The 56,540-nt window shown below is 66.2% G+C and carries 52 protein-coding genes; 26 read left to right on the plus strand and 26 right to left on the minus strand.

Annotated elements, in window-relative coordinates; translation table 11 throughout:
* Positions 1-324: 8-oxo-dGTP diphosphatase (locus JMF82_RS07960; protein WP_201313995.1), on the minus strand; the 324-nt coding region annotated here is incomplete at its 3' end.
* Between the two features lie 88 nt (positions 325-412).
* Between JMF82_RS07960 and JMF82_RS07965 the strand changes: the two genes are divergently transcribed.
* Entirely contained in the window at positions 413-1,231 is an 819-nt protein-coding gene (locus JMF82_RS07965; RefSeq protein WP_201313996.1) for a phosphodiester glycosidase family protein, read from the plus strand.
* A 68-nt stretch (positions 1,232-1,299) separates the two neighbouring features.
* Positions 1,300-3,720 carry a penicillin acylase family protein gene (locus JMF82_RS07970; RefSeq protein ID WP_201313997.1) on the plus strand — a complete coding sequence of 807 codons (2,421 nt, stop codon included), beginning with the start codon at positions 1,300-1,302 and terminating at the stop codon, positions 3,718-3,720.
* 60 nt (positions 3,721-3,780) lie between these two features.
* Here JMF82_RS07970 and JMF82_RS07975 read toward each other — a convergent pair whose 3' ends face one another.
* The 15 genes from JMF82_RS07975 to JMF82_RS08045 all read right to left on the minus strand — a co-directional run bounded on the left by JMF82_RS07975 (position 3,781) and on the right by JMF82_RS08045 (position 16,234).
* Positions 3,781-4,422: a hypothetical protein gene (locus tag JMF82_RS07975; protein WP_201313998.1), complete on the minus strand. Its 642-nt coding sequence runs from the start codon at positions 4,420-4,422 to the stop codon at positions 3,781-3,783.
* 2 nt (positions 4,423-4,424) lie between these two features.
* Positions 4,425-5,090 carry a TadE family protein gene (locus JMF82_RS07980; RefSeq protein WP_201313999.1) on the minus strand — a complete coding sequence of 222 codons (666 nt, stop codon included), beginning with the start codon at positions 5,088-5,090 and terminating at the stop codon, positions 4,425-4,427.
* Positions 5,087-5,593 (minus strand): tetratricopeptide repeat protein, encoded by a 507-nt coding sequence (locus JMF82_RS07985; protein ID WP_201314000.1) that lies wholly within the window; start codon positions 5,591-5,593, stop codon positions 5,087-5,089. Before JMF82_RS07985 ends, JMF82_RS07980 begins: the two co-directional genes overlap by 4 nt.
* A complete protein-coding gene (locus tag JMF82_RS07990) occupies positions 5,590-5,943 on the minus strand; it encodes a DUF192 domain-containing protein (RefSeq protein WP_201314001.1) in 354 nt (117 codons plus the stop codon). Before JMF82_RS07990 ends, JMF82_RS07985 begins: the two co-directional genes overlap by 4 nt.
* Positions 5,940-6,830, minus strand: coding sequence for a type II secretion system F family protein (locus JMF82_RS07995; protein WP_201314002.1), 891 nt, complete (start codon positions 6,828-6,830; stop codon positions 5,940-5,942). Before JMF82_RS07995 ends, JMF82_RS07990 begins: the two co-directional genes overlap by 4 nt.
* Positions 6,827-7,669, minus strand: a complete 843-nt coding sequence (locus JMF82_RS08000) for a type II secretion system F family protein (RefSeq protein ID WP_201314003.1) — start codon at positions 7,667-7,669, stop codon at positions 6,827-6,829. Before JMF82_RS08000 ends, JMF82_RS07995 begins: the two co-directional genes overlap by 4 nt.
* A gap of 1 nt (position 7,670) precedes the next feature.
* Positions 7,671-9,374 carry an ATPase, T2SS/T4P/T4SS family gene (locus tag JMF82_RS08005; protein ID WP_201314004.1) on the minus strand — a complete coding sequence of 568 codons (1,704 nt, stop codon included), beginning with the start codon at positions 9,372-9,374 and terminating at the stop codon, positions 7,671-7,673.
* Positions 9,375-9,383: 9 nt separating this feature from the next.
* Positions 9,384-10,733 (minus strand): pilus assembly protein N-terminal domain-containing protein, encoded by a 1,350-nt coding sequence (locus JMF82_RS08010; protein WP_201314005.1) that lies wholly within the window; start codon positions 10,731-10,733, stop codon positions 9,384-9,386.
* A 2-nt stretch (positions 10,734-10,735) separates the two neighbouring features.
* A complete protein-coding gene (cpaB, locus tag JMF82_RS08015) occupies positions 10,736-11,512 on the minus strand; it encodes a Flp pilus assembly protein CpaB (RefSeq protein WP_201314006.1) in 777 nt (258 codons plus the stop codon).
* Positions 11,513-11,527: 15 nt separating this feature from the next.
* Positions 11,528-11,716, minus strand: a complete 189-nt coding sequence (locus tag JMF82_RS08020) for a hypothetical protein (protein ID WP_236585356.1) — start codon at positions 11,714-11,716, stop codon at positions 11,528-11,530.
* Positions 11,717-11,727: 11 nt separating this feature from the next.
* A complete protein-coding gene (locus tag JMF82_RS08025; protein ID WP_201314008.1) occupies positions 11,728-12,399 on the minus strand; it encodes a hypothetical protein in 672 nt (223 codons plus the stop codon).
* Positions 12,383-13,249 (minus strand): TadE/TadG family type IV pilus assembly protein, encoded by an 867-nt coding sequence (locus JMF82_RS08030; RefSeq protein WP_201314009.1) that lies wholly within the window; start codon positions 13,247-13,249, stop codon positions 12,383-12,385. The genes JMF82_RS08025 and JMF82_RS08030 overlap by 17 nt, the downstream gene beginning before the upstream one ends.
* 54 nt (positions 13,250-13,303) lie before the next feature.
* Complete coding sequence (locus tag JMF82_RS08035) at positions 13,304-14,188, minus strand: hypothetical protein (protein WP_201314010.1); 885 nt, start codon at positions 14,186-14,188, stop codon at positions 13,304-13,306.
* Positions 14,189-14,223: 35 nt separating this feature from the next.
* Positions 14,224-15,777, minus strand: a complete 1,554-nt coding sequence (locus JMF82_RS08040; protein WP_201314011.1) for a pilus assembly protein TadG-related protein — start codon at positions 15,775-15,777, stop codon at positions 14,224-14,226.
* Between the two features lie 166 nt (positions 15,778-15,943).
* A complete protein-coding gene (locus JMF82_RS08045; RefSeq protein ID WP_201314012.1) occupies positions 15,944-16,234 on the minus strand; it encodes a pilus assembly protein in 291 nt (96 codons plus the stop codon).
* 371 nt (positions 16,235-16,605) lie between these two features.
* Here JMF82_RS08045 and JMF82_RS08050 point away from each other — a divergent pair, with 371 nt between their 5' ends.
* From JMF82_RS08050 to JMF82_RS08060, 3 genes are all read left to right on the plus strand, one after another.
* Positions 16,606-17,595 (plus strand): OmpA family protein, encoded by a 990-nt coding sequence (locus tag JMF82_RS08050; RefSeq protein ID WP_201314013.1) that lies wholly within the window; start codon positions 16,606-16,608, stop codon positions 17,593-17,595.
* A 55-nt stretch (positions 17,596-17,650) separates the two neighbouring features.
* Positions 17,651-18,124 (plus strand): hypothetical protein, encoded by a 474-nt coding sequence (locus JMF82_RS08055; RefSeq protein WP_201314014.1) that lies wholly within the window; start codon positions 17,651-17,653, stop codon positions 18,122-18,124.
* A 94-nt stretch (positions 18,125-18,218) separates the two neighbouring features.
* On the plus strand, positions 18,219-18,899 hold the full coding sequence (locus JMF82_RS08060) for a zinc ribbon domain-containing protein (RefSeq protein ID WP_201314015.1): 681 nt from the start codon (positions 18,219-18,221) through the stop codon (positions 18,897-18,899).
* A 114-nt stretch (positions 18,900-19,013) separates the two neighbouring features.
* Here JMF82_RS08060 and JMF82_RS08065 read toward each other — a convergent pair whose 3' ends face one another.
* From JMF82_RS08065 to map, 8 genes are all read right to left on the minus strand, one after another.
* A complete protein-coding gene (locus JMF82_RS08065; protein ID WP_201314016.1) occupies positions 19,014-20,663 on the minus strand; it encodes a M20/M25/M40 family metallo-hydrolase in 1,650 nt (549 codons plus the stop codon).
* 85 nt (positions 20,664-20,748) lie between these two features.
* The gene (gene dapE / locus JMF82_RS08070) at positions 20,749-21,882 is read right to left on the minus strand and encodes a succinyl-diaminopimelate desuccinylase (RefSeq protein WP_201314054.1); all 1,134 of its coding nucleotides are present in this window, start codon (positions 21,880-21,882) and stop codon (positions 20,749-20,751) included.
* Between the two features lie 60 nt (positions 21,883-21,942).
* Complete coding sequence (locus tag JMF82_RS08075; RefSeq protein ID WP_201314017.1) at positions 21,943-23,004, minus strand: VIT1/CCC1 transporter family protein; 1,062 nt, start codon at positions 23,002-23,004, stop codon at positions 21,943-21,945.
* 16 nt (positions 23,005-23,020) lie between these two features.
* Positions 23,021-23,518, minus strand: coding sequence for a DUF2165 domain-containing protein (locus JMF82_RS08080; RefSeq protein WP_201314018.1), 498 nt, complete (start codon positions 23,516-23,518; stop codon positions 23,021-23,023).
* Between the two features lie 13 nt (positions 23,519-23,531).
* Positions 23,532-23,888: a Spx/MgsR family RNA polymerase-binding regulatory protein gene (locus tag JMF82_RS08085; RefSeq protein ID WP_201314019.1), complete on the minus strand. Its 357-nt coding sequence runs from the start codon at positions 23,886-23,888 to the stop codon at positions 23,532-23,534.
* Entirely contained in the window at positions 23,885-24,712 is an 828-nt protein-coding gene (gene dapD, locus JMF82_RS08090; RefSeq protein ID WP_201314020.1) for a 2,3,4,5-tetrahydropyridine-2,6-dicarboxylate N-succinyltransferase, read from the minus strand. Before dapD ends, JMF82_RS08085 begins: the two co-directional genes overlap by 4 nt.
* Before the next feature lie 140 nt (positions 24,713-24,852).
* A complete protein-coding gene (gene glnD / locus JMF82_RS08095) occupies positions 24,853-27,501 on the minus strand; it encodes a [protein-PII] uridylyltransferase (RefSeq protein WP_201314055.1) in 2,649 nt (882 codons plus the stop codon).
* 405 nt (positions 27,502-27,906) lie between these two features.
* A complete protein-coding gene (gene map, locus JMF82_RS08100) occupies positions 27,907-28,674 on the minus strand; it encodes a type I methionyl aminopeptidase (protein WP_201314021.1) in 768 nt (255 codons plus the stop codon).
* Positions 28,675-29,005: 331 nt separating this feature from the next.
* Between map and rpsB the strand changes: the two genes are divergently transcribed.
* Both rpsB and tsf read left to right on the plus strand, forming a co-directional pair.
* Positions 29,006-29,887: a 30S ribosomal protein S2 gene (gene rpsB, locus JMF82_RS08105; RefSeq protein WP_201314022.1), complete on the plus strand. Its 882-nt coding sequence runs from the start codon at positions 29,006-29,008 to the stop codon at positions 29,885-29,887.
* 58 nt (positions 29,888-29,945) lie between these two features.
* The gene (tsf, locus tag JMF82_RS08110) at positions 29,946-30,824 is read left to right on the plus strand and encodes a translation elongation factor Ts (RefSeq protein ID WP_201314023.1); all 879 of its coding nucleotides are present in this window, start codon (positions 29,946-29,948) and stop codon (positions 30,822-30,824) included.
* A 61-nt stretch (positions 30,825-30,885) separates the two neighbouring features.
* Here the strand turns inward: tsf and JMF82_RS08115 are convergent, their stop codons facing one another.
* Positions 30,886-31,473 (minus strand): hypothetical protein, encoded by a 588-nt coding sequence (locus JMF82_RS08115; protein ID WP_201314024.1) that lies wholly within the window; start codon positions 31,471-31,473, stop codon positions 30,886-30,888.
* Between the two features lie 120 nt (positions 31,474-31,593).
* On the opposite strand from JMF82_RS08115, the gene pyrH reads away from it, so the two are divergent.
* From pyrH to JMF82_RS08180, 13 genes are all read left to right on the plus strand, one after another.
* Positions 31,594-32,316 carry a UMP kinase gene (gene pyrH, locus JMF82_RS08120; RefSeq protein ID WP_201314025.1) on the plus strand — a complete coding sequence of 241 codons (723 nt, stop codon included), beginning with the start codon at positions 31,594-31,596 and terminating at the stop codon, positions 32,314-32,316.
* Positions 32,317-32,531: 215 nt separating this feature from the next.
* Positions 32,532-33,089, plus strand: coding sequence for a ribosome recycling factor (gene frr / locus JMF82_RS08125; protein WP_201314026.1), 558 nt, complete (start codon positions 32,532-32,534; stop codon positions 33,087-33,089).
* A 19-nt stretch (positions 33,090-33,108) separates the two neighbouring features.
* Complete coding sequence (gene uppS, locus JMF82_RS08130) at positions 33,109-33,855, plus strand: polyprenyl diphosphate synthase (protein WP_201314027.1); 747 nt, start codon at positions 33,109-33,111, stop codon at positions 33,853-33,855.
* Positions 33,856-34,185: 330 nt separating this feature from the next.
* Entirely contained in the window at positions 34,186-35,004 is an 819-nt protein-coding gene (locus JMF82_RS08135; protein ID WP_201314028.1) for a phosphatidate cytidylyltransferase, read from the plus strand.
* Positions 35,001-36,188 (plus strand): 1-deoxy-D-xylulose-5-phosphate reductoisomerase, encoded by a 1,188-nt coding sequence (locus JMF82_RS08140; protein WP_201314029.1) that lies wholly within the window; start codon positions 35,001-35,003, stop codon positions 36,186-36,188. Before JMF82_RS08135 ends, JMF82_RS08140 begins: the two co-directional genes overlap by 4 nt.
* Before the next feature lie 22 nt (positions 36,189-36,210).
* Entirely contained in the window at positions 36,211-37,557 is a 1,347-nt protein-coding gene (gene rseP, locus JMF82_RS08145) for an RIP metalloprotease RseP (protein ID WP_201314030.1), read from the plus strand.
* Positions 37,558-37,759: 202 nt separating this feature from the next.
* The gene (gene bamA / locus JMF82_RS08150; protein ID WP_201314031.1) at positions 37,760-40,210 is read left to right on the plus strand and encodes an outer membrane protein assembly factor BamA; all 2,451 of its coding nucleotides are present in this window, start codon (positions 37,760-37,762) and stop codon (positions 40,208-40,210) included.
* Positions 40,211-40,328: 118 nt separating this feature from the next.
* On the plus strand, positions 40,329-41,357 hold the full coding sequence (gene lpxD / locus JMF82_RS08155; RefSeq protein ID WP_201314032.1) for a UDP-3-O-(3-hydroxymyristoyl)glucosamine N-acyltransferase: 1,029 nt from the start codon (positions 40,329-40,331) through the stop codon (positions 41,355-41,357).
* Entirely contained in the window at positions 41,350-41,823 is a 474-nt protein-coding gene (gene fabZ / locus JMF82_RS08160; RefSeq protein ID WP_130619964.1) for a 3-hydroxyacyl-ACP dehydratase FabZ, read from the plus strand. The genes lpxD and fabZ overlap by 8 nt, the downstream gene beginning before the upstream one ends.
* A complete protein-coding gene (gene lpxA, locus JMF82_RS08165; RefSeq protein WP_201314033.1) occupies positions 41,820-42,593 on the plus strand; it encodes an acyl-ACP--UDP-N-acetylglucosamine O-acyltransferase in 774 nt (257 codons plus the stop codon). The genes fabZ and lpxA overlap by 4 nt, the downstream gene beginning before the upstream one ends.
* 74 nt (positions 42,594-42,667) lie before the next feature.
* The gene (lpxB, locus tag JMF82_RS08170) at positions 42,668-43,879 is read left to right on the plus strand and encodes a lipid-A-disaccharide synthase (protein WP_201314034.1); all 1,212 of its coding nucleotides are present in this window, start codon (positions 42,668-42,670) and stop codon (positions 43,877-43,879) included.
* Positions 43,880-43,892: 13 nt separating this feature from the next.
* Positions 43,893-44,519 (plus strand): ribonuclease HII, encoded by a 627-nt coding sequence (gene rnhB, locus JMF82_RS08175; RefSeq protein WP_201314056.1) that lies wholly within the window; start codon positions 43,893-43,895, stop codon positions 44,517-44,519.
* Positions 44,520-44,938: 419 nt separating this feature from the next.
* Positions 44,939-45,154 carry a hypothetical protein gene (locus JMF82_RS08180; protein ID WP_201314035.1) on the plus strand — a complete coding sequence of 72 codons (216 nt, stop codon included), beginning with the start codon at positions 44,939-44,941 and terminating at the stop codon, positions 45,152-45,154.
* A 56-nt stretch (positions 45,155-45,210) separates the two neighbouring features.
* Here JMF82_RS08180 and JMF82_RS08185 read toward each other — a convergent pair whose 3' ends face one another.
* The gene (locus tag JMF82_RS08185; protein WP_201314036.1) at positions 45,211-46,650 is read right to left on the minus strand and encodes an amino acid permease; all 1,440 of its coding nucleotides are present in this window, start codon (positions 46,648-46,650) and stop codon (positions 45,211-45,213) included.
* Between the two features lie 208 nt (positions 46,651-46,858).
* Between JMF82_RS08185 and JMF82_RS08190 the strand changes: the two genes are divergently transcribed.
* The 6 genes from JMF82_RS08190 to tilS all read left to right on the plus strand — a co-directional run bounded on the left by JMF82_RS08190 (position 46,859) and on the right by tilS (position 56,508).
* Positions 46,859-48,343 (plus strand): GGDEF domain-containing protein, encoded by a 1,485-nt coding sequence (locus JMF82_RS08190; RefSeq protein WP_201314037.1) that lies wholly within the window; start codon positions 46,859-46,861, stop codon positions 48,341-48,343.
* A 68-nt stretch (positions 48,344-48,411) separates the two neighbouring features.
* Positions 48,412-48,951: a TlpA disulfide reductase family protein gene (locus JMF82_RS08195; protein ID WP_201314038.1), complete on the plus strand. Its 540-nt coding sequence runs from the start codon at positions 48,412-48,414 to the stop codon at positions 48,949-48,951.
* Between the two features lie 83 nt (positions 48,952-49,034).
* Positions 49,035-52,607 carry a DNA polymerase III subunit alpha gene (gene dnaE, locus JMF82_RS08200; protein ID WP_201314039.1) on the plus strand — a complete coding sequence of 1,191 codons (3,573 nt, stop codon included), beginning with the start codon at positions 49,035-49,037 and terminating at the stop codon, positions 52,605-52,607.
* Between the two features lie 410 nt (positions 52,608-53,017).
* Complete coding sequence (locus JMF82_RS08205; RefSeq protein ID WP_201314040.1) at positions 53,018-53,974, plus strand: acetyl-CoA carboxylase carboxyltransferase subunit alpha; 957 nt, start codon at positions 53,018-53,020, stop codon at positions 53,972-53,974.
* Positions 53,975-54,473: 499 nt separating this feature from the next.
* Positions 54,474-55,226 carry an NYN domain-containing protein gene (locus JMF82_RS08210; RefSeq protein ID WP_201314041.1) on the plus strand — a complete coding sequence of 251 codons (753 nt, stop codon included), beginning with the start codon at positions 54,474-54,476 and terminating at the stop codon, positions 55,224-55,226.
* Positions 55,219-56,508, plus strand: a complete 1,290-nt coding sequence (gene tilS, locus JMF82_RS08215; RefSeq protein ID WP_236585357.1) for a tRNA lysidine(34) synthetase TilS — start codon at positions 55,219-55,221, stop codon at positions 56,506-56,508. Before JMF82_RS08210 ends, tilS begins: the two co-directional genes overlap by 8 nt.
* Positions 56,509-56,540 lie beyond the last annotated feature (32 nt).

Genomic DNA, 56,540 nt, shown 5'->3' on the forward strand with positions numbered 1-56,540 from the left:
TTCGTGATTGCCTTCATGCGGCGTGCCGCTGTAGCGGTCGATCACGAAGATGAAGCCCAGCCAGTCCTCGCCGTGCTTGCCGAAACCCGGCCAGTTGAGCGTGCCGCGCAGCGACATCGACTCGCAGGTGATGCCCGCTTCTTCGAGGATCTCGCGGCGCATGCAGGCGGCGATGTCCTCGCCCGGCTCCATCTTGCCGCCGAGGCCGTTGTACTTGCCCAGGTGCATGTCGTCCGGACGCGAGTTGCGGTGGATCATCAGGACCTGCCGACGATCGGGCGACAGTACGTAACCGAGCGTGGCGACAATGGGCGTATAGGGCATGGGCGGGGACCCCGGGGAAAACCCCGAGTTTAAAACATGCCGCACCCGGGCTTGCGTCCATCGCACCTGCCCGGCGACCATCACGGTCATGCCCACGTCATCCACCCGACGTCCGCTGCTTCGCCGCCTGCCCTGGCCCTTGCTGGTGCCGCTCCTGCTGCTTGGCGGCCTGGCCGGCTGCGACCGGCAGGCGCGTGCCGTGGACAGCGCCGAGCAGGTATTCGAAGGCCAGAACTTCCGCGTGGTGAACGTGGACCTCCGGCGCGAGATGCTGAGCCTGCACTGGAAAGACCCCGAAAACGGCGAGCCCTATGGCACCATCAACGCCTTGCGCCAATGGGGCATGTCGCATGGCCGCCGCATGCTGTTCGCTGCCAATGCCGGCATCTACGACCGGCAGAACGCCCCGCTCGGCCTGTACGTGGAGAACGGCAAGACGGTCGTGCCGCTCAACCTCGCCCATGGCAATCCGGCGTCGGGCAATTTCTCGCTGCTGCCCAACGGCGTGTTTGCCGTCTACCCCGATGGCCATGCCGCCGTGCGCACCAGCGCCGCGTTCAAGGCGGACGGCAAGGCGGTGCAATGGGCCAGCCAGTCGGGGCCGATGCTGGTGATCGACGGCAAGCTCAACGACCAGTTCATCGACGACTCCAACAGCCTCAAGTGGCGCAGCGGCGTGTGCGCGAAGACACCACACCACGTGGTGTTCGCGGTGAGCGAGGCTCCGGTGAACTTCCACACCTTCGCGCGCCTGTTCAAGGAAGAACTGGGCTGCCGCGACGCGCTCTACCTGGACGGCACCATCTCGCAGTTCTACGTGGACGGCGAAGGCTATGCCGGCGCGCCCACGTTCATGGTAAAGCCCTACGCGGGCATCTTCGCCGTGTTCGCGCAACCCACGCCCTGATCCCGGCGCGCTCGCGCCGCCGGGATATTCATTCAACAGCACCACCAACGGATCGAGCATCGCGCGCCATGACCCCATCACGACGTTTCCGCTGGCTTCGTTACCTCGTCGGCACCGTGCTGATACTGATCGTCGGCCTGCTCGCCGCGGGCTGGTTCCTGCTGGCCGGCAGCCGCGCCAAGCTCGATGGTGAAGTGCGCGTCGCCGCGCTTGGCGACGCCGTCTCGATCACGCGCGACGCCTTGGGTACGGCCACGCTGCAGGGCAAGAGCCGTGACGACATCAGCTATGCGCTCGGTTATGTGCATGGCCAGGAGCGCTTCTTCGCGATGGACCTGATGCGCCGCCTGCCCGCCGGCGAGCTTTCCGAGCTGGTTGGCGCGAAGGCGCTGGACACCGACATCAACCATCGCCGCCATCGCCTGCGCGCGGTGGCCCAGGCGGCTTACGCTGCGCTGCCGCCGGAGCAGAAGCGCACGCTCGACCTGTATGCATCGGGCGTCAATGCCGGTCTCACCCACCTGCACGTGAAGCCGTGGGAATACCTCCTGCTGAACACCAGGCCGCAGCCGTGGCGCCCTGAAGATTCGTTCCTGGTGATCGCGGCGATGTACCTGGACCTCAACGGCGACGGGCGCAACGAACGCGAACTGCACATGGCCGAGTTGCGCGCCACGATGCCGCGCGCGGTGGCGGATTTCCTGCTGTCGCCCGATCCCGACTGGGAGGCGCCGCTCAAGGGCGACCTCTCGCGCCCACCGGTGATCCCGGGCGCCGACGTGTTCGACCTGCGCCATGCGCAACCGACCACCAGCGCCGACAACACCGCGCTCACCGCCGCACTGCTGCCCGCGCTGGACCAGCCGCGCCCCGGCAGCAACAGCTTCGCCGTATCGGGCAACCTCACCGAGAGCGGCGCGGCCATTCTCGCCAACGACATGCATTTGAGCCTGCGCGTACCGAACATCTGGTTCCGCGCCCGCCTGCGTTACCCCGATCCGGCTGCACCGGGCGGCCAGCGCGATGCCAACGGCGTGACCCTGCCCGGCACCCCGGCGCTGGTGGTCGGCTCCAACGGCCAGGTTGCCTGGGGCTTCACCAACAGCTACGGCGACTGGCTGGACTGGGTACGCGTGCAACGCGACCCGAACGATGCCGGCCATTACAAGGTGGCCGAGGGATGGGCCCCCATCGAGACGCATGACGAAGTCATCCGCATCAAGGACGCGCCCAGCCATACGTTGAAGGTCGAGGTGACGCGTTGGGGTCCGATCATGGGCAAGGACGTCGATGGCACGCCGCTCGCTCTGGCCTGGATCGGCGATCGTCCGCGCGGCTACAACATCAACGTGATGCAGCTGGAGCACGCCACCACCATGCATGCGGCGCTGGATCTCGCCCCCACCATGGGCATGCCGCCGCAAAACCTGTTGGCGGCCGACGCCGCCGGCCACATTGGCTGGACCATCACCGGCAACTGCATTCCCCTGCGCAAGGGCTTCGATCCGAAGGGTCCCGCGGACTGGGCCGCGCCGGACACGGGCTGGATGGGTTGCGCCGATGCGTCGCAATATCCACGCATCGAGGATCCTTCCGACGGCCGCCTGTGGACCGCCAACAACCGCACCGTCGACGGCGCGGAACTCGAACTGCTGGGCAACGGCGGCCACGACCTGGGCGCACGCGCGCAGCAGATCCGCGACGACCTGCGCGGCCGCAACAGTTTCACGCCAGGCAACCTGCTCGATATCCAGCTTGACCATCGCGCCGTGCTGCTCACGCGCTGGCAGCGACTGCTGCAGGACACGCTGGCTGGCACGCACGATCCCGGCCTGGAGCAACTGCGCCAGCTCACCGCCACCTGGACGGGCCGCGCCGCGCCGGAAAGCGTGGACTACCGCCTCGTGCGAGCGTTCCGCGACCAGGTGAAAGAAGCCGTGCTCGCGCCGTTCGTCGCCCAGGTAAAGGCCAGGTACGACGACTTCGCGTGGCCCGGCATGATCGACGCCGAAGCCGCGGTCTGGGCCATGCTGCGGGACCGCCCCGCCAACCTGCTCGATCCGAAGTACGACAACTGGAACGCGTTGCTCCATGCCGCCGCCCACCGGGTGGTGGACGAACTCGGCAGCCAGCCGGGTGGCCTCGCGGCGCGCACCTGGGGCGAATACAACCGCACGCAGATCCGCCATCCGCTGTCGCGCGCGCTACCCTCGTTCATCGGCCATGAGCTCGACATGCCCGACGAGCCGGTCGCGGGCGACCACAACATGCCCCGCGTGGTCTCACCGGGCTTCGGTGCCTCCGAACGCCTGGACGTGATGCCCGGCCATGAAGCGCAGAGCATCCTGCACATGCCCGGCGGCCAGAGCGGCCATCCGTTGTCGCCCTACCACGGGGCCGGCGAAGATGACTGGGTAAACGGTCGTCCCACGCCACTGCTGCCGGGCCCGGACCAGCATACGCTCACGCTGATGCCGGCCTCGCCGTAAAAAACAAGGACGCGCGTTCGCGTTGCCGGCGGGCGCGCGTCTTCCCGCGACATGCGCCCTTCAGCGATGCCGCTGTCCGCTCGGCACCGACACGCTCCCGGGTATCGCGAATACCGCGTCATCGACCCCTACCTGCTCGAAGCTCACGGTCTGCATGCGATAGCGGTGCTCGGCGAGATCGCGCGCGTCGAACGCGAGCACCACGCCGGTGGCCGCATCGATCCAGAATTCCCCCTGGTCCGTGCCATGCGGGCCGCCGCGTTCCGCGTGCCGGTATCGCCAGCCCGTGGCCGGTCGTCCGGCGATGGTCTTGCCCTCAAGCTCCTGGCAGGGGAAACCGAGATCCCAGCAGGGACGCTTGGGATCGAGTTTCGTGACGCGTCCGATCGCCACGCCACCGGCCGGAATGGCCTGGTGCGAGTTGGGCCGGATCAGCCAGGCGTGGTCCTTGTCGCGCAGGATGCGGCCACGCATATCGGGGCCCGCATCGAAATCCACACGCACCTTGTCGCCGCTGAGCCAGGTGGTCAGCACCATCGAGCCTTCGCGCGACACGCTGCCGGTGGATGAGTGGATGCCATCGCCGGTGATCACGGATGCGAGCTTGAATCCATTCGCGGCCTCGGCGGCAAGCGCGTGAGGAAACACGCAGGTCATGGCCAGCCACGCGAGGCCACGCAGCCATGTTCGTATGCCCCGCATCGTCACGGCAGCAGGCCGCTGTCACGTATCGGCGTCTGCATGCGCACCATCGCCTGCGTGGCGATGGGCAACCGGCCACTCTCCAGCATCGCCACTTCCTGCGCGCTCATGCCCTGGTAAAACGTCAACCGGTAGACGCCGAGGATGAGCTTGTCGATCACCGGCACGATCATCTTGTAGCCGTACACCACGCGGATCTTCAGCACGTTGGCGTCCTGTACGGTCAGGCCGCTACGGCCGCCGGTCGACGTCGAACGGTAAGGCAGGCTGTCATTGGGGATGGCATCCACGCCGTCGAACTGGCGCACCTTCCAGTCGGCGAACGCCGCCTTGGTGGGGCTGATCACCTGGATCTGCGATGCCAGCGGATTGATCGTATCGGCATAGGCCCTGGCATAGGCCGTTGCCACCGCCGTCTTGTCAGGATCGCGCGTGTAGAGCGGCAGCAGGCCACGGGCCAGGCCCACGCGCATCGCATTCATTTCCACGCCATGCGTCGCGCCATTGCGGGCCGCTTCCAGCGCGGCGTAGTCGACCAGGCCCTTGGCGCGATAGAACAGGATCATCTGGAAGATGCCGAGCAGAAACGTACCGAACACCGCGATCACCACACAGGTTTCGACCACGCTCTGGCCGCGCTGGCGGCGGCCGCCCACTCGCCGTTTCATGGCCCGTGGCCTGCATCCGAAGGTGCCTGTCCGGGCGGGCGAGCATCGCCCGGCGCCGAGGTCAGGCGAGCGATGCCATCGACCAGTTGCGTGCTCTGCTGCTGCAACGAGGGATCGGTGCCGTTCGCATCGACGGCGCTTTCCGAGAACGCCGCGGCGGCCTGGCGCAACCGCAATACGCCCAGGTTGTGCCACGCCTTGGCGTGCCTGGGCTCGATCTTCAGCGCCCGCTGATACGCCTCCACCGCCTGGTCCGGCTGCCCCATGCGGACGTAAGCGTTGCCGAGGCGAAACCAGGCATCCGCATTGGTCGGCAGCTGGTTGGCGAGTTTCTGGTAACCCGCCAGCGCCTCGTCGGGCCGCCCCGCCGCCGCATCATGTTCGGCCTGCTCCTGCAGCGCCTTGACGCTTGCCAGCGTGGGTTTGGGCTGGCTGGGCGACGCGCAGGCGGCGAGCCCCGCGCATGCCACCGCCGTCATCATCGTGCGCATCATCGTGTTCATGCCAATTCCCATGTCCATGCCTCTCCAAGCCTGGGTTGCAGGCGTCCAAGCGCGCCTGCCGCGAATTCAATGGTGTGGTGTGCGCCGCGCTTGCGGCGCATGCGCCAGGGTTCGACATGCTCGTGCCAATCGATCACGCCCCCCTTGCGATCCAGAAACACCAGGTCGAGCGGATAGCGCATGCCGATGGTGTGGACGCTGCCGCACGGCACCAGCCACAAGGCCTCGGTGCGATCCACGCGCAACGGTGCGCGTCCAAGCAACCCGCGCAACCGCGACCAGGGCCGGTCGGCGCGCCATGCATGCGGCACGATCAATCGGCCTTCGCTGCGGATGACGCCGCATTTCACAGGATGCCCTCCTCCTGCATGCGCAGGAAAATGAAGTAGCCCAGCATCAGGAAGATCAACGGAAAGAAGAACATCACCAGCGGCAACATCATCTTCACCGGCGCCTCCAGTGCGAGTTTTTCCGCACGCAGGAAACGCTCCTCGCGGCGCTGCGAGGCCTGCGCGCGCAAGGTGTCGCCGAGGCTGGCGCCTACGCGATCGGCCTGGATCAGCGTGCCGGTGAAGCTGGAGATCTGCGGCATGTCCATGCGCTCGGACATGCGCGACAAGGCTTCCGAACGCGGCAGGCCCGAGCGCACGTCGCGCAGCAGACGGGTAAATTCCTGCGCCAGAGGCCCCGGCGGGCCCTTCTGCGTGGCCTGCTCGATGCCGCCGGTCACGTTGAGCCCCGCCTCCACCGCCATGGTGATGAAGTCGAGATAGACCGGCAGATCCTTGATCACCTGCCGTCGCCGCTTGTTGCGGCGCTCGCCCAGCCAAAGATTCGGGTAAAACCAGCCCAGGATGGCACCAAAGCCGACCACGCCGATGTACAGCACGAAACCGTGCGACTTCAGCAGGCCCAGCAGCAACCACATGAACATCGCCACCAGGCCGGCGCCGACCACGCGCAAACCATAGAGCTGCTCCGGGCTCAGCACGAAGTCCTGCCCGGCGGTCTGCAGTTCGCGATGCGCGCGCTCCAGCCTGTCGGGGGTCAGGCGCGGCCCGATCACGAAGGTCGCCGCGTTCACCAGCGGCCAGATCATGCGAAGGCCGAACGGCAAGGGGTCCTGGAAATGGCGGTCGGCCTGCGGCACCTCCCGCATGAAGCCGTACACCGACCAGATCACCAGGCCGATGCAGCCACCCGCGCACATGGAAAGCACGATGAGCATGAAGGTCATATGTCGATGCTCATGATCTTGCGGCACATGCGATAGCCCAGGTATTCCATCACTGCGCAGATGGCGATGACGACCCAGCCGATGGGCGTGTGGTACATGGCGTGCATCGTGTCGGGGTAGGCAAACGTAAGGAAGGCCACCAGGCCCGCCGGCATCATCGCCATCACGATGCCCTGCAGCCGTCCTTGCGCGGTGAGCGATTTCACCTTGCCCTCCATGATCTGGCGACGCCTCAGCGTGTCGGACAACGAGGCCAGGATTTCGGCGAGGTTGCCGCCCACCTCGCGCGAGATGCTCACCGCCGACACGAACAACGCCACGTCCTGCACCGGCACGCGCTCGTGGAAATGCGCGAGCGCATCGTCGAGCTTCACGCCCATGCGCTGCTCGCGAAGCACCAGGGCGAATTCCTGCGCCAGCGGCGGCTCGATATCGCGCGCCAGGCTTTCCAGGGCCGGCGTGAAGCCAAGACCCGCGCGCATGCTGCCGGCGATCATCATGAGGCCATCGGGCAACTGCGCCTGGATGCGATCCATGCGCCGCTGGCGCATCCAGGCATAGGCTTTCTTGGGCAGCACGAAGATCAGCACCAGCACGCCGCCCGCCAGCAAGGGATTGCCGGTCGCCAGCCACAACAACGCCGGCAACAGCACCATGGCGACCACGTTGAAGCGGAACAGGTTGCGCGTGTCCATGAACATGAACATGTCGGCCAGGTTGAACCGCGCCTGTTCGGTGAATGCATCCTGGTAGCGCCCCCAGAACACCGTGGACGATCGCGCCATCAAAAAACCCGCCAGCGTCACGCAGGCGAATACCGCGATAGCGATGCCAAGCATCTCAGCGCTCCTCGCCGTTGGGACGGAAGATGCCAAGGTCCACCGATACGCCACGGGCCGCCAGCTCCTCGTAGAACTCCGGCACGGAGCCCGTCGCCGCGAACTGGCCGCGCACCTTGCCGCCCGGGCCGCCCTGGTCCCGCGGGCGGAACACGAACAGGTCCTGGGTCTGGATGGTGCCGCTCTCGATGCCGGTGATCTCGCAGACGTGCGTGATCTTGCGCGAACCGCAGGGAAACCGACGCTGGTGGATGATCAGGTCGATGGCCGAGGCGATCTGCTCGCGCACCACCACCATCGGAAGGTCCATGCCCGACATCATCACCATCACTTCCAGGCGCGACAGTGCGTCGCGCGGGGAGTTGGCGTGCGCGGTGGTCAGCGAACCTTCGTGGCCGGTGTTCATGGCCTGCAGCATGTCCAGCGCCTCGCCACCGCGGCACTCGCCGACCACGATGCGGTCCGGTCGCATGCGCAACGCGTTGCGCACCAGGTCGCGAATGGTGATCAGGCCCTTGCCCTCCACGTTGGCCGGGCGTGACTCCATCGCCACCAGGTTGGGCTGGTTGAGCTTGAGCTCGGCGGCATCCTCGATGGTGACGATGCGCTCGTGGTCGGGAATGAAGTTGGACAGGATGTTGAGCAACGTCGTCTTGCCCGAGCCGGTGCCGCCGGTGACCACGATGTTGCGCCGCTCGCGCACCGCCACCTGCACGAATTCCAGCATTTCCTCGTTGATCGATCCGTACGTCAGCAGGTCATCGCCGCTGAGCTTGCGCTTGCTGAACTTGCGGATGCTGATGCTTGGGCCGCGCAGCGCGACGGGCGGAATCACCGCGTTCACGCGCGAGCCATCGGCGAGGCGCGCGTCCACCATCGGCGAACTCTCGTCGATGCGGCGGCCGATCGGCGCAACGATGCGTTCGATGGCGGCCACCACGGCCTTGTCGTTGGTGAAGATCACCGGCGACTTCTCGATGCGGCCGGAGCGCTCGATGAAGATTTCGTCGTGGCAGTTGACCATCACTTCGGTCACCGTGTCATCGTCGAGCAGGTCTTCCAGCGGGCCCAGGCCGATGGCTTCGTCGAGCACTTCCTTGGCCAGTCGACGGCGATTGATCGTCTTGGGCAACTCCGCGACGAACTCGCGCTCGATGATCTCCTCGATCAGCGCCGCCGTCTTGCTGCGCAGCTCCTCGTCGCTCATGCCGCGCACGTCCACGCGGCGCAGATCCATCTGCCGCACCAGCGACTGGTGCACGCGCGTGCGCCACTCCAGCATGTCCGGCGGCATCACCACCGTGGAGGGAATGTTGCTTGCCACCATCTTTGGCGGTTCGGGTTCCGGCGCGCCCACGGATAGATCGTGGTTCGAAGCCGGCCGTGCCGGCACCGTCACCTGCTCGCTCGGCGCCTCCGCCAGCACGCGCAGGCGGTAGGCGCCGATCAGCACGATGTCGTCGCGCTGCAGCGGCCCGTGCTCGCTCTGCACGCGGGCGCCGTTGACGGTGATCGGTGCCCTGGCGCTCAGCACCTCGATGAACACGCCCATCTTGCGCGCGCTGAGGGTGGCGTGCTCCTTGGCGATGTTCCAGCCCTGCAGGATGACCAGGTTGTCCTCGCCGCGCCCGATGCCGCAACGGGAATTGAGGCATCGCACCTGGCGCGGGTCGCGATTGGCCGTTTCGATCAGTACCTCGAACATGCATGCACCTCAATCAACGATATCGCTGCCGGCCACCTTGCGCATGTCGTCGCGCAGGCGGTCGCTCTTCTCGATCAACTCATGGTTCCTGGGCGATGACGCATCGATCACCACCGGCGTCACGAAGATCACCAGGTCCGTGCGGTTGCGCTGGAAGTCGCGCGAACGAAACAGCGAACCGAGGATCGGCACGTCGCCCAGGCCGGGCACCTTGTCGAAGGTCTTGGAGGCCGTGGCGTCCACCAGGCCGGAAATCACGATGGAGTCGCCTTCGTGCACGTTGAGCTGTGCACTGGCGCGGCGCGTGATGAAGCCCGGGTAGCCCTGGACGTTGATGCTGGGATCGATGCGGCTGATCTCCGTCTCGATGTCGGTGGAGATGTCGCCGCCCGCGCTGACGATGGGCGCGATGTGCAGCTTGATGCCGTACTGCTTGTATTCCACGGTGGTCTCGCCCAGGCCCTGGGTGATCGGTATGGGCACCTCGCCACCGACCAGGAAGTCGGCGATGCCGCCGCTGCGCGCAGCCAGCTGCGGCGAGGCCAGCTCCCACGCGTTGCCGGTCTGCTCCATGATGTTGATCTGCGAACCGATCGACGTGGCGATGCCGAAGAACGACGCCGTGCCCGGCACGCGCAACGGCAGCTGCGCCGCCTGGCCCGAGGCATCGATGCCCTTGAACGCCGGGTCGGTGAGGCGGTAGTAGGGATTGGTCACCCAGTCGTGCACCAGGCCGCCACCGGGACCGGCGATCATGCTGTCCCACTTGATGCCGAGGTCGCTCATGGCCTTCTTGTCGAACTCCATGATGCGTACCTGCATCATCACCATGGGCTTCATGTCGACGGCATTCGCACTGGTGAAATCCAGCACCTGCGGATAGATCTTCCTGATCGCCGCGACCTTGGCCGCGTCACCCGGCGAGAGGTCGTTGCCGGTCATCACCACGTTGCCGCCGACCGCGTTGACGCGGATGGCGCTGCCGTCGCCGACCAGCTTGCCCACCAGGTCCGCCGTCTGGTCGGCGTTGCCGGCCACCACATGCACGCTCACGCTGCGTTGCGTGCCGTCGGTCATCCACAACTGCAGCGAGGTGTCGCCCGGTTCGTTGGCGATGAGCACCATCTCCCTGGTGCCGATCACCTTGACCTGCAGCAGCTTGCCGTCACCCACCGCGACGCGGCTGAGCGCCCCCGGTGCCTGCTGCACCAGGGCCTGCCCGGCATACATGTTCACTGCCTCCGGAACGATCTTGCCGCTCGCCTGCGTGGCGGCCGTGGATGGCTTGATCGTCATGGCCGCGCCCGCCACGAGCACGCCAAACACGCACAGCTTTCCGATTCGCTTGATCGCTTCCATGCTTACTGGTTCCCGCCGATGATGAATTGGATGCCCGAGCCACGCACGACGGGACGCCCCATCCGCAACAGATCCGCCTTGCTCAACGTCTCCAACCCGAAGGGATCCTTGTTGCCCGCGCTGCGCAGCATCACGCGCAGTTCGCCGACCTTCATGGCCATGCCGAGCCGCTGGGCGTCATTCGGGGTCAGGCCCAGCGTGAGGTTGGAATAGCTCTCGTCGTCGCCGGACGGCTTCACGCCCTGCGCGCGCTTGCCGGTGGCCAGCACCAGCACGTCGCCGAGCAGCGGCCGGATCTGGTCCTTGCCCGCCGCTTCGCCGGAAAGCAGCAACATGATGTCCACGTGGTCGCCCGGCACGATCAGGCCCGACACCGAACCCGACTCGTCGACGCTGATGGTGTAGGCCACCTTGCCCGGGTCGATCACGGTGGAGAAGTGGTCGCTGACCAGATCGATCGCACTGCCCGCGATGGGCGCCCCCTTGGTGAGCGGCGACCGCAGCAACTGGCCGAGATAGGTCTGGTAGTTGTCCGGCGTGAGCGCGTCGGCCGGCACGTACTCGACCGGCACATCACGCGTGGCGACGTCGTCGTCGCTCAGCAGCACGCCCTTTTCCAGGTCGCGGACCGGCACCACCACGGTACGCGTTTCCTGCGGCTTGACCTGCGTGCGCTCGGCCACCTTGTTGTTGATGTAATGCACCGCCATGAAGCTGGCGACGATGCCCAGAAGAATGGCAACCCCGAGAAAGAGCAGGTTGCGGTTGATCTTTGGCATACGAATTCCTTTCCGTTAAATCCAACTGATGGAGAGCGCGTAGACGAAGGCGGTGTAGGCCTTCTTCAGCTGATCGATGAGATCGGGAATGGCATCGTGATTGGCGAGCAGCACGAGCACGAGGAACAGCACCAGGAGGGTGTACTCGACCACGGCGCTCCCTTGCTGGCGCCGGCGCGGGCTCGATCGCGAAACGTGGCTCATGGCATGTCCCATTACGGTTGCAGCACGTTGATCAGCACCTGCGACTGGCTGGCGCCTTCTCGCATCACCAGCAGCGTGAGCTTGCTGTCGCCACGTTCGTAGCGCATGACGCAGTCGTTGCCGCCGCAGGCACCCGCATCGCTCGCCTTCCAGCCGTCGGCCACCAGCCTTTCGCGGAAATACGCCGTGTTCTGCGCGGGAGAAAGGCTGTTGCGCATGGCGACCGTCCGCGCCGGCACGCTGTCATCCGGATAGGCGATGTCGTTGAACACCTTGGATCCGGCGGGCGCGGGCAGGCCCTTGCCCGGCACGAAGTGCTTCGGCGCCGAAGCCACGTCCACGATGCCGATGTTGCCCTTGCTGCCGGCGCCACTGCCGCTCACCTGCACGGTGATGTAGTAGTCGCCATCGCGATGCCCGATGACCTGCGCCTGCCCCAGGCGATTGACGACGACTTCCTTGTCCCACGCTTTGCGATAGAACTCGACCAGTTCGTCCTGGCTTTGCGCCGACGTGAACGTCTGCGCGTGCATGTCCAGGCCATTGAAGACGATGTGCTGCGCGACCTCGTCGGTGCGTGTTCCCGCAGGCACCGGCGGGCTCGGCCACGAACCCGCGTGGGCCATCAGGGGCAGCACCGCACAGGCCGCCCATGCGAGCCGTTGCCTAGTGCTGGTCCGCATACTTCACCAGCTTGTCGGCGGGAACGACGTCCGGCGCCATCTTGCCCAGCTCGAACTGGTTGAAGCCCGGCGTGAACAGGTCATTGACGAATGGAATGCTGCCCAGCAGGTGCATCACGTCATTGGTCACATCGTCGAACTTGTCGCCGACGAGCGACGTGGGCACCAGTGGCCGGATCACGTTGCGCACCGTGCGGTTGCTCGCGCCGCCGATGCCCTGGCCGTTGCGATCCTCGCCACCGCCGGCGGCATCCCACGCATCGGCCAGCAGTACGGTCTTGGACGAGAAATCCAGCTTCATGCTGTCCAGCGGATCGAGATAGGCGAGCGGGCTGCCGTCCTGGCCGACGATGGCTTCCGGCCTGGCGTGCACTTCGGCAGTCACCAGGCCCTTGGTGTTCGGCGGCAGGTTGCCCAGCGACTTCGTGGCCTTGCCCACGATCGCCAGCCCCTTGTCGAGGTAACCGGGCGAACTCTCCTGCTTGTAGACCTGCAAGGTCACCGCACCGGGCTTGAGCAATTCCTTGCCGGCGAACGTGGTGAGCATGGCATCGCCGAACCTGGGCGGCACGGCGGCGCCGCTGCGCAGCTTGTCCTTGGTGTCGCCGTACTGGCGCACGCGAAGATCCTGCTCGACGCGGCTGCGACCGGGCAGCTGCTCGTTCAACAGCGTGCGATCCACCGTGGCGGCCCATGCGGCCTGACGCGCCGCAGCCTGCGTCTGCTGCTTAACGTGGATGTACTGGCCCAGCAACATCACGCCCGCGGCCAGTGGCACGAGCACGATGCAGGCCACGGCCATCTCGATCAGGCTCTGTCCCTGCTCACGACGCCGCGATCCAAGCCGCATGCGTCGCCCGATCCGATGCTTCGCGTCCATCGCTCCCTCCCGCTAAAACCAAGATCAATTCGAGGCGGATATCGCGATACCCGACGGCACCTCAAACGCCCTGCCGTCGGCTGCCTCGCCCACCGTCATCTTCTCCGTGGTCCACTGCTTGCCCGTGCCCTGCGGTGGATGGCGCCACAGCAGGATGCTGTCGATGCGGCCGTTGAGCCCTTCGCTGTCATCCACCACGTCGGAAGAAAAACCCCACTTCCTGCCGCCGCTCCACACGCAGGACTCACCGATGCCTGGTTGCTCGAGACGCTTGCATGGCTGCCCCGCGGCACTGTCGGTACCCGCGGAGTGCGCCATCAGGTCGCCCTGGCCCTGCTTGTTGAGCTGGGCCGCCACGGCAGCGCGCAGCGCGGCATCGTCATCGCCGTCCGCGGGCTTGGCGGCGTTGTTGGCGTTGTCTTGCGGACTTGCCTGGCGCACCACGCCGTCAGACGGCTGACGCGTGCCGGTCTTGCCGATCAGGTCGATCGTCACGGCTTCGCCAGGCTTGATGATGGCGAGCGTCGATTCGTGCACGGGCTTGAACTGGCAGGTGCCCGCGGTTTCGTAGTCCCAGCGGTCCGCACGCTCGGCAATGCGCGGCCCCGCGTACCACACGTCGTAGAACGTGCGCCCCAGCTTTCCCGCCACGTCATCGCTGAGCGCCTGCGTGGGAAACGGGCCTTTGCGGCAATCCGCCAGCGCCTGCCGATAGTTCTGCTCGCTGGCCGGCTGGCCGTCGCGGAGCACTACCATGGTCTGGCTGACGTGGATCGGCGGCGTGGCGTCGGCGGCGTTGTGCTTGTCATCGGCACTGCCACCGGCATCGTGGTTGCCGCTTGCCGAACAGGCCGCCAGCGGAATGGCGATCAGGGCGGAAACCAGCCAGCTCATGGAACGTTGCTGCATGAATATCCTCGAACAGATGGTGAAGATGGATGACGTCACCTGGCGCAGAGCGCCGCAGCGCCGTAGCTTGCCGCGACCTCCCAGCGAACGGAGCAAGGCGTATCGACGAGGCGCACCTGCCAGTACGGGCTGAACAGGCTGCCCAGCTCGCGTCGCGAGTCGATGACGTTCGCGAACAACTCGCGTGGGCGGCTGAAGTACACCTGCGCGGTGGACATCGCGGTCATGCTGTCGCCCACGGCCTGGTCCTGGGTCTGGAAATCGGGCGGCCCGCCGATGCCCTGCACGTTCTGGCTGGTGCGCACGGTGTTCATCGGCTGCTCGACCAGCACGGTGAATACCGGGCCGACATCGACCTTGTTCACGCCGTTCTGCGCCGCGCTGCGTCCGTTGTCGTAAGGCACCGTGGCCTTGTCGGCGGCTACATCGTTGTAATCCTGCAAACCCGGCGATGTGCCCGAATAACTCTTCAGCCACGCCTTGCCGGTGCCGCCCATGGCTGGCGAGGAGAGCACCCGGCCGCTCGCTGCGTTGTTGTCCAGGCCATCGGCGTAGCGGCTGTAGTGGCCGCGATCGATCGCGTACGCGGAATCCCAGCCCCGGCCGTTGTTGATGCCCGGCGAGGCGACGGAGCGAAACGAGGCCGGTGTCCTTGCTACCGCCGCGGCTCCGCCCCACGCGAGGGGCACATCGATTTTCACGGGTGGAATCAGCGAATGGAATTTCACGTTGAGCGTGTCCACGCCCACCCAGTCGCGGTAGTTCACCAGGTCGGTGCCGCCACGCTTGTGGATGGGGCCGATGCCGCCATCCCGCTTCTTCGAGAACCCGTCGCGCGCTTCCATCACCACGTTGGCCAGGCGGTCGGCATCCGCCGTGCGGCGCCCCGCGGTGGGAATGGTGTAGCGCCTGGCGTATTTCGCGGCGGCAATCGCATCGGTTTCGAGCAGGCCCATGCCGCGCACGCCGACGGTGGCCTTGTTGTCGGTATTGAGCTGGACGATCTTGCGCGCCAGCAGCAGCGACGATTGCGGCTCGCCGATGGCGATGAGTTGCGAAGCATCCGAATAGGCGGCGTCCAGCGCGCTGATGGCCGTGACGCCGGCGGAGAACGCCACCTGCATGCCGTCGCGGATCTCCTGCACTGCGGTCTTCACCTCGCTGAGCACGGAGACGATCTCCTGCAGCGCCGCGCCCACTTCGGCGCCGACGATGCTGATGTCGAACAGGATAGCGATGCCCTGCACCGCATCCTTGAAATTGTCGGTGCCGCGCAGCATGAAGTTGGTCCAGGAATACCAGCTCACCATCTGCGCGACGGCGACCTGGTTCGCCACGGTCGCGCGATTCATGTACGCGATGAGGTTGAAGGCGCGCGCCTGCTCCACGCCCACGCTGTAGGCCGCAGCGTCGGCGGTGTTCACCAGCTCGACCTTCTTCGACACGGTCTGCCCCGTGTTGAACAGGACTATCACGCCAAGGCACAGCACCAGCAGGGACACGATGGCCAGCACCAGCGCCTGTCCCCTTGCCTTCCTGGAGGGTTTGAAGCCTGCACCTACAGGCTCCGCCCGTCGTCGCATCTTCATCTCGGTTCTTCCTGCGTCCATCGCCAGTCCACATCCGTGCCCAAAGGGCTACGCCCGTGACCTCAATCCGCGGCTTCCCCACGGGCCACCGCGCATCGGCCACGCTCCGCCGTGGCGCGCCGCCACCTGGCGGCGCGCCACGGCCGGTAACGAAGTGATCGCGAAATTACTGGGCCGTCTCGTTGTTGTAGCTCTTGAGGGTCTTGTCCTTCGTACCCTCGGAGTGGGCCTTGTTGCCCTGGTTGCCAGCCCGGCTGATGTCCTGCGTCGCGCTCTGGCCGGAAAGCTCGCGGGCCATGCCGCCGATCTGCGCGCGGGCAGTGCCGCCGAAGTAGGTGACGGCAGCGATCGCGGCGATCGCGATGAGTGCGGTGATGATGATGTATTCCGTCATGCCCTGGCCACGCTGACGGATGCGGTACGAGGTGTTGCGGTTGCTCTGACGCTTCGGGTCCATCGGACTACCCCTATCGATAAAGGTTACGGCTCGTCCTTGACGAGTCCGATCCACTAAGGATCAAAGGCGAGCGTCCCCTGTATCAGTCTTTCGACCACGCAAGCACTGAAAGCTACGCATGAACTTTCAGCGGCGTGCAAACTAGCGAATCAAGATGTTCGCTTTGTGAAAACTGTAGAGCGAATGCCCAAAAGTGTGACCGATTAGCCGGAATCGGCGTAAGTATCATCTGACACAAAAGTAGGAATATTCGTTCGAACGCATGATTTTCACATCACTGAATGAATCTTCACGGCACATCGCAGCCTTCGTAAAAAAGCGCTCGGGTTCGTTATCGTTAGCCACCTGGCGGAAACGAGGAGAAAGGATTCATGCTGTTCAGCGCACGACGCACGATTTCCACACTCTTCGTCGCACTGACGACATGTTCAACGGGCGCGACCATGGCCGCCGACACGGCAGGCGCACACGATCATCCGCTGGTGACGCGATTTGCCGGCTCCAGCATCATCGGCTACCAGCAGGTGTCCTACGACAAGGCCGTGCTGCCGCTGGGGCCGATCAAACCAGGCAGCTCAGACCAGTTCACCGCGGCGGACGTGGTCGAGGGCCGCATCACGCGCATCGCCTACGAAGCGCCAGCGGGCAAATCCGTTGTCGAGGTCTACCGCAATTTTGCCCAGGCGCTCGCCAAGGCCGGCTTCAAGGCGCGCTTCGAATGCGCTGGACCATCGTGCGGCAACGGCGCGGATTTCTCCGATCGCGTGATCCAGCCACTGCTTGAACCCATGCATGCGCGCAACGCGATGACCGCTGCCCTCTACGCCGCCAGCGGCGACATGCGGCAGCTGACGGCGCGACTGGAGCGGCCCGAAGGTCGCGTCGACGTGTCACTGCTGGTGGCGCAGGCCGATGAAAAGCGCCCCGTGGGCATCCTGCTGCAGATCGTCGAAGCACAGGCCATGGCCACGGGCCAGGTGAACGTCGATGCGAAGGCGATGAGCCAGGGCCTCGGCCAACAAGGCCATATCGCGCTGTACGGCATCCGCTTCGCCACCGACAGCGCCGACCTCACGTCGGATTCGGACGCCACGCTAGGCCAGATGGCGCAGTTGCTCAAGAATGAACCGACGCTCAAGGTGTTCATCGTCGGTCATACGGACGATACCGGTGAACTCGATCATAACCTGGCGCTTTCGCAGCAACGCGCGGAGTCGGTCGTCAAGGCGCTGACCACGCGCTATGGCGTTGCCGCCCCGCGCGTCGCCGCGAAGGGCGTGGCGTCTTATGCCCCCGTGGCCAGCAATCGCGACGAAGCGGGACGTTCGCAGAATCGCCGCGTCGAGCTGGTGGCGCAGTAGCCGCGAAGGCTGCATTCCCTCCCCCTGCCAAACCTCAGTTCCGGAGATTGCCCCGATGAACCGCAAGCCGATGAAGTCCTCCTTGAAGCGCGTTGCGCTGGCCCTGATGCTGCTGCTTCCCGTCGGCCATGCATTCGGCCAGGGCATCTCATCCCATGCGCTCACACCTGCCGACAAGGCAGCGGTGCGCCAGTACGTGATTACCGAAGCGGTGTTCGGCAAGGTGCGTGCGGCAAGCCATGACGCGCAAGCCAAGGGCGTCGAGCTGAGCCCGTTCAAACCGGGCGCGCATTCGCTCGACGAGTCGGCGGCGGCCCTCGATGCGCAGCCCGCTGCGCACGACATCCTCAAGTCGCACGGACTCACCTCGCACGAATACGTGCTGGCGAGCGCGGCCACCTTGGGCGCGGTGATGACCGTGAAGTACGGCAAGGCCAAATCGAAGAACAACGGCGATGAACTGGTGAATCCGGCAAATATCACCTTCGTGCAGAAGCACATGGACGAACTCGGCGTCGACGACAACTGATCCGGCACTTTTTTATGGCCACTTCCCGCTCGGCGAAGTGACCCGGCAAAATGCGCGTTCCGGCATTTCCAGACCGGCACGCCACGAGGGAACGATGAGCGACGATCTGCATTTCTCCAGCAACTACCGCGACCTCAGCCAGCAGTACGGCACGGGATCGGGCTTCCAGTTCGAGTTCTATTGCCAGTCGTGCAGCGACACGTGGCGTTCACCGTTCGCCCCGTACCGAAGCGGCCAGGCTTCCGGCTGGGTGCGCGAGATCGGCAACTTCGCCAGCAACCTGCTTGGCGGTCTCGGCAACGGACTGGACAACGCCGTCGAAGGGTTGGCCAAGGCCGGCTGGGGCGGTTCGCGCGACGAGGCCTTCAAGGAGGCCATCGCTGCGGCCCAGGCGCATTTCCATCGCTGCGCGCGCTGCCACAACTACGTGTGCGACCGTTGCTGGAGCACTGACAGCGGCCTTTGCCAGACCTGCGCACCCGACCTGTCCACGCAGGTGCAGGCGGCACGCCACCAGGGCAAGCTCGAAGCAGCCATGGACAACGCGCGCGAATTCGGCAAGGGCCAAGCGGGCCAGGTCGACGTGGCGACCGCCAAGCAGCTCGTGTGCCCGCAGTGTGGCTGTGAAGCGCGCGGCGGCAAATTCTGTCCCGATTGCGGTTTTCGATTGGCCGCGCCGGACGAATGCAGCGGTTGCCACGCCAAGCTCCCCGCGGGAAGCCGTTTCTGCCCTGAATGCGGCGAACGCACCAGCGCACCCGTGGCCAAGGCCTGACCCAAGGCGCCATTGCACGCATCGCGCATGGGTATGGATGCGCGATGCGTGTCAGCGAAGCATGGGTTCGATCACGCCGCCACCATCCGGAGAGAGCGATGGTGACCCGGTGCCTCAATGGCCCGGCGCACTGCCCGGATGCGAAATGAAACGCGGCGGCGTCGCTTCGTCGGCAAACTGCCAGGCGCTCAGATACGCGAGTTTCAGGATCTTCGCCATTTTCGGATAGTCGATCTTGTCGGCCGTGTCGCTGGGATGGTGATAGTCCGGATGGAAACCGGTGAACCACCAGAACGCCGGCACGTTGTGCAGCACGAACGGGAACTGGTCGGAGCGGAAGAACACGTTCAACGCGTATTCGTGGTCGAAGCGGTCATCCAGCACCAGGCCCACCTGTTCGTTCTGCTTCGCCACCGTGCGTTGATAGTCGGGGCTGTAGGCGGCGCCGATCAGGTTGAGCCGGTTGCTGGTGTCGGCCGGCACGTCGATCAGGCCGTCCGTCTGCTGGCTGGGCTTCTCGTCGCGGCCGATCATGTCGAAATTGATCATGGCGCGCGTGGTGTCGAGCGGCCGGAGCGGATGCGCCGCCATGTAGTAGGCGCCGAGCAGGCCGCGCTCCTCCGCCGCGAACACCGCGAACAGGATCGAGCGCCTGGGCTTGACGGGGTTGGCCGCGAAGGCGCGCGCCAACGTCACCACGCCGACCGTGCCGGAGGCGTTGTCGTCCGCGCCATGCCAGATCTTGTCGCCACTCTGGCCATCATGGTCATGATGGCCGCTGATGATGATGGTCTCCGGCGCCAGCTTCGGATCGCTGCCCTCCACCAGGCCCACCACGTTCCAGGTGGTCGCTTCGCGCCGCGACGTGTTGTGCAGATGCAGGCTGAGCGTGCCGTCCTGCAGGCCTTCCGAGTGAGGCTTCAGGTCCTTGTCGATCGCATTCTGCAAGGCCATCGGCGTCTCACCGCTGGCGCCGAGCAACTGCTCGGACACCGTCGACGAAATCACCATGGCGGGAATGTGCACGGGGCTGTCCGCCAAAGCCTGCGCGGGAATCGGATTGCCGGCATGCTCGGCGTGGTGGCCGATGCGCGTGCGGATTTCCTGCGCCGACGGATGGTTGTGCGAAGGCTCGGGAGCCAGCAGCACCGCCACGGCACCGTGTTCCTGGGCGTTGAGTATCTTCACGTAGCTCGTTGCGTAGCGGGTATTGCCGGTGCCGTTGAAGACGGAGTCGGCTTTCTTTTCCTGCGGCTCGTGATCGAACACCACGACGATCTTGCCCTTTACATCCAGGCCCGCGTAGTCGTCGTAGCCCAGTTCCGGCGCCGTGATGCCGTAGCCGGCGAATACCAGCGGCGCATCGACGTCGCGATCCTCGGGAAACGAACCGGCGACGTCCGGATCCTTCCACTCCACGGTCTTGCCATGGCGCTTCATGGCCAGGCGCGTGGCTTTCGCGTCCGGACGATACTCGACCAGCGGCACCGCCTGCAGATAGCCGGGCTTGCCCTGGGCATCGGTGGCGATCGGCTTCAGGCCTGCCTTGGCGAATTCGGAGGCGATCCACTGCACGGCCGCATCGTCGCCCGGCTGCAGCGAAAGCCTGCCCTGCAGCGCATCGGAGGCGAGGAATCCGATATCGGCGCGAAGGTCGGTTTCGCGAATCTGGTCGAGGCCCGCCTGCTCGCGCGAGGGAGAGCCGGCGAAGGCGGTGGCGGACAGCGTCGTGGCGAGTACAGCCGCGAGTAGCGTGCGAGACATGGGGGCTCCGATGAAGTGGACTTCGGGATGTCTGGACTTCCCTGAGGGTGCCACGACCTCAAGCCCCGGGCAAACCCGCTTGTCGTCAGCCCAGCAGTTTTTCGCAGACGGCCTGGTAGAGCGAAGGCAACTTTTCGAGGTCGGCCACGGCCACGCACTCGTCCACCTTGTGGATCGTCGCATTCACCGGGCCGAGCTCCACGACTTCCACGCCCAGCGGTGCGATGAAGCGGCCGTCCGAGGTGCCGCCGCCGGTGCTCTCCTCCGGCGAGATGCCGCACAGCTCGCGGCATGCCGCGATCACCGCATCGCGAACCGCGCCGCCGGGCGGCGTAAGAAAAGGCTCGCCGGAAAGCGACCACTGGATCTGCCAATCGAGCCCGTGCCTCGAGAGGATCGCTTCGGTGCGCGCACGCAGGTCGTCGGCACGGCTCGCCGTGCTGTAGCGAAAATTGATCAGCGCGCAGAGCGTGCCCGGGATGACGTTGTTCGCGCCCGTGCCCGCGTTGAGGTTGGAAACCTGGAACGACGTGGGCGGAAAATCTTGGTTGCCTTCGTCCCATCGTTCGGCGGCGAGCTCGGCAAGCGCCGGTGCGAAGGCGTGGATGGGGTTCCTGGCTTTTTCCGGGTATGCCACGTGCCCCTGCACGCCACGCACGGTCAACGTGCCCGACAGCGAGCCACGACGGCCTACACGGATCAGGTCGCCCAAGCGCTCCTTCGAGGACGGCTCGCCGACCACGCACCAATCGATGCGCTCGCCCTTGGCGCGAAAATGCCCGGCGACACGGCGCACGCCATCGAGATTGTCCGGACCTTCCTCGTCGCTGGTCAGCAATAGCCCCACCCGCCCGCGGTGCCGCGGATGCGCCGCCACGAATGCTTCAAGCGCCACCACCATCGCCGCCACCGAGCCCTTCATGTCGGCGGCGCCACGTCCGTACAGATAGCCATCGCGAATGGACGGCTCGAACGGATCGCTGCTCCACGCTTCGACGGGCCCGGTGGGCACCACGTCGGTATGCCCCAGGAACACCAGGGTCGGCGCGCCTTCGCCATGGGTCGCCCACAGATTGTCGACGTCGCCATAGCGCAACGATTCGCAGCGAAAACCGGCGCGGGCGAGCCGCTCCGCCAGCACCGCCTGGCAACCGGCATCGTCCGGTGTCGTCGAGCGACGACGGATCAGGTCACTGGCAAGTTCGAGCACATCGGTCATGGCGTACGGGTCGAGGGGGAAAGGCTGCGACAGCATACCAAGCGATGCCCGGCGCGCCCGCTAACCCGTGATCGCGGCGCCGAGCAGGTGCCCTACCAGATAGGTGATGGCGCTGGCCGACAGCGTGATGCCCACCTGCCGCGCGATGGAGAACAGCAGGCCACGGCCAGTGAACAGGGACGTGCCGAGCGCGATGAGCACGAGCCCGACGAAGGTCGTTGCGATGCTTGCCGTCAACGCCTGCGACCCATGCAGCACGAAGTAAGGTGCCACGGGAAAGATGGCGCCGAAGGCGAACAGGCAGAACGAAGAGATCGAGGCGCTCCAGGCGGAGCCGCCAAGATCGGCGGGATCCACGCCCAAATCTTCGCGCACCATCGTGTCCAGCGCGGCGCGCGGCGTGTCCAGCAGATGCCTGGCCAGCGCGTCCGCGGCCTTGGCGTCCAGGCCCTTTTCGCGATAGGTGCGCGCCAGGTACTGCATGCCGTCTTCGGGAGCGACGGCCAGGCGCTCGGCGCGCTCGGTGATCTGCGCCTGGTAGAACTCGCGCGAACTGTTCACCGACAACCACTCGCCCAGCGCCATCGAACACGCGCCCGCCACCAGACCCGCAAGGCCCGCGAGCAGCACGGCGTGATCGCCGCTCGACGCACCGGCCATGCCCATCACCAGGCTGGTATTGGAAACGAGCCCGTCGTTGGCGCCCAGCACGGCGGCACGCAGCGTGTTGCCACTCTGCGTGGCATGCCGCCCATGCCGCATCGGCAAGGCGTCGTCGGCGAAGTGGTTGCGCTGCCCTTGCCGGTCCACCGGCGTGGCCAGATGGTCCGCGTGCTCCATGCGCACGACCGTGGGCATCACGAACTCGGTGCCGAACCGCGCGGCCAGCCAGCCCAGCACCTTCACGCGCACACCCGTGCGCTGCGGAGGCACCGCCTCGCCGTGCTCCCGCAGCCGCGCCTCCCAGAAACCCGCGTTGGTCTGCTCGATGTCCGCGATGCGCCGATAAGCGGTGGCGAGACGCTCGTTGCGCGCAAGCTTGGCCAACCGCCGGTACAGCACGGCGTTGTCGCGCTCGATGCGCAGGTTGCTGCGGAAGCGCTGCGTGCGTGGCGTGGTCATACCGGTTCCAGGAGAGTCATTCGTCCAACGGCTCCTCGCGCTGCCCCAGGTAGACCAGCGCGGCCAACAACACCACCACGAAGCGGAAGGCGCTTTCCAGCCCGTTCCATTGCGTGGACATCCACATGCCGAACCACTCGCCGCCCACGGCGAGAAAACCGCCAAGCCACAGCAGCATCCCGGTGGTGATGCCGAGCACGCCCAGCCGCTTGGCCCGATGGAAGGTTTCGCTGCCCGCCGTGCGCGCGCGCCAAAGACGCCACGCGCCCAGGCCGCACAAGACGGCGGCAAGCGTTTCGACCGCGATGATCAGCGCATAGGCCACGCGTTGCAGCAGCGGCGAGGTGATGGCGCGATAGTGGATGCCCGCGCCCGGAAAGATCGTGTCCATCGCCAGTACATGCTGTACGAAGGGCCAGTTGCTGCCGTAATCGGTAAGGTTGCCGAAGGCGACCAGCGTCAGCCACAACGCGATGGCGGCCATCAGCAGGATCTTGGACAGGCGCACCACCATGGAGCGCCTCCCCTCAGCGTCCGAACAGCTTCTTGAAGCCGTTGTCGGTGAAGCCGACGCTGACCGAACCGTCGTCCTGCAACACCACGGGACGACGCACCAGCGCCGGATACTCCTTGAGCAACAGCGTCCACTCCGGATCGCTGCCCGGGTTCTTGCGCTGCGGCAGCAGGTTGCGCCAGGTGGTCGAGGCCTTGTTGACCAGCTTTTCCCAACCGCCCAATTGCTGCGCCCAGGCCTTCAGCGTCGCGGCCGGCACCGGGTTGGCGCGGTAGTCGACGAAGGTGTGCGGCACGTCGAATCGGTCCAGCCAGTTGCGAGCCTTGCGGCAGGTATCGCAGGTGGTGAGGCCGTACAGGGTCACGCTCATTCGGCGCTCCGCAGCAGTTCGTTGATGCCGGTCTTGCTACGGGTCTTTTCGTCCACCTGTTTGACGATGATCGCCGCGTACAGGCTGTGCGTGCCGTCCTTGGAAGGCAGGCTGCCGGCCACCACGACGCTGCCCGCAGGCACACGGCCATAGCTGACCTCGCCGGTCGCGCGGTTGTAGATGCGCGTGGACTGGCCCAGGAACACACCCATGCCGATCACGCTGCCCTTCTCCACGATCACGCCTTCGACCACTTCCGAACGCGCGCCGATGAAGCAGTGGTCCTCGATGATGGTCGGGTTGGCCTGCAGCGGTTCCAGCACGCCGCCGATGCCGACGCCGCCGGACAGATGCACGCTCGCGCCGATCTGCGCGCACGAACCCACCGTGGCCCAGGTGTCGACCATGGTGCCCGCGCCCACGTAGGCGCCGATGTTCACGTAGCTGGGCATCAGCACGGCGTCCTTGGCCACATGTGCGCCACGACGCACCAGTGCGCCCGGCACCACGCGTGCGCCCAGGCCCTGCAGTTCGGCATCGTTGCCATGCGCGAAGCGCAGCGGCACCTTGTCGAAGGCCAGCGCCGGGCCACCGTCGACCACCTGGTTGCCGTTGATGCGGAAATACAGCAGCACCGCTTTCTTGATCCACTGGTTCACCACCCAGTCGCCCTTGCCGTCCGGCTCGGCCACGCGGCGCTCGCCGCTTTCGAGCAGGTTGATGACCTGCTCCACGGCCGGACGCAGATGCGTCTCGATTTCCGCCTGGGTCAGTTCGTTGCGACGCTCGAAGGCGTCCTCGATGAGGGACTCGATGCTTTGCATGGGGTGTTTCGCAGGACTGAGTGGGATACCCACGAATGCTAACGCAGCCGCGGGGTCACCGACACAGGAAATGGCCGTACGCGGCCGAAATAGCCGTTCGTCCGATCAGGATCCCGACGCCCGCGCGCCACGCGGCACCGTCAGGCTGCCCGGCTGGTGCCCAATCGATCCAGCAGCGCATGGAGCAGCTTGTCCTGCTGGTCGATGCCGAGCGGCGCGTCATGGCGATTGGTGATCAGGAAAAAGTCCTCCACGCGCTCGCCGAAGGTGGCGATGCGCGCGTCATGCACGCGCACGCCCGACTCGAACATCACCTGCGCCACGGCCGCGAGCAATCCGGGGCGATCGCTGCACACCAGGGCCAGTCGCGTGCGCCCGCCGGTGGTGCTGAAGGAAATCTTCGGCGTCGCCTGGAAGTGCTTGAGGTGTCGCGACATGCTGCGTCGTGACGGCTGGTGGACGTGCCCCGGCTGCGAAAGGGCGCGGTGCAGGCGTTGCTTCAGCTCTTCGGAGCGCTCCGGCGAGGCCGGCTGCTGCGACTCCGACTCCAGCAAGAGGAAGGTATCCAGCGCCATGCCGGTGGAGGAACTCAGGATGCGCGCCTCCATCACCGAGAAATGCAGCCGGTCGAGCATGATCGCCACCGCGGCGAACAGGCCATCGCGGTCCGGCGTATAGACGAAGAGTTCGGTCGTGCCACGCACCGACTGCGGATGCACGGCGACCAGTGGCGTGGCGCCCCGCGCCTCCAGGATCGCAGCCGTCTGCCACGCGATCTGCTCGGGTCGATGGCGAAGAAAGCTCTGCTCGGGAAAACCGCGCCACACGCGTGCAAGCGTGTCGGGCGCATAGCCCTCCCCGGCCAATATCGCCTGCGCCTGCTCGCGGCAGGCGGACACCCGGGCCACCGCATCGGACGGCAACTCGTCCTCGCTGCGCAACGCATAGCGTGTAGCCGTATAGAGGTCCGCCAGCAGGCGGTCCTTCCAGCCGTTCCACAGCTTGGGACTGGTACCGATGATGTCGGCGATGGTCAGCAGGTAGAGATAGTCCAGTCGCGCGGAATCACCCACCGTCTCGGCGAAACGCTGCACCACGTCGGGATCGGTGATGTCCTGACGTTGCGCCGTGGTGCTCATCAGCAGATGCCAGCGCACCAGCCATGCCACCAGTTGCGTGTCCTCCTCCGGCAGGCCCAGGCGCGCGCCGAAGGCCAGCGCCTCCTCCTCGCCGAGCACCGAATGGTCGCCTCCGCGCCCCTTGGCGATATCGTGGAAAAGCGCAGCCAGCAGCAGCAATTCCGGCTTGGGCAACGTCGGCCAGATCTCGCAGGCGATGGGGAATTCCGACGACGCCCCCGGGTCGGCGAAGCGCGCCACGTTGCGCAGCACGCGCAGCGTGTGCTCATCCACCGTGTAGACGTGGAACAGGTCGTATTGCATGCGGCCGAACACCTTGCCGAAGGCGGGCAGGATCGCGGCCAGCAGGCCATGGCGATTCATCCGCCACAACGCTTCCACGGCCGGCGCCCCCAGGCGAAGCAATCGCAGGAACGCGGCCAGCACGTCGGGATCATCGCCCAGCGAACCATCCAGCGCGGCCGAGGCCTGGTGCATGCGTCGCATGGTGTCCGCCGTGAAACCGGTGATGCCCGGTTCGCCGAGCCGCGCGATGAAGGCTTCGACGAGCGCCGCATGACGTCGCATGAAAATATCGGGATCACGCGCGGCGAGGCGCTTGCCGTAGCGCACGAAGTCCTCGCCTACCGGCTGCGCGGCGGTCGGCGGCTCCAGCATTTCCTCGAAACGCTCCGCGATCTGCACGCCAAGCCGTTCCACCTGGCTGGCCGCGCGGTAATACCCCTGCATGAACTGCTCGACGCCGAGGTTCTTCTCGTGTTCGTCCTGGAAACCAAGGCTGGCAGCGAGCGCACGCTGGTAGTCGAACAGCAGGCGTTCCTCCGCACGACCCGCTTCCAGGTGCAGCGCGAAACGATAGCGGCGCAGGGTGGCCTCGGATTGCTCCAGCGAGTCCTTCTCCGCGGGATCGAGCAAGCCTTCGGCCACCATGTCGTCGAAGTCATCCGCATGCGCCAGGCGCCTTCCCAGCCAACGCAATGAATCGAGCGTGCGCAGTCCGCCGGGGCCGTCCTTCAGGTTGGGCTCCAGGTTGTACGCCGTGTCGTTGTAGCGCGCATGCCTCGCGTCGCGCTCGGCGAGGCGAACGGCGAGATACGCCGCAGGCGGCCACAAGGCCGGATCGTTGATGATCGCCGCCAGCCCCGCTTCCATCGCCGCATCGCCAACCAGGCGCCGTGCGTCGAGCAGGCTGGTAAAGACACTGGCGTCCTCCGCGGCCAATGCACGGCATTGCGCGAGATCGCGCACCGCATGACCGACCTTCAGGCCGATATCCCAAAGCGTGGCAAAACACTGCTCCAGCGCACGAAGACGCGCCGGTTCGGAAGGCCCGACCAGCGCCAGCAGATCGACGTCCGAATGCGGAAACAGCAAACCCCGGCCAAAACCGCCCACCGCGAACAACGCCGCGTCACTCACCTCGCCCAGGCAGGCCGTCCACACATGCACCACGATGCGCTGCACCGACTCGCTGCGCCGATGCGCCAATGCGGTGGCATCGGCGCCCTGCCGAAACGCCGTCGCCAGCGCGCGGTCCACATCCCCCAGCAACTGGCGCAACGCCCGGCGCGCATCGCTCGACACACCCGAGCGCGGCACCGCCACGGGCAGACGAGGCAAAGGGGGCAGCACGATCGGGGCGACGGGCATGGTCAGCAGACGCGTGTGGCAGTGCAGCAAGTCTGCCATGCATGGCGCCTGGAAGCAGTCATGTGTTGATGAAATTGGCGAGGAAATTTCGAAGGGCGACCGCAAGCCCCACCCCTCACCCCAGCCCTCTCCTCGCTCCTCATCGAAACGCCCGCTGCGTAGGCGGCAACCTAGCCGTGTCGCGACAGCCGAAGACTGTCGCTACTGGATCCCGGCCTACGCCGGGATGACGACCGTGGAGACTGTCGCGAAAGGATGTCGCGCACAGGGTGCGCTCCTACAGGGAGGCCAACCGCAAACACGCGCCGTCACGGCGCGGGAGGATGAAAGCGGGGGCTCGATGTCGCGTGAAGCGACATTCGCCCAAAAAAAAGAAGGGCCGCCGAAGCGACCCTCCCTCAAACCTCACGCCGCATCCGGCCAAGGCGTCAAAATCTCGAACCCGTCATCCGTCACCGCGATGGTGTGCTCCCACTGCGCCGACAGCGAATGATCCTTGGTGACCACCGTCCAGCCGTCCGGCAACTGCTTGGTCTGCGGCTTGCCCGCATTGACCATCGGCTCGATGGTGAAGGTCATGCCCTTCTTCAGCTCAAGGCCCGTGCCCGAGCGGCCGTAATGCAGCACCTGCGGCTCGTCGTGGTAGACCTTGCCGATGCCGTGGCCGCAGTACTCGCGCACCACCGAGAAGCCGGCCGCTTCCGCGTGCTTCTGGATCGCCGCGCCGATGTCACCCAGCGTGGCGCCGGGGCGCACGGCGCGGATGCCTTGCATCATCGCCTCGAAGGTGGTGTCGACCAGGCGCTTGGCCAGCACCGACGGGGTACCGACGAAATACATGCGGCTGGTATCGCCGTGCCAGCCGTCCTTGATGACGGTGACATCGAGATTGATGATGTCCCCATCCTTCAGCAGCTTGGCCGGGCTCGGGATGCCGTGGCAGATCACGTGGTTCACGGACGTGCACAACGTCTTGGGGAAGCCGTTGTAGCCGACATTGGCGGGAATCGCCTTCTGTACCTTGGTGATGTGCTCGTAGGCGAGGCGGTCAAGGTCCTCGGTGGTGACACCGGGCTTGACGTGCTCTTTGAGCATGGCCAGCACTTCGGCGGCCAGCTTGCCGGCCTCGCGCATGGACTGGATGTCTTCGGGGGTTTTCAGGGTGACTGCCATAGCTGTGCTCATATGGCGGCAATTGCCCAGAAATCCAGCAACTTGCCGCGCCGCCGGCGTACCGGCTACAATTTCGAAGTTTTGCTGACCCGACCTGTCCGTTTCAACGGGCGGCGCGGTAGTCGCAAAGCGGGGGAGATTGTAACCGCGTTGCGGTGCAAGCCCCACAAGTCCTTGATTGGACACTTTAAATCGCCACACACGTATCGGCACCGCCTTCGGGGTGCCTTGGCCAACCCTCCACATCATACGGGTTGCCAGGGTCGAAGTCGGGGATGCGTGGAGGTCCCAACCCCCGGGCCTAGCCGGCCCAACAATCGGAGTTTTACCCATGGCTCAAGTCACCATGCGCCAGATGCTCGAAGCTGGCGTGCATTTCGGTCACCAGACCCGTTACTGGAACCCGAAGATGGCCCCGTACATCTTTGGCGCCCGCGGCAAGATCCACATCATCAACCTCGAGAAGACCCTGCCGCTCTTCACCGACGCGATGAACTTCCTGTCGGCCGTGGCCCAGAAGCGTGGCACCGTGCTGTTCGTCGGCACCAAGCGTTCGGCCCGTGAGCCGTTGGCCGAAGAGGCCGCGCGCGCCGGCATGCCGTTCGTCACCGCCCGCTGGCTCGGTGGCATGCTGACCAACTTCCGCACCGTCAAGCAGTCCGTGGCCCGCCTCAAGGAGCTGGAAGCCGCCGAGACCGACGGCAGCTTCGACCGCCTCGTCAAGCACGAAGTGCTGGCCCGTCGCCGCGAGCGCGAGAAGCTGGAGAACTCGCTGGGCGGCATCAAGGACATGAACCGCCTGCCGGACGCCCTCTTCATCATCGACATCGGTCATGAAGACATCGCCGTGCAGGAAGCCAAGAAGCTCGGCATCCCGGTCATCGCCGTGGTCGACACCAACTACAACCCGGAACTGGTCGACTACGCCATCCCGGGCAACGACGACGCCATCCGCGCCATCCAGCTGTACGCCCGCGCTGCCGCTGACGCCATCCTGGAAGGCAAGGCCGCCGCGCCGGCTGCCGCCCAGGGCGACGCCAACGAATTCGTCGAGCTCGACGAAGAAGGCAACCCGATTGCCAAGGAAGAGCGCAAGGCCGCCCCGCGCCGTGACGACCGCAACAACCGCGGCCCGGCCAAGAAGGGCGCTGGCGCACCGCGCGGCGACCGTGGCGGCCGCGGCCGTCGCAACGAAGAGTCGGACGGCGAGTAAGCCCTCCCTGCCCCGGCCCGCAAGGGTCGGGGCGCATCAAAGTTTTTGAGGATTCCAGATGACTGCTATCACCGCAAAACTGGTCAGCGAACTGCGCGAGCGCTCGGGCGCCGGCATGATGGATTGCAAGAAGGCGCTGGTCGAGAACAACGGCGACATCGACGCCGCGGTCGAGTACCTGCGCAAGACCGGCCTGGCCAAGGCCGACAAGAAGGCCGACCGCGTGGCCGCCGAAGGCCGCATCGCCACCGCCCAGGCCAACGGCCAGGCCGTACTGGTCGAAGTGAACAGCGAGACCGACTTCGTCGCCAAGGCGCCGAACTTCATCCAGTTCACCAACGACGTCGCCGAGGCCGTGCTGGCTTCGGGCGCCGCCGACATCGACGCCGCCAAGGCTGCCGCCTTCCCGGGCGCCGACAACGTCGAGTCCGCCGCCAAGGCACAGACCGCCACCATCGGCGAGAAGATCGAAGTGCGCCGCGTGGCCCGCATCGCGAACGATGGCCCGCTGGCCACCTACTCGCACGGCGGCAAGATCGGCGTGATCGTGGCGCTCAAGGGTGGCTCGGAAGAGCTGGCCAAGGGCATCGCCATGCATGTGGCCGCCATGAACCCGCCGCACATCAAGCCGGAGCACGTGCCGGCCGAGTTCGTCGAGAAGGAAAAGGAAATCGCGCTGAGCCAGATGACCGAGAAGGACAAGGCCAAGCCGGCCGAAATCCTCGAGAAGATCATCTCCGGCAAGATCAACAAGATCGTCTCGGAAGTGACCCTCGTCGGCCAGCCGTACGTGATCGACACCAACACCACCGTGGGCGAAGTCCTGAAGAAGGAAGGCGCCGACGTCGTGGCCGTGGTTCGCCTGGCCGTGGGCGAAGGCATCGAGAAGGTGCAGGAAGACTACCTGGCCGAAGTCGCCAAGGCGATGCAGGGCTAAGCAGCCCGTTCCACGCAACATCGAAAAAGCCGCGGGAAACCGCGGCTTTTTTATTGCCTGCTCATGGGCGATCAAGGCCGAGATCGGCGTGGTGATGCAGGCTTGATACGTTGAAGCCGAACGCGCTGCGCTGGCCTCGCAGCTCCATCTCAACCCGGTGCCGAGGAAAGGACTCGTAGTACGACGAACGGACGCATAGATGGCCAGGCATGGCATAGTCGAGGCGCCAGCCGGTCGCCTGGTAGTGGCACTCCCGTCCGGAGCGGCGCTCCAGCCTCAGCGTTGCCACTTCCGCATGCGTTGCACCGAACAGCCGGGTGTATGCGCCCGCGGCACCGTGCACCAGCGCCATCCACAGAAACCCGCCGGATGCCACGAACATCAGGGGCGAGAGGACGATCAGGTCGGCTGGCCCGCGCCGGTACCCTGGGTTGCGCCCGCTGAGGATCAACCATGTCAGCCACCCCGTCAGCAGGGCGGCAAGGACGGCCGATACGCACAGTCCCCACCACGGCAGCCACTCTTCCGGAATGAAGTCGTTCCACATGCCGTAGAGCGCGAGCGCCAGCACCGCCATGATCGAATGGATCGCGATGCGATGGCCCGTGGCCGGGTTTTCCTTGCCGAAGTAATGCGTGCGCCAGCCCATGCCCCGCTTCCCGGTCCGTGGAAATGCACTCCATGCTAACTGCAACGCCACGGAACTCTTACAGGCATGCGTCGCTCTCGCTACAATGCGGCGGTTTGCATCACACAATCCGGAGACCCCATGAGCGCACCGCTTAAATACCGCCGCATCCTGCTCAAACTCTCCGGTGAAGCCCTCATGGGCGAGGCGGACTACGGCATCGACCCCAAGGTGATCGGTCGCCTGGCCGATGAAATCATCGAAGTGCAGAAGGCCGGCGTGCAGATCGGCGTGGTCATCGGCGGCGGCAACATCTTCCGCGGCGCGGGCCTCGCGGCCGCCGGCATGGATCGCGTGACCGGCGATCACATGGGCATGCTCGCGACCGTGATGAACGCGCTGGCCATGCAGGATGCCATCGAACGCCGCGGCGGCTTCGCCCGCGTCATGAGCGCGATCCAGATCCACGACGTCGCCGAGGATTTCATCCGCCGCCGCGCGATCCGCCACATCGAGAAGGGCCGCATCGCGCTGTTCGCCGCAGGCACCGGCAACCCCTTCTTCACCACCGATTCGGCCGCCGCGCTGCGTGCGGTGGAAGTGGGCGCGGACCTGCTGCTGAAGGCGACCAAGGTCGACGGCGTCTACACCGCCGACCCGGCTCGCCACGCCGACGCGACGCGCTACGACCAGCTCACCTATGACCAGGTGATCGAGCGCAAGCTCGCCGTGATGGACACCGCTGCCATCGCGCTGTGCCGTGACCACGGCATGCCGCTGCGCATCTACGACATGACGGTCGCAGGCAACCTCATGCGCATCATGCACGGCGAAGCGGTCGGCACCATCGTCTCCGACAACTGAAGCCTTGCGCGCCCTCTCCCCCGGGGAGAGGGCGGGGGTGGGGGCCAATCTTGCCGTAGTGCAACATCCAGGCGATGCGTCGATGAAACGCTTCCGCGAGCACCCGCCCCTTACCTCGATACGCTCTCCGGCGGGGAGCGGAGGAAACCGCTTCGCTCCAACGCCCCTCGCCCCCCTGCTATACTCGCGGGCTTGCACGGTTCAAGGGGTTACCCATGCTCAATGACATCAAGAACGATGCCCAGACCCGCATGGGCAAGAGCATCGATTCGCTCAAGCACAGCCTGACGCGCCTGCGCACGGGCCGCGCGAGCACCGCCCTGGTCGACGGCATTAAGGTGCCGTACTACGGCTCCGACATGCCGCTGAACCAGGTGGCCACGGTCGCGCTGGGCGATTCGCGCTCCATCATCATCACCCCGTTCGAGAAAACCCTGGTGGGCCCGATCGAAAAGGCCATCATGGCCTCGGACATCGGCATCACGCCGAACACGGCCGGCACCACCATCCGCCTCAACATGCCGCCGCTCACCGAAGAGCGCCGTCGCGAGCTGGCCAAGCACGTGGCCCATGAAGGCGAGGAAGCCAAGATCGCCATCCGCAACGTGCGCCGCGACGCCATGCAGCAGGTGAAGGATCTGCTCAAGGAAAAGCTGATCACCGAGGACGACGAGCGTCGTGCCGAGGACGAGATCCAGAAGCTCACCGACCGCTTCGTCAAGGACGTCGACGGCGTCGTCAAGAACAAGGAAGAGGAGCTGATGGCGCTCTGAGCGCCATCGCGCCCTCACCATGACCACCAGCGCCGATTCCGCGCGGATACCGCGCCACATTGCCATCGTGATGGATGGCAACGGCCGCTGGGCAAAGCTCCGCCACCGACCACGCACCTTCGGCCACAACGCGGGCCGCAAGGCCGTGCGCAACGTGGTCGAGGGTTGCCTGCGCCAGGGCGTCAAAGTCCTCACCCTCTTCGCGTTTTCCAGCGAGAACTGGAAACGCCCCGAGGAAGAAGTCGGCGCCTTGATGGAACTGTTCGTGCGCGCGCTCGACAAGGAAGTGGACGAGCTGCACGGCAACGGCGTGCGCATCCGCTTCGTGGGCGACCTCAATGCATTCGACAATGGCCTGCGCCAGCGCATGACCGGGGCGATGGCCCGCACCGCCGGCAATGATGCGCTGCACCTCAACATCGCGGTGAACTACGGCGGGCGCTGGGACATCGTCCAGGCGGCGCGCAAGGCCGCCGAAGCCGTGGCGCGCGGGGAACTGCGCGCCGACGACATCGACGAAAAGCTGCTGGGCCACTGGATGTGCCTGGCGGAGCTGCCGCCGCTGGACCTGTTCATCCGTACCGGCGGCGAATGCCGCGTGAGCAACTTCCTGTTGTGGCAACTGGCTTACGCCGAACTGCATTTCACCGATACCCTGTGGCCTGATTTCGACCAGGCGAGCCTCCAGCACGCCATCGACGATTACGCCCGCCGCGAACGCCGTTACGGCAAGACCGGCGAACAAGTCGCCCGCCAGGCCAACTGAGAGCCTGCTCAATGTCCCCACGTAGCCCGCGTTGTTCATCCCAAGGCTCCAGCGAATGGATCGTGACGCCGCGCCTGGCTGGCCGTCAGGCCAAGTCGCGAGCCGCTCGCTGGAGCCTTGGCATGAACAACCCTTCCCCGCTCCTCAAAGCCGGCGCCATCCATGGCGCCTCCCCGCGCGCGGGCCGGGTCTGTTTGCTCACAGCCCGGCGCCATCACTCAGTCGTGTACGGACGTACACTCCATCGTTCCATCGTTCTTCCTTGGTCTGCGCGCCAACAGCTCCCGGCGCGGGCCACGGGGGGACGTTGAACAGGCTCTAAGGACCCGCATGCTGCTTCAGCGCACCCTCACCGCCTTGCTGCTCGCTCCGTTGGTGATCGCACTGATCCTGCTGACGCCGACCTGGCTGTTCGCGCCCATCGTCGTCATCGCCTTCCTGGCCGCGATGTGGGAGTGGACCCGGTTGTCGGGCCTCAAGGAAACCGCGCCGCGCATCGGCTTGCTGGTGCTGACGGCCATCCTGTTCGCGCTGTGCTGGTGTGCACGCGGCACGGCCTGGTGGCCCGTGGTGATCGGCGTCGGCGTCGCCTGGTGGATCGTCGTCGGCCAATGGCTGCGCCACTTCGCCTTCGGCGCCGCCCCCACGCGCGAAAACAGCCTGATGAAGCTGGGCGCTGGCCTGCTGGTGATCGTGCCGGCCTGGGTGTCGGTGGTCTCCATTCACGGCACGGGCGAGCATGGCCACTGGTGGACCTTGCTGGCCCTATTCATCGTCTGGGCCGCCGATATCGGCGCCTATTTCAGCGGCCGCATGTTCGGCCGCCGCAAGCTCGCCCCCACCATCAGCCCGGGCAAGACCTGGGCCGGCGTGTATGGCGCCTTCGTGGCGGGCGCGCTGGTTACCGTCGCCGGTGGGCTGATGCTCGGCGTCGAAGGCGGCAAGCTGTTCGGCCTGCTGGTGCTGTCGGTGTTGACCGTGGTTGCCTCGGTGGTGGGCGACCTGCTGGAAAGCCTGATGAAGCGCCACGCCGCCGTGAAGGATTCGGGCAACCTCTTCCCCGGCCATGGCGGCCTGCTCGATCGCCTCGACAGCGTGTTCGCCGCCCTCCCCGTGTTCGCTGCAGGCAAGCTGCTGCTGGGCCTATGAGCACCGCACTTCGCCACGTTGCGGTCCTGGGCGCCACCGGTTCGATCGGCGGCAGCACGCTGGACGTGATCGCCCGGCACCCGGAGCGTTTCCGCGCCACCGTGCTGACGGCGCACAGCAATGTCGCCGCGCTCGCCGATCTCTGCGTCCGCCATCGCCCCGAGCTGGCCGTCATCGCGGATGCCGCGCTGGAAGGCGAGCTCGCCCGGCGCCTCGCCGCAGCAGGCGTGCGTTGTGACATCGCGAGCGGCCACGACGCGATCACCGCGGCGGTATCGGGCGCGGTGTGCGACACCGTGGTGGCCGCCATCGTCGGTGCCGCCGGCCTCGATTCCACGCTGGCGGCGGCCCGCACGGGCAAACGCCTGCTGCTGGCCAACAAGGAATCGATCGTCATGGCCGGGCCGTTGCTGCTGGAGGCCCTGGCGATCGGCGGCGGCGAGCTGATTCCGGTCGATTCGGAGCACAACGCCATCTTCCAGTGCCTGCCAGGCGGTCGTCCGGACCTGAAAGGCAACGGCGTCCGCCGGCTGATCCTCACTGCCTCCGGCGGTCCGTTCCGCGGCCGTACGCGTGCCGAACTCGCCGGCGTGACGCCTGAGCAGGCCTGCAAGCACCCGAACTGGGTGATGGGCCGCAAGATTTCGGTGGATTCGGCCACGCTGATGAACAAGGGCCTCGAGGTGATCGAGGCGCACCACCTGTTCGGCGCCACCCCGGACACCATCGACGTGCTGGTGCATCCGCAAAGCCTCGTGCATTCGATGGTGGAGTACGTGGACGGCTCGGTGCTCGCGCAGCTGGGCAATCCCGACATGCGCACCGCCATCGCGCACGCGCTGGCCTGGCCCACGCGTGTCGAAGCCGGCGTTTCGCCGCTCGATCTCGCCACCTCGGCGCCGCTGGCGTTCGAGCAGCCGGACCTGGGCACCTTCCGCTGCCTTGCCCTGGCCTTCCAGGCCTTGCGCGCCGGCGGCGACGCGCCGGCCATCCTCAATGCGGCCAACGAGGTGGCGGTGGAGGCCTTCCTGGCCGGCGGACTGCCCTTCCTCGGCATTGCCGACCTCGTCGAAAGCGTCCTTGCGGAACTGCCGTCTCAAGCTGTGGTCGATGTGCAGACCCTGAATGAACGAGACCGTTCGGCACGCGAGGCCGCCCGGCGCATTCTCCGCAACGCTTGCTGACAAGCCTGATAAGCTCTTACCGATGAATACTCTTCTTGGATCCGTGTTTTGGCTGCTGGTCACGCTTGGCGTGCTGGTGACCTTTCACGAATTCGGCCACTACTGGGTCGCCCGCCGCTGCGGCGTCAAGGTGCTCCGCTTTTCGGTAGGCTTCGGCAAGGCCATCTGGAAGCGCATCGGCAAGGACGGCACCGAGTATCAGGTCGCGGTGATTCCGCTGGGTGGCTACGTGAAGATGCTCGACGCGCGCGAAGGCGACGTCGATCCCGCGCTGGCCGGCCAGGAATTCACCGGCAAGCCCGTCTGGCAGCGCATCGCGATCGTCGCGGCGGGCCCTGCGTTCAACCTCATCTTCACCGTGGTGGCGTTCTGGCTGATGTTCATGCTGGGCAAGCCGGACATCGCCCCGCTGGTCACCGCCGCGCCGCAGAGCTTGGCTGCGCAGGCCGGCATCCACCCCGGTGACCGCGTGCTGCGCATCGACGGCAAGCCGGTCGCCACCTGGAGCGATTCGCTGGAAGCCGTGGCCAACGCCATGCTCGGCCGCGAACCGCTGCCGCTGGATGTGCGCGGCACCGACGGCGCCGAGCGCCATGTGGTGCTGCCGCTGCAGGAGCTGCCGGCCGGCCAGGGCATCGACCAGTATCTGGACAAGCTGGGCCTGAAGCCCGCGCCGCTCCCGGCCGTCGCCGCCATCGTCACCGAGGGCGACCCGGCCCAGGCCGCGGGCATGCGCGGCGGCGATCGGCTGGTCAGCGTCAACGGGCAGCCGGTGGCCGACTTCGACGCCTTCGGCAACCTGGTGAAGGATGAAGCGGCCAAGTCGCCCAGGCTGACCATCGCCATCGAGCGCGCAGGCCAGCCGATGACGCTGACCGTCACCGCGGTCAAGAAGTCGTTCGAGGGCCGCCCCGCGCAGTGGCTGATCGGCATCCGTCCGCCGCAACCGGAAGAGGCGCTGGTGCGCTACGGGCCGGCCAAGGCCCTCGCCGCCTCCCTCGGTACCACCTGGGACCGCGCCATGTCGATCTTCAACATGATCGGCAAGATGGTCAGCGGCCAGGCCTCCACCAAGAACCTCTCCGGCGTGATCGGCATCGCCCAGGTGGCCAATGCCTCGGCCAGCATGGGCGCCACCTGGTTCATCGAATTCCTGGCGCTGGTGTCGCTCAGCCTCGCCGTGCTCAACCTGATGCCCATCCCCGTCTTGGACGGGGGTCACCTGCTGTATTACCTTATCGAGTTGGTCAAGGGCAGCCCCTTAAGCGAACGCGCAATGATGGCCGGTCAGTATGTCGGCCTGATCCTGCTGTTTACGTTGATGGGACTGGCTTTCTACAACGACATCCATCGCTTCCTGCCTTCGTGACGCGCGCTGACCTTGCTGGGAGTCGCGCCGTGTCCGGGGGCAAGGCGTACCTGCGGTGCAAGCCGCCGGCACGACGCGATGGTTGACCCGCCGCATCCGGGGAAGATGCAAGCACCCATTCAAGGCTGGGCTTGTCCTGGCTTCACGCATTGATCGGGCGGCCCAGGCCGCCTCATCGGAATAAAAAACAACGGAATCGACGATGAAGCGTATCGCCGCCCTGATCTTGCTTGCCTCACTGTCCGCCAATGCACTCGCCTTCGAGCCGTTTGTCGTTTCCGATATCCGTATCGATGGCCTAAGCCGCATTTCCCAGGGCACGGTGCTCAACTACCTGCCCGTCAACCGGGGTGACCGCCTCACCAACGACGGTGCGCAGCGCGCCATCCGCGCCCTGTACCAGACCAAGTTCTTCAGTGACGTGGAAGTCGACCGCGAAGGCGACATCATGGTCATCAAGGTGGTCGAGCGCCCGTCCATCGCCAAGCTCAACATCCGCGGCAACAAGGACATCAAGGAAGACGACCTGCGCAAGGGCCTGAAGGAGATCGGCCTGTCCGAGGGTGAAACCTTCGACCGCCTGTCGCTGGACCGCGTGCAGCAGGAACTGGTGCGCCAGTACTACAACCGCGGCAAGTACAACGTGTCGGTCGAGCCGCACGTAACCAACCTCGACCGCAACCGCGTCGCCATCGACATCGAGATCCGCGAAGGCAAGGTCGCGAAGATCAAGGAAATCAACATCGTCGGCAACAAGGCGTTCACCGACAAGGAAATCCGCAAGGGCTTCGAGTCGGACACGTCCAACTGGATGTCCTGGTACTCCAAGGACGACCAGTACTCGCGCGAGAAGCTCAGCGGCGACCTCGAGAAGCTGCAGTCCTACTACATGGATCGCGGCTACGCCGACTTCGGCGTCGACTCCACGCAGGTGACCATCGCGCCGGACAAGCGCACGATGTACATCGCCGCCAGCGTGAAGGAAGGCGACATCTACACCATCTCCGACGTGCACCTGCTCGGCGAGCTCATCCTGCCCGAGGAATCGCTCAAGCAGCTGGTGTACGTGAAGAAGGGCGACACCTTCAACCGCAAGGCCATCGAGGCCAGCACCAACTCGATCAAGAGCATCCTCGCCAGCATCGGCTATGCGTTCGCCAAGGTGACGCCGGTGCCGAAGCTGGACAAGGACAAGCGCACCGTCGACCTCACGCTCTACATCGAGCCGGGCAAGCGCGTGTACGTGCGCCGCGTGATCTTCCAGGGCAACACCCGCACGGAAGACGACGTGATGCGCCGCGAAATGCGCCAGTTGGAAGGCAGCTGGTTCTCGCAGCCGGCGATCGACCGCTCCAAGATCCGCCTGCAGCGCCTGGGCTACTTCAAGACCGTCAACATCGACAAGGCCCTGGTGCCCGGCACCGAGGACCAGGTCGACCTGACCGCGAAGGTCGAAGAGCAGTCCGCCGGCAGCCTGATGTTCGGCGTGGGTTACTCGCAGTACTCGGGCATCATCCTGTCCGCGTCGGTGTCGCAGAACAACTTCCTCGGCACCGGTGACAGCTTCACCGTGGGCGCGTCGCGCAGCGACTACTCCACGTCGATCAACGCGAGCTACTTCAACCCGTACCTCACCGACAGCGGCGTGGGCATCGGTTACAACGCCGGCTACACCAAGAGCAACTACGCCGACACCAACAGCGACTTCGTGAACTACGAAAGTTCGATGAAGTCGTTCTCGAGCTTCCTCAGCTTCCCGATTTCGGAAACGGACAACATCCGTACCGGACTGGGCCTGAGCAGCAACAAGATCAACCTCGCCTACCAGTACGTCGACACGCTCAACGGCAACACCGTCACCACGGTGAACTACTCGCCGCAGATCATGATCGACTACCAGAACGCGATCGGTCACAAGACCATCCACACCTGGGACGCGACCATCGGCTGGACCCACGACACCCGCAACGGTTACTGGGCACCGACGCGCGGCGGCCTGATTTCGCTGTCGACCGACATCGCGCTGCCGGGCTCCACCGTGCAGTACTACAAGATCTTCGGCGAGGCGAACCACTACTGGCCGATCGGCAAGGGCTTCGTGCTGTACCTGGACGGCCAGGTCGGCTACGGCAAGGCCTATGGCCAGACGTTCGACTACGACGGCGGCACCAGTTACAAGGCGGGCGATCCGGTCACCTTCCCGTTCTGGGAAAACTACTACTCCGGCGGCGTGCGCGACGTGCGCGGCTTCCAGGACAACACCCTGGGCCCCCGCGTGTGTACCGGCACGAACGCCGATGGCTCGCCGATCCAGCCCAACAAGGACGGCACCTGTACCGGCGGCTACTACTCGTACGCGCAGCCGATCGGCGGTGCGTTCAAGGTGCTGGGCACGGCCGAGCTGTACCTGCCGCTGCCGTTCCTCAAGGACATCAACACGGCCCGCGTGTCGTGGTTCGTCGACGTCGGCAACGTGTACCAGGACTACCAGAGCTTCAAGGCGAGCGAACTGCGCGCCTCGACCGGTATCTCGCTGCACTGGCAGGCGCCGATCGGCCCGCTGATCATCAACTTCGCCGTGCCGATCCGCACCAAGCAGGACGACAGCCACTACGAGGAGCGCATCCAGTTCACCTTCGGCAGCCAGTTCTAACTGGCATAGCCGGGCTGGAACGGCCCATGGAGAGAAGGCGCGGCCCTGCCGCGCTTTCTTTTTTTCATGCGCCCGGTGGCGCCTCCTCCTACAATGGCCCGATTGCAGGGAGCCAAGCATGAGCGTCTTCAAAACCACCGTGTCCGGGCTGGCCGACCGCTTCGGCCTCGCCTTTCATGGCGATGGCGACCGCGTCATCGATGGCGTGGGCACGTTGGCGGGCGCGGGTCCCGGCCAACTCAGCTTTCTTTCGAACAGCAAGTACGCCTCGCAACTGGCCTCCACCCGTGCTGGCGTGGTGGTCATGCGCGAGGAGAACGTGGCCGACAGCCCCACCGCGGCGCTCGTCGCGCACGACCCTTACGTGGCCTACGCCAAAATCGCCGCGCTGTTTGAACGGCTGCCGGCCTCGCCGCAGGGTATCCATCCCACGGCGGTGGTTTCGCCGAACGCGCGTGTCGCGCCGACCGCCAGCATCGGCCCGGGCTGCGTGATCGAAGACGGTGCCGTCGTGGAGGACGGCGCGATCCTCGGCCCCCATTGCATCATCGGTACCGATTGCACGGTCGGCGCGCAATCGCGCCTGGTGGCGCGCGTGACGCTGGTGATCCGCGTGAGCCTGGGCAAGCGCGTGCTGGTGCATCCGGGCGCGGTGATCGGCTCGGACGGCTTCGGCCTCGCCTTCGACCGCGACCATTGGATCAAGCTGCCCCAGCTCGGCGGGGTGCGCATCGGCGACGACTGCGAGATAGGCGCCAACACCACCATTGATCGCGGCGCGCTGGACGACACCGTGCTGGAAGAGGACGTTCGCCTGGACAACCAGATCCAGATCGCCCATAACGTCCACATCGGCGCGCACAGCGCCCTGGCCGGCTGCGCCGCGGTCGCCGGCAGCGCCAGGATCGGCCGCTACTGCATGATCGGCGGCAATGCCGGGGTGCTGGGCCATCTGGAAGTGGCCGACCGGGTTACCATTACCGCCAAGAGCCTGGTCACGCACTCCATACGCGAGCCCGGCGAATATTCTTCGGGCGTCCCGCTGCAGGAAAACCGACTGTGGCGCCGGAACGCAGCCCGATTCAAGCATCTCGATGAATACGCGCGCCGACTCTCGGCGCTGGAGAAGGACAGCAACAATGAGTGACCTCACCGTGCCTTTCCACCTTCCCGTGACTGTGGAACATATCCAGCAGCTGCTGCCGCACCGCTATCCGTTCCTGCTGGTCGACCGCGTGATCGAACTCGTCCCCGACAAGAGCGTGGTCGCCCTCAAGAACGTGACCATCAACGAGCCGTTCTTCCAGGGTCACTTCCCGGGCCATCCGGTGATGCCGGGCGTGCTGATCGTGGAAGCCATGGCCCAGGCCGCCGGCCTGCTCACGCAGATCTCCAGCCGCCTCAAGGGCAACACGGGCAGCCCGCTGTTCTATCTCGCCAAGGTGGACAACGCGCGCTTCAACGCGCCGGTGGTGCCGGGCGACCAGCTGCGCCTGGAAGTGACGCTCAAGCGCCTGCTGCGCAGCATGGGCCTGTTCGAGGCGCGCACGATGGTGGGCGACAAGGAAGTGGCGAGCTGCGAGCTGATGTGCGCCGCGAGGTCCGAGAAATGATCCACCCCACCGCGCAGATCGATCCGTCGGCCGTCATCGCCAGCAACGTCACCATCGGCGCGTTCAGCGTGATCGGTGCCGACGTGCATATCGGCGAAGGCACGGTGATCGGACCGCACGTGGTGATCGAGGGGCCGACCCGCATTGGCCGTGACAATCGCATCAGCCAGTTCGCCTCGCTCGGCGGCGCACCGCAGGACAAGAAGTTCGCCGGCGAGCGCACCGAACTGGTGATCGGCGATCGCAACCAGATCCGCGAATTCGTCACCATCAACCGTGGCACGGGTGATGGCGGTGGTGTCACGCGCATCGGCAACGACAACTGGTTGCTCGCCTACGTGCATGTTGCGCACGACTGCCAGATCGGCAACCACACGGTGTTCTCCAACTATTCGGCACTGGCCGGCCATGTCGAAGTGGGCGACTGGGTCGTGATGGCGGGCTTTTCCGGCGCCCACCAGTTCTGCAAGGTGGGCGCGCACGCGTTCATCGGCATGGGCTGCCTGCTGGGCTCGGACGTGCCGCCGTTCGTGATGATGGCCAACGAGCAGCGCGGTCGTCCGCGCGGCATCAACAGCGAAGGCCTCAAGCGCCGCGGTTTCGACGCGTCGCGCATTTCCGCGATCAAGCGCGCGTACCGCACGCTGTACATGGCCGGCCTTACCCTGTCCGACGCGCGCGAGCAGCTGGTGTCCCAGGCGGCCGACAGCGAGGACGTGCGCGCCATGCTGGAATTCCTCGATCGCAGCGAACGCTCGCTGGCACGCTGATATGGGCCGCTGACATGGGCTTCGCCCATATCAGCATGAGGCACGGGAGTTTGCTTTTGTCTCCTTCATAAGCCATGACTCCCACTGACACTACAAACCAGCCCCCCCTCATTGCCATCGTCGCCGGTGAAGACTCCGGCGACCAGCTGGGCGCCGATCTCATCGCCGCGTTGCGGCGCCGCTATCCCGACGCGCGCTTCGCCGGCATTGGCGGCGCGCGCATGCAGGCGGCCGGGTTCGAGTCCTGGTACGACATCAAGGAACTGTCGCTGTTCGGCTTCGTCGAGGTGATCTCGCATCTGCCGCGCCTGCTTCGCCTGCGCAAGGAACTGGTCGCGCGGCTGGTCGCCGCAAAGCCCGCCGTGGTGATCGGCATCGATGCGCCGGATTTCAATCTTGGCGTGGAGAAGCGCCTGCGCGAGGCAGGCCTGCGTACCGTGCACTACGTCAGCCCTTCGGTGTGGGCATGGCGCGAGAAACGCGCGGAAAAGATCGGCCGCAGCGCGGACCGCGTGTTGTGCCTGTTCCCGATGGAACCGCCGATCTATGCCAGGCATGGCGTCGACGCGCGTTTCGTCGGCCATCCGCTGGCCGACCGCTTTGCCATGGTTTCCGACCGCGCCGGTGCGCGCGACTTCCTGGGGCTGCCGCACAACGTACCCGTGCTGGCCGTGCTGCCGGGCAGCCGCGCGTCGGAGATCGAGCGGCTTGGGCGCAGCTTCATCGAGGCGGCCCGCAAAGTGGCCACCGCCCTGCCCGGCCTGCGCGTGATCGTGCCGGCCGCCAATGAGCGGGTGCACGCCACGCTGAAAACCCTGCTGGGCGATGCAACAGGCGACGACGCGCCGCTGCTGCTGGACGGCCACGCGCACGAGGCGATGCTGGCCGCCGACGTCGTGCTGCTCGCATCCGGCACCGCCGCGCTGGAGGCGATGCTGGCGAAGCGGCCGATGGTGGTGGGTTATCGTGTATCGCCGGTGAGCTATCGCATCGCGCGCATGCTCAACATGCTGAAGACGGACGTCTACTCGCTGCCCAACATCCTGGCGCGCGCCGGGGGCATGGGCGAGAAGGTCGTGCTCGTACCCGAGCTGATGCAGGACGACTTCACGCCCGAAAAACTCGCCGATGCGACACTGGCGCTGTTCCAGGACAGCGAGCGGCGTGGCGCGATCGTGACGGCATTCGAACAGCTGCACCGTGCCCTGCGCGGCGACCTGGAAGGCCACGCAGGCGACCTGGCAGCCGATGCCGTGGCCGAACTGGTGGAGGCTGCACGTGGCTAGTTCGACCTTGAAGATGGACGTGCCGACGTCAGTCGCAGCCACCGGCGAAACCGTGGTTCGTCTCATCGCCGGCGTGGATGAAGCCGGACGCGGTCCCTTGGCGGGCCCCGTCTCGGTCGCCGCCGTCATCCTCGATCCGTCGCGTCCGAAAATCCGCGGCCTGGATGATTCCAAGAAGCTCACCGAAGCCAGGCGCGAGGCGCTCTACGAGAAGATCGTGGATCGTGCCCTGGCGTATTGCGTCGTGCTGGTCACGGCCGATGAGATCGATCGCATCAATATTTTCCAGGCCACCATGACCGGCATGTGCCGTGCGCTGGCCGGCCTCAATCCCTCGGCGCACGAAGCATGGATCGACGGCAATGCCCTGCCGCGCGAACTGCCCTGCGCCGGCCGCGCCATCATCGGAGGCGACGCGCTCGAACCGGCCATCAGCGCCGCGTCGATCCTCGCCAAGGTGAGCCGCGATCGCTGGATGGTCGAACTCGATCGCGAGTATCCCGGTTACGGTTTCGCCGAGCACAAGGGCTATGCCACGCCCTTCCATCTGTCTGCACTGAAGCGGCTGGGCCCCTGCCCGCAACACCGCCGCAGTTTTGCGCCGGTGAAGATCCTGGTGGACCAGGGCGTGTTGTTCTGAGCGCGTGATTGGACGACCAAACAGGCGCCATCCCCAAGCATCAAGAAGGCCAAGAAGCGCATGCGCGAGCATGCCCTATGGGCCACGTCATGCGCGTGCAACGGAGCTAGAATACAGTCGACTTCGCAAGAGGCCGCGACCTGCGACGCGACCGCTGCAAAGCCAGGAAACAGCGGCTGTATCGCGTACTGCCCAGCGTGTTTTCCAGCAGGCAACCTTTTCCGCCGCTGCCGCATCCGAACGGATACAGGAAACGAAGTCACCGGGCCGCCACAGGTAGGGCCGCAACGCGACACCGTCACGCGCCATTCCGCGGCGCGGTGCGCTTCCGCCGAGGCATGGATGCACGGGTCGACCCGCATGGTCCCCGCCATGCGGCCTGCAAATCATCGCGCGCATTAGACCGCAGGAGTGGTGCCATGACGCTTCCCAACCGCCCATCCGACTTCGCCCCGTCGCCGGACGAGACGTCGATCGAGGTAACCGCCGGGTTGCTTTCCTCCGACGAACTCACGGCCATCGTGGACGCCGAATACCAGCACGTGGATTACGACCGGCATCCCTTGTCGGTGCGGCGCTTCGACCACTACATCGAAGGGCCGCTCGGCGACGGGCGTTTCCACATCTCAGGCTGATCGAGAACCGGGTCGACGGCGGCACCGCTGGCGTGCCGTCGTCCGTGGGGCAAGACTCAGCCGCGGCTGCGCAGCGCGCTGTGCCGGTAGCCGTAACCGATGTAGATCAGCATGCCGATGGCGGTCCAGCTCGCGAGCAACATCCAGTTGCCCGCGTTCATCTGCGCAAGCAGGAACAGGCAGACCAGCACGCCCAGCGAACAGACCACCGGGGCCGCCGGCACGCGGAAGCCGCGTGGCAGGTCGGGGTGCGTGCGACGCAGCACCAGCACGCCCACGCACACCGTGGAGAAGGCCAACAGCGTGCCCATCGACAACAAGTCACCCAGCAGGCTGAGCGGGAACACCGCCGCCAGCAGGCCGCCCACGCAGCCCACCAGCAAGGTGGTGCGATGCGGCGTGCGGAACCGCTCGTGCACGGCGCCGAACAGGCGCGGCAGCAGCCCGTCGCCGGCCATGGAGTAGAGGATGCGGGCCAGGCCCATGTGCATCACCAGGATGACCGAGGTGAGGCCGGCCACCGCGCCCACCTGGGTCAGCAGCTTCAGCCACGCCAGCGCCGGGTGGGCGGCCAGCGCGGTCGCCACCGGTTCGGCGGTGGCCAGTTGCGGGTATGGCACCAGGCCGGTGAGCACGGCCGCCACGATGATGTAGAGCACCGTGCAGACCGCCAGCGAAATGAGGATGCCGGCCGGCACGTTCTGCTGCGGATTGCGCGTTTCCTGCGCCGCGGTGGCCACCGCGTCGAAGCCGATGTAGGCGTAGAACACGCTGGTGGCCGCGCGGAATACGCCGGCCCAGCCATAGTGGTCGCCACCCTGGTTTTCCGGCACGTAGGGATGCCACAGCGAAGGGTCGACGTACTGCAGGCCGAACACCACGAACAGCACCACGACCAGCACCTTCAGCACCACCACGAAACTGGCGAACAGGGTCGACTGGCGGGTACCTACGTAGAGCAGCGCGGTGATCGCCGCGACCACCAGCAGGGCCGGCAGGTTGAGCCAGGCGCCGGTCGCCACGAAATGACCGTCGCGGAACGACAGCGGCGCATTGGCCCATACCGACGGGATATCGATGCCCATGCTGTGCAGCAGGCCCACGCCGTAACCGGACCAGCCCACCGCCACCGACGACACCGCCAGCAGGTACTCGGCCACCACGTTCCAGCCGATGAACCACGCCAGCAGTTCGCCGAACGTGGCGTAAGCGTAGACATAGGCGCTGCCCGACACCGGCAGCATGGCCGCGAACTCGGCATAGCTGAGCGCCGCCAGGGCCGCCGCCAGGCCGGCCAGCACGAAGGAGATGGTCAGCGCGGGGCCGGCATGCTCGGCGGCCGCCTGTCCGGTGATCACGAAGATGCCCGCGCCGATCACCGCGCCCACGCCCAATACGATCAGGTCCTTGAGGCCGAGCGTGCGGCGCAGGTTGTCGCCCACGGAAAGCGACGCCTCGATGGGCTTGACGGTGAACAGTGAGCGGATCAGTGACATGCAGTGCCTTCGGAAGCCCGGACGGGCCACCGTCCCTGGGTGAAAAGTCCTGAACCATGCCAGCCGCGGCGAGCCCCCGCAACCGCCAGAAGTCCGGAGCACCTCGTGGCCGAGGCACGTTGTTGCCGGTCACAGACGGGGACTACCATGCCTCCAGGGGAGGGCTTCGGCCCGCGCAGTCTGCTTTACCGCCCGTTGGAACCGAACCGTGCGCGCTGCAGGGGTGTTGTTCGCCGTCGTGCTGATCCATGGGGTGCTGGTGAGCCTGCCGGCGCTCGCGGGCGGCGTCGCGCCCGCCCTGGCATCCATCGCGGTGCAGTGCGTGGCCGTGGCAGCGGTGATGGCGCGTCGCCGCCGCGATCCGGCCGAACTGCGTACGCCGTGGTTGCTGCTTGCCGTCGCGGCCAGCCTGCAGGTGATCTGGGCGGGCATCAACGTGCTGGCTGCCTTGCTGAAAGACGAAGGCGGCTACCTCACCGCCGTCGGCGTGGTCTGCTCCGCGCTGTACATGATCCCGGCGATGCTGCTGATCGCGCGATCCCATGGCCGCCATGAACCGGCCGCGGCACGCGTGCTGGACCTGGCGTTGTCGTGTCTCGTCGGCGTCCTGCTCTACGTGCTGATCACCCACGCGCTGCCGGGGTCGCCCGATGCGCCTTCCTCGGGCGTGTACGTGATCATCTGGCACGCCGATGCCATCGATTTCTCGATGGCCTTCATGGCGATCCTGCGCATGTTCGGCGCGCGCGGCCTGCGCCTGCGCTTTCTCTTCTATGCGGCGGCGAGCTACCTGCTCGTCAACGCCGCCGTCGCCGCGGCCTACAACCGCATCGAACTGCATGGCTTGCCGCACTGGAGCACCCTGCTCGTCGACCTGCCTTATATCGCCCTGGCGCTGATCGTCTCGCGTCGCCCGCCACGCCTGCTGCGCCGGTTCCGTCCTTCGCTGCGCACCTCGCAGACGATCGCGTTCTTCTCGCCCATCATGCTGTCGATCGGCGTGCTGTTGCTCGGTGTCAGCGTATCGCGCCTGGCCTTTGCGCCCGGCGTCGCGGTGGCCGCGTTGGCGGTGCTCTATTACGGCTTGCGGGTCGCCTTCATCCAGCGCCAGCACCTGGACCTGCAGCGCGCGGCGCAGCTGGACAACGAGTCGCTGCAGCGCCAGGTGGGACGCGACCCGCTCACCGGCATCGCCAACCGCACCACCCTCGACACCCGCCTCCACGAGGCGCTGGAGGATGCGGTGCGCACGAAGACGTCGTGTTCGGTGCTGATGATCGACATCGACTACTTCAAGCAATTCAACGACCGCCAAGGGCATCTGGCCGGCGACGCGTGCCTCGTGGGCGTGGCGAAAGCCCTCGCCACCAGCCTGTTCCGCAATGGCGACCTGGTGGCGCGCTACGGCGGCGAGGAATTCGCCGTGGTGCTGCCCGACACCGATGGCGTCGCCGCCGACGCCATCGCGCAACGGCTGATCCAGGCGGTGGAACGCCTGCACATCCCGCACGGCGACAGCCCGCATGGCGAGCTGTCTGTCAGCATCGGCCTCGCCACGCAACCCGAAGGGGTGACGATCGACGCCGCCCAGCTGCTCAACGCCGCCGACCGCGCGCTCTATCGCGCCAAGACCCTGGGGCGCAATCGCCACGAAGTGGCGGACATGCGCATGGCGCCACGCGATCACGCCTGACGCGGCCGCTGAAGCCGCCTCCGGCGCACGAGGGAATCCGCTAAGCTGGCTCCAGGGGGGAAATGCTCATGAAGAAACGCATCGCACGGTTCGCGCTGGCCACGCTCGCGCTCATGCTCGTCGCGGTCTGCCAGGCCCGCCCCGGACCGGGCGATATACCGCCCGACTTCCTGGGTCGCGATCGCAACGGCAACGATCTGCACGTGTCGGACCTGCGGGGCAAGGTCGTCATCGTGACGTTCTGGGCCACCTGGTGTGGCTACTGCATGAAGGAATTGCCCGTCCTCGCGGCGCTGCAGAAGATGAAGGGATCGAACGATCTCGCCGTCGTCGGCATCAGCCACGACGACGACCTGGAGGCGTTCAAGAAGGCCCGCCACAACTGGCGGAGCCTCGATGTCATCCTGACCTACGACGCCAAGGACCGGCGCATCGCCAAACCCTACGGCGTCAATACCATTCCGCACATGGTGATGATCGGGCGCGACGGCCGCATCGCCGACGTCTACGTAGGCTACGACGAAAGCATGCTGGACCAGATCCTCGCCGAAGTCGACGACCTGCTGAGCCAGCCTGCTCCGCAGGCGCCCGCGGCATCCGCGCCCTGAGCCGGGCCGGCCCACACCGGATGTCAATTCTTGTCCGTCCGGGCCGGCGCCGGTAGGCTGGCGTTCCATCCTGCGCGCACGCCATGTCCGTCCGCTTCGCACACCTCCACCTGCACAGCGAGTACTCGCTGGTCGACTCGACCATCCGCATCAAGGGACTGGTCGACGCCTGCGTGCGCGCAGGCATCCCGGCGGTGGCGCTGACCGACGACAGCAACATGTTCGCGCTGGTGAAGTTCTACAAGGCCTGCAGCGCGGCCGGCATCAAGCCGATCGGCGGCGCGGACCTGTGGGTGAGCTCGCCGGACGATCCGCGCCCGTGGCGTCTCACCGTGTTCTGCCAGAACCACGAGGGCTACCTCAACCTGTCGCGCCTGGTGTCGCGCGCCTGGCGCGACGGCCAGCAGGGCGGCCGCGCGATGGTCGACATGGCCTGGCTCACGCCGCAGGCGACGCTTGGCCTGATCGCCATGATGGGGCGCGAGAGCGAGGTCGGTCGCATCGCGGTGAACCAGGGCGTGGATGCCGCCGCCGCGCGCCTGCGCCCGTTCGCACGGCAGATGGCCGACCGCCTTTACCTGGAACTCACCCGCACCGGCCGCGAAGGCGAGGAAAACTGGAACGCCGCCGCGCTGGGCCTCGCCGCCGAGCTCGACCTGCCGGTAATCGCCAGCAACGACGTGCGCTTCCTCAAGCAGGAAGGCTTCGAGTCGCACGAGGCGCGCGTATGCATCAACCAGGGCCGCGTGCTGGCCGATCCCAAGCGCCCGCGCGACTACAGCGACCAGCAGTACCTGAAGTCGCCCGAGGAGATGGCGGCGCTGTTCGCCGACCTTCCCGAGGCGCTGGAAAACACCATCGAACTGGCCAAGCGCTGCACGCTGGAACTGAGCTTCGGCACCTACTACCTGCCCGACTTCCCGGTGCCCGAAGGCCACGACCTGGCCAGCTATATCCGCGAGCTTTCCCGCGAGGGCCTGAAGGAGCGCCTGGCGTTTGCCGGCGTCGCGCCCGGCCGCACGCGGGAGGAATACGAAGCGCGCCTGGAACGCGAGCTGGACGTCATCATCAAGATGGGCTTCCCCGGCTACTTCCTGATCGTGGCGGACTTCATCAACTGGGGTAAGCAGAACGGCATCCCGGTCGGCCCGGGCCGTGGTTCGGGCGCGGGCTCGCTGGTGGCATGGGTACTGAAGATCACCGACCTGGATCCGATCCAGTTCGACCTGCTGTTCGAGCGATTCCTCAATCCCGAACGCGTGTCGATGCCCGACTTCGACATCGACTTCTGCATGGACCGCCGCGACGAGGTGATCGACTACGTCGCGCGCAAGTACGGCCGCGACCACGTCAGCCAGATCATCACCTACGGCTCGATGGCGGCGAAAGCCGTGCTGCGCGACTCCGGCCGCGTGCTCGGCATGGGCTACAACGCGGTCGACCGCATCGCCAAGCTGATCCCCGCGCGCCCGCTCGACCTCACCCTGCAATGCGCCCTGGGTCGCTCGGAGAAGGCGAAGAAAGAACCCGATCGCATCGTCAAGGATTTCTGCGACCTCTACGACCAGGACGAGGAAGCGCGCACCCTGATCGATCTCGCGCTCAGCCTGGAAAGCATCACGCGCGGCGTCGGCAAGCACGCCGGCGGCGTGGTGATCGGCCCCAAGCCGCTCACCGAATTCGCGCCGCTGTACTGCGAACCGGGCGGCGCCGGTGTCGTCACGCAGTACGACAAGGACGACGTGGAAGCCGTCGGCCTGGTGAAGTTCGACTTCCTCGGCCTGCGCACGCTCACCATCATCGACTGGGCGGTGAAGGCCATCAACGCGCGTCGCGCGGCGAACGGCGAGGAAGCCCTGGATATCGCGGCGATTCCCACCGACGATCCGGCCGCCTACGACGTGCTGAAGAAGGCGCAGACCGTCGCCGTGTTCCAGCTCGAATCCTCGGGCATGCAACGCATGCTCAAGGACGCCAAGCCCGACCGCTTCGAGGACATCATCGCGCTGGTGGCGCTGTATCGCCCCGGTCCGATGGACCTGATTCCCAGCTTCGTCGCCCGCAAGCACGGCCGCGAGGAAGTGGTCTATCCCGACCCGCGCGTCGAGCCGATCCTGAAAGAGACCTACGGCATCATGGTCTATCAGGAGCAGGTGATGCAGATGGCCCAGATCGTCGGCGGCTACTCGCTCGGCGGCGCCGACCTGCTGCGTCGCGCGATGGGCAAGAAGAAAGTCGAGGAAATGGCGAAGGAGCGCGCCAAGTTCCGCGAAGGCGCCGCCAAGGACGGGCTCACCGGCGAGAAGGCCGACGAGATCTTCGACCTGATGGAGAAGTTCGCGGGCTACGGCTTCAACAAGTCGCACGCCGCCGCCTACGCGCTCGTCTCGTACCACACCGCCTGGCTGAAGGCGCATTACCCCGCCGAGTTCATGGCCGCGACGATTTCGTCGGACATGGACAACACCGACAAGGCGGTGACCTTCATCGACGAGTCGAAGGCGATCGGCCTGACGGTGTTGCCGCCGGACGTCAACGCGTCGGAGTTCATGTTCGTCGCGGTCGAGCCGAAGGTGATCCGCTATGGCCTGGGCGCCATCAAGGGCGTGGGCCAGGGCGCGTGCGAAGCGATCGCCGACGAGCGTCGTCGCGGCGGCGCGTATACCGACCTCGCCGATTTCTGCCGTCGCGTCGATTCCACCAAGCTCAATCGCCGCGTGCTTGAGGCGCTGATCCTGTCCGGCGCGCTCGACGCGCTGGCACCGAATCGCGCCAGCCTGATGGCGCAGTTGCCGAACGCCATGAAGGCGGCGGAGCAGCACCTGCGCAACAAGCAGTCCGGCCAGAACGACATGTTCGGCACGGCCATGTCGTTCGGAAGCGGGGGCGCCACCGCGCCGACCGTCGAGGTGGATCTGCCCGTCGTCGCCGACTGGCCGCTGGAGCAAATCCTGCAGGGCGAGCGCGACACCCTTGGCCATTACCTTTCCGGTCATCCCACCGACCCATGGAAAGAGGAATTCGCCCAGCTCTCGACCTGCCCGCTGGGCGAGATCGCCGATCGCTACCAGCCGCCCAAGCCACGCAAGAACGACGGCGACGACAACCGCTTCCGCCGCGGCCCGGATACGCCATGGACCGTGGCGGGCATGGTCACCGCCGTGCGCAAGCGCGGCGACAGCGATGCCTTCGTGCGGCTGGAAGACGGCACCGGCGTCATCGAGGTGAGCTTCTTCGGCGAGCTGTACCAGCAGGTTGCCCCGCTGCTGGTGCGTGACGAACTGCTGGTGGTCGAAGGCGGCTTGCGCATCGACGATTTCTCCGGCGGCGGTTTCGCCCTCCGCGCCCGCAGCGCGCTGAGCCTGGGCGATGCCTGCCGCCGCTATGCGCGCCTGCTGCGTTTGAAACTGAACGGCGTCGGCCCCGGCTTCATCGACGACCTGCGCCGCACCCTCGCCGGCTACCGCGGCGGACGAGCCAGCGTGGTGCTCTACGGTTACCACAACAAGACCGCGCAGGCCGACCTGGAGCTGGGCGAGGAGTGGCGTGTGGACGCCATCCCCGAGCTGCTGCGCGCCATCCGCGCGGTGCCGGGGGTGGAGGCGGCCAAGCTGCGCATCGTGAAGACGGACGACCGGCCACGCGGCGGCGATTGACCCACCCAACCCGTCATTCCGGCGCAGGCCGGAATCCAGTTTCCGATACCTCCGTTGTCGCGGAAACGTCCAAAGGGGTTTTCGCGAGAACCGGACCCGCGCCCTACCCGGGATGGAGGCCGCCAAACTGCGCATCGTGAAGACAGGCGACCAACCCATCCCCCGTCATTCCGGCGCAGGCCGGAATCCAGTGGCCGATCCCGCCGGTTGTCGCGGAAGCATCCAAAGGAGTTTTCGCAAAACCGGTTACCTCCGCTGCTGGATTCCGGCCTGCGCCGGAATGACGGTCCTTTGCGGGCACCGCGTGCGTGAGGCTTCCTTCACGCTTTCCTCACTCCCATACGCCCCCGTTCCCGCGTTTTTTCCCGGCCCGGTATACTGGCGCGCTTCCGTGTCCTGAACTGCACCGAATGAATCCCAACTTCCTCGATTTCGAACAACCCATCGCCGAACTGGACGCGAAGATTGAAGAGCTTCGCCACGCCAGCCACGGGCAGGCGTTCAACATCGACGAAGAAGTCGCCCGCCTGCGCGAGAAGCTGAAGCTCAAGACCAACGAGATCTTCCGCAACCTCACGCCGTGGCAGGTGACCCAGCTGTCGCGCCATCCGGCCCGGCCATACACGCTCGACTACATCAGCGTGATGTGCGACGAGTTCCACGAACTGGCCGGCGACCGCGCCTACGCGGACGACGCCGCCATCGTGGGCGGCCTGGGCCGCATCAACGGCCGCTCGGTGATGATCATCGGCCACCAGAAGGCGCGCGACACCAAGGGCAAGGTGCGCCGCAACTTCGGCATGCCGCGTCCCGAGGGTTACCGCAAGGCGCTGCGCCTGATGAAGATGGCCGAGCGCTTCGGCCTGCCGTTGTTCACCCTGATCGACACCCCGGGCGCCTACCCGGGCGTGGGCGCCGAGGAGCGTGGCCAGTCCGAAGCCATCGCCCGCAACCTGCTGGAAATGGCCGACCTGAAGACGCCCATCATCTGCACCGTGATCGGTGAAGGCGGTTCGGGCGGCGCGCTGGCCATCGGCGTGGGCGATCGCACGGTCATGCTGCAGTACTCCACGTATTCGGTGATTTCGCCGGAAGGTTGCGCGTCGATCCTGTGGAAGAGCGCCGACAAGGCCAAGGACGCCGCCGAAGCGCTGGGCCTCACCGCCCCGCGCCTGCTCGAGCACGGCCTGATCGACAAGATCGTGCGCGAACCGCTGGGCGGCGCGCATCGCAATCCGCACTCGATGGCCGTGCGCCTGAAGGCCGTGCTGATGAACCAGCTCGACGAGCTGGAAGCGATGCCGATGAAGGACCTGCTCGAGCAACGCTACAAGCGCCTGCGCGGCTACGGCGCGTTCATCGAGTAACCCCCCACGCATCCTTGGTTTTTCCTGTAGGAGCGCACCCTTGTGCGCGACAAGCCTACGCAGCGGCGACGCCACCGCACCGCGGTCGCCCACTGGGTGGGCTCCTACAAAAAAACGCGCCGCGCGCTTCACCTGTAGGAGCGCACCCAGTGCGCGACAAGCCTACGCAGCAGCAACGCCACCGCACCGTGGTCGCCCACTAGGTGGGCTCCTACAAAAAAAACGCGCCGCCCGCGCCCCCTGTAGGAGCGCACCCAGTGCGCGACAAGCCTACGCAGCAGCAACGCCAACGCGCCGCGGTCGCCCACTGGGTGGGCTCCTACAAAAAAAACGCGCCGCCCGCTTCACCTGTAGGAGCGCACCCAGTGCGCGACAAGCCTACGCAGCGGCGAGACCACTACCCCCACCTCCCCATTTCGAAGGCAAAGCCTCGCCCCCCTCACCGCCCGGTCACGCCGCCGCGCTACCATCCATGGCATCTCCGCCAGGGAAACGCGACATGGCCACCGACAGCATCAAGCTTGCCGTTCTCATCGATGCGGACAACGCGCAGCCAGGCATCGCCGAAGCACTGCTCGCGGAAGTGGCCAAGTACGGCACGGCGCACGTGAAGCGGGCCTACGGTGATTGGACGTCCAATCACCTCAAGAGCTGGAAGGAGCAGCTGCTCACGCAGTCGATCCAGCCGATGCAGCAGTTCGGCTATACCAGCGGCAAGAACGCCACCGACTCGGCGATGATCATCGACGCGATGGACCTGCTGTATTCCGGCCGCTTCGATGGCTTCTGCATCGTCTCCAGCGACAGCGATTTCACGCGGCTCGCCGCGCGCATCCGCGAATCGGGGCTGATCGTCTACGGCTTTGGCGAGCGCAAGACGCCCGACCCGTTCGTCGCCGCGTGCGACAAGTTCATCTACACCGACATCCTCGTCGCCAAGCCCGATGAGGAACAACCGCTCAAACCACGTACGGCAGCGCAGCTGAAGCAGGACTCCAGCCTCGTGAACCTGCTGCGCAACGCGGTGGACGCGGCCTCGGACGATGATGGCTGGGCCGCCCTCGGCGGCGTGGGCTCGATCATCACCAAACAACGTCCGAACTTCGATGCGCGCACCTATGGCTACAACAAACTCAGCGAGCTGATCACGGCCACCACGCTGTTCGAGATCGATCGGCGCAGCCCGGGCGAAGGCCGACCCAAGGTGATCTACGTGCGCAACAAGACGAAGAAAGCCGCGCCCCGTGAGTAAGCTCGCATCGATCCTGCGCGACGCCTTGCGCAAGGAGCCGCAGGGCGCGTTGTGCGTGGCGTACAGCGGCGGCCCGGACTCCACCGCGCTGCTGCACGCGCTCGCGCAGCTGCCCGAAGCACATGATCGCGGGCTGCGCGCGCTGCATGTCGATCACGGCCTGCACGCGGACAGCCACGCCTGGGCCACGCATTGCCGCGAACTCGCGCAGGCATGGCAGGTGCCCTGCCTCGTGCTGCGCGTGGAGGTCAATCACGCGAGCGGGTACGGCCTGGAAGCCGCCGCGCGCGATGCGCGTTATCGCGCGTTCGCACTCTCGCTGCACGAGGGCGAGCGCATCGTGCTTGGCCATCATCGCGATGACCAGGCCGAAACTGTGCTGCTCAAGCTGCTGCGTGGCGCCGGCCCCGAGGGGCTTGGCGGCATGCGCGTGGCGCGCCCGCTCGGACGCGGCATGCTGTGGCGGCCGCTGCTCGAGGTACCGCGTGAAGCCTTACGCCAGTATGTGGACATGCACGGCCTGCCCTGCATTGCCGATCCGTCGAACGCCGACCATCGATTGACCCGCAACTTCCTCCGCCACGAGATCCTGCCGCGCCTCACCGAACATTGGCCGCAGGCCGTCGACTCGATCGTGCACAGTGCGCGCCACAGCCGCCAGGCGGCGGAAGCGCTGTCGCAACAATGGCACGCGGCCCGCAACGCATTGCACGACCCCGCCACCGGCAGCCTCGACGCCGCCGGCTGGCTGGCACTGTCGCCCGCGCTGCGGTATCCGCTGCTGGACGACTGGCTGCATGCGCGTGGGCTGCCGGCCCCCACCTCCGCACAGCGCGCACAGATCGAACGCCAGTGCCTGGCGCGCGAAGGCCAGTTGCCGCGCATCCGTTGGCCGGGCGCGGAGCTGCACGTATGGAAGGGCCGGCTGTGGGCCCTTCCGCCACAACCGGTCATCGACCCGCAGTGGCATGCCGATTGGTCCGGCGCGCCACTGGCCTTGCCCGATGGCGGCAGCCTGCAGCTGGAACCGGCGGGCCGACTCGCCGAACCCGTCAGCGTGCGCCTGCGCCAGGGCGGCGAGCAGTTGCGCCCCGCCGGCAATCCTCACACCCGCGAGCTGCGGGATCTCATGCAGCAGGGCGGCATGCCGCCCTGGCGTCGCCGGGCCTGCCCGCTGCTGTACGCCGACGGCGAACTGGTCGGCGTGGGCGACCGCTGGCTGACCGAACGAGGTGCCCGATTGTTCGGCACGCATCGACCGCTCTGGCATCCGGCCTTCTGAAGGCCACCATCCCACGGCAAAAAACCGCCACG

The organism is Dyella sp. EPa41 (genome assembly GCF_016586165.1).
GTDB lineage: Bacteria > Pseudomonadota > Gammaproteobacteria > Xanthomonadales > Rhodanobacteraceae > Dyella.

Excerpts from the sequence above, each read along its gene's own strand:
- JMF82_RS07965 (WP_201313996.1), top strand. The coding sequence starts at position 413 with ATGCCCACGTCATCCACCCGACGTCCGCTGCTTCGCCGCCTGCCCTGG.
- JMF82_RS07970 (WP_201313997.1), top strand. The coding sequence starts at position 1,300 with ATGACCCCATCACGACGTTTCCGCTGGCTTCGTTACCTCGTCGGCACC.
- JMF82_RS07975 (WP_201313998.1), bottom strand. The coding sequence starts at position 4,422 with ATGCGGGGCATACGAACATGGCTGCGTGGCCTCGCGTGGCTGGCCATG.
- JMF82_RS07980 (WP_201313999.1), bottom strand. The coding sequence starts at position 5,090 with ATGAAACGGCGAGTGGGCGGCCGCCGCCAGCGCGGCCAGAGCGTGGTC.
- JMF82_RS07985 (WP_201314000.1), bottom strand. The coding sequence starts at position 5,593 with ATGAACACGATGATGCGCACGATGATGACGGCGGTGGCATGCGCGGGG.
- JMF82_RS07995 (WP_201314002.1), bottom strand. The coding sequence starts at position 6,830 with ATGACCTTCATGCTCATCGTGCTTTCCATGTGCGCGGGTGGCTGCATC.
- JMF82_RS08000 (WP_201314003.1), bottom strand. The coding sequence starts at position 7,669 with ATGCTTGGCATCGCTATCGCGGTATTCGCCTGCGTGACGCTGGCGGGT.
- JMF82_RS08005 (WP_201314004.1), bottom strand. The coding sequence starts at position 9,374 with ATGTTCGAGGTACTGATCGAAACGGCCAATCGCGACCCGCGCCAGGTG.
- JMF82_RS08010 (WP_201314005.1), bottom strand. The coding sequence starts at position 10,733 with ATGGAAGCGATCAAGCGAATCGGAAAGCTGTGCGTGTTTGGCGTGCTC.
- cpaB (WP_201314006.1), bottom strand. The coding sequence starts at position 11,512 with ATGCCAAAGATCAACCGCAACCTGCTCTTTCTCGGGGTTGCCATTCTT.
- JMF82_RS08020 (WP_236585356.1), bottom strand. The coding sequence starts at position 11,716 with ATGAGCCACGTTTCGCGATCGAGCCCGCGCCGGCGCCAGCAAGGGAGC.
- JMF82_RS08025 (WP_201314008.1), bottom strand. The coding sequence starts at position 12,399 with ATGCGGACCAGCACTAGGCAACGGCTCGCATGGGCGGCCTGTGCGGTG.
- JMF82_RS08030 (WP_201314009.1), bottom strand. The coding sequence starts at position 13,249 with ATGCGGCTTGGATCGCGGCGTCGTGAGCAGGGACAGAGCCTGATCGAG.
- JMF82_RS08035 (WP_201314010.1), bottom strand. The coding sequence starts at position 14,188 with ATGCAGCAACGTTCCATGAGCTGGCTGGTTTCCGCCCTGATCGCCATT.
- JMF82_RS08040 (WP_201314011.1), bottom strand. The coding sequence starts at position 15,777 with ATGAAGATGCGACGACGGGCGGAGCCTGTAGGTGCAGGCTTCAAACCC.
- JMF82_RS08045 (WP_201314012.1), bottom strand. The coding sequence starts at position 16,234 with ATGGACCCGAAGCGTCAGAGCAACCGCAACACCTCGTACCGCATCCGT.
- JMF82_RS08050 (WP_201314013.1), top strand. The coding sequence starts at position 16,606 with ATGCTGTTCAGCGCACGACGCACGATTTCCACACTCTTCGTCGCACTG.
- JMF82_RS08055 (WP_201314014.1), top strand. The coding sequence starts at position 17,651 with ATGAACCGCAAGCCGATGAAGTCCTCCTTGAAGCGCGTTGCGCTGGCC.
- JMF82_RS08060 (WP_201314015.1), top strand. The coding sequence starts at position 18,219 with ATGAGCGACGATCTGCATTTCTCCAGCAACTACCGCGACCTCAGCCAG.
- JMF82_RS08065 (WP_201314016.1), bottom strand. The coding sequence starts at position 20,663 with ATGTCTCGCACGCTACTCGCGGCTGTACTCGCCACGACGCTGTCCGCC.
- dapE (WP_201314054.1), bottom strand. The coding sequence starts at position 21,882 with ATGACCGATGTGCTCGAACTTGCCAGTGACCTGATCCGTCGTCGCTCG.
- JMF82_RS08075 (WP_201314017.1), bottom strand. The coding sequence starts at position 23,004 with ATGACCACGCCACGCACGCAGCGCTTCCGCAGCAACCTGCGCATCGAG.
- JMF82_RS08080 (WP_201314018.1), bottom strand. The coding sequence starts at position 23,518 with ATGGTGGTGCGCCTGTCCAAGATCCTGCTGATGGCCGCCATCGCGTTG.
- JMF82_RS08085 (WP_201314019.1), bottom strand. The coding sequence starts at position 23,888 with ATGAGCGTGACCCTGTACGGCCTCACCACCTGCGATACCTGCCGCAAG.
- dapD (WP_201314020.1), bottom strand. The coding sequence starts at position 24,712 with ATGCAAAGCATCGAGTCCCTCATCGAGGACGCCTTCGAGCGTCGCAAC.
- glnD (WP_201314055.1), bottom strand. The coding sequence starts at position 27,501 with ATGCCCGTCGCCCCGATCGTGCTGCCCCCTTTGCCTCGTCTGCCCGTG.
- map (WP_201314021.1), bottom strand. The coding sequence starts at position 28,674 with ATGGCAGTCACCCTGAAAACCCCCGAAGACATCCAGTCCATGCGCGAG.
- rpsB (WP_201314022.1), top strand. The coding sequence starts at position 29,006 with ATGGCTCAAGTCACCATGCGCCAGATGCTCGAAGCTGGCGTGCATTTC.
- tsf (WP_201314023.1), top strand. The coding sequence starts at position 29,946 with ATGACTGCTATCACCGCAAAACTGGTCAGCGAACTGCGCGAGCGCTCG.
- JMF82_RS08115 (WP_201314024.1), bottom strand. The coding sequence starts at position 31,473 with ATGGGCTGGCGCACGCATTACTTCGGCAAGGAAAACCCGGCCACGGGC.
- pyrH (WP_201314025.1), top strand. The coding sequence starts at position 31,594 with ATGAGCGCACCGCTTAAATACCGCCGCATCCTGCTCAAACTCTCCGGT.
- frr (WP_201314026.1), top strand. The coding sequence starts at position 32,532 with ATGCTCAATGACATCAAGAACGATGCCCAGACCCGCATGGGCAAGAGC.
- uppS (WP_201314027.1), top strand. The coding sequence starts at position 33,109 with ATGACCACCAGCGCCGATTCCGCGCGGATACCGCGCCACATTGCCATC.
- JMF82_RS08135 (WP_201314028.1), top strand. The coding sequence starts at position 34,186 with ATGCTGCTTCAGCGCACCCTCACCGCCTTGCTGCTCGCTCCGTTGGTG.
- JMF82_RS08140 (WP_201314029.1), top strand. The coding sequence starts at position 35,001 with ATGAGCACCGCACTTCGCCACGTTGCGGTCCTGGGCGCCACCGGTTCG.
- rseP (WP_201314030.1), top strand. The coding sequence starts at position 36,211 with ATGAATACTCTTCTTGGATCCGTGTTTTGGCTGCTGGTCACGCTTGGC.
- bamA (WP_201314031.1), top strand. The coding sequence starts at position 37,760 with ATGAAGCGTATCGCCGCCCTGATCTTGCTTGCCTCACTGTCCGCCAAT.
- lpxD (WP_201314032.1), top strand. The coding sequence starts at position 40,329 with ATGAGCGTCTTCAAAACCACCGTGTCCGGGCTGGCCGACCGCTTCGGC.
- fabZ (WP_130619964.1), top strand. The coding sequence starts at position 41,350 with ATGAGTGACCTCACCGTGCCTTTCCACCTTCCCGTGACTGTGGAACAT.
- lpxA (WP_201314033.1), top strand. The coding sequence starts at position 41,820 with ATGATCCACCCCACCGCGCAGATCGATCCGTCGGCCGTCATCGCCAGC.
- lpxB (WP_201314034.1), top strand. The coding sequence starts at position 42,668 with ATGACTCCCACTGACACTACAAACCAGCCCCCCCTCATTGCCATCGTC.
- rnhB (WP_201314056.1), top strand. The coding sequence starts at position 43,893 with ATGGACGTGCCGACGTCAGTCGCAGCCACCGGCGAAACCGTGGTTCGT.
- JMF82_RS08180 (WP_201314035.1), top strand. The coding sequence starts at position 44,939 with ATGACGCTTCCCAACCGCCCATCCGACTTCGCCCCGTCGCCGGACGAG.
- JMF82_RS08185 (WP_201314036.1), bottom strand. The coding sequence starts at position 46,650 with ATGTCACTGATCCGCTCACTGTTCACCGTCAAGCCCATCGAGGCGTCG.
- JMF82_RS08195 (WP_201314038.1), top strand. The coding sequence starts at position 48,412 with ATGAAGAAACGCATCGCACGGTTCGCGCTGGCCACGCTCGCGCTCATG.
- dnaE (WP_201314039.1), top strand. The coding sequence starts at position 49,035 with ATGTCCGTCCGCTTCGCACACCTCCACCTGCACAGCGAGTACTCGCTG.
- JMF82_RS08205 (WP_201314040.1), top strand. The coding sequence starts at position 53,018 with ATGAATCCCAACTTCCTCGATTTCGAACAACCCATCGCCGAACTGGAC.
- JMF82_RS08210 (WP_201314041.1), top strand. The coding sequence starts at position 54,474 with ATGGCCACCGACAGCATCAAGCTTGCCGTTCTCATCGATGCGGACAAC.